At 73.4% G+C, this 57,262-nt stretch carries 53 protein-coding genes (2 of these 53 only partly in view); 25 read left to right on the top strand and 28 right to left on the bottom strand.

What is annotated here, in order from left to right:
• The 5 genes from BLU42_RS17640 to BLU42_RS17660 form a co-directional block, all read left to right on the top strand.
• Positions 1–254, top strand: partial view of a MurR/RpiR family transcriptional regulator gene (locus BLU42_RS17640; protein WP_269458048.1) — the 3' end only. Its footprint begins 637 nt before the window's first position; only the last 254 of its 891 coding nucleotides appear in the window; its start codon lies off the left edge, out of view; the stop codon is at positions 252–254.
• Between the two features lie 53 nt (positions 255–307).
• The gene (locus tag BLU42_RS17645) at positions 308–1,069 is read left to right on the top strand and encodes a sugar isomerase domain-containing protein (protein ID WP_091077479.1); all 762 of its coding nucleotides are present in this window, start codon (positions 308–310) and stop codon (positions 1,067–1,069) included.
• Between the two features lie 83 nt (positions 1,070–1,152).
• Entirely contained in the window at positions 1,153–2,577 is a 1,425-nt protein-coding gene (gene ngcE / locus BLU42_RS17650) for an N-acetylglucosamine/diacetylchitobiose ABC transporter substrate-binding protein (RefSeq protein WP_091077482.1), read from the top strand.
• Positions 2,574–3,602 (top strand): carbohydrate ABC transporter permease, encoded by a 1,029-nt coding sequence (locus tag BLU42_RS17655; RefSeq protein WP_231918248.1) that lies wholly within the window; start codon positions 2,574–2,576, stop codon positions 3,600–3,602. The genes ngcE and BLU42_RS17655 overlap by 4 nt, the downstream gene beginning before the upstream one ends.
• Complete coding sequence (locus BLU42_RS17660; RefSeq protein WP_231918250.1) at positions 3,599–4,513, top strand: carbohydrate ABC transporter permease; 915 nt, start codon at positions 3,599–3,601, stop codon at positions 4,511–4,513. Before BLU42_RS17655 ends, BLU42_RS17660 begins: the two co-directional genes overlap by 4 nt.
• A 57-nt stretch (positions 4,514–4,570) precedes the next feature.
• On the opposite strand, the gene BLU42_RS17665 is transcribed toward BLU42_RS17660, so the two are convergent.
• Positions 4,571–5,158: a LysE family translocator gene (locus BLU42_RS17665; RefSeq protein ID WP_091077485.1), complete on the bottom strand. Its 588-nt coding sequence runs from the start codon at positions 5,156–5,158 to the stop codon at positions 4,571–4,573.
• A gap of 122 nt (positions 5,159–5,280) precedes the next feature.
• On the opposite strand from BLU42_RS17665, the gene BLU42_RS17670 reads away from it, so the two are divergent.
• Positions 5,281–5,712 (top strand): Lrp/AsnC family transcriptional regulator, encoded by a 432-nt coding sequence (locus BLU42_RS17670; protein ID WP_231918252.1) that lies wholly within the window; start codon positions 5,281–5,283, stop codon positions 5,710–5,712.
• A gap of 73 nt (positions 5,713–5,785) precedes the next feature.
• Here BLU42_RS17670 and BLU42_RS17675 read toward each other — a convergent pair whose 3' ends face one another.
• Positions 5,786–7,780, bottom strand: a complete 1,995-nt coding sequence (locus tag BLU42_RS17675; RefSeq protein WP_172825821.1) for an MSCRAMM family protein — start codon at positions 7,778–7,780, stop codon at positions 5,786–5,788.
• 43 nt (positions 7,781–7,823) lie between these two features.
• Between BLU42_RS17675 and BLU42_RS17680 the strand changes: the two genes are divergently transcribed.
• A complete protein-coding gene (locus BLU42_RS17680; RefSeq protein WP_231918253.1) occupies positions 7,824–8,534 on the top strand; it encodes a class E sortase in 711 nt (236 codons plus the stop codon).
• Between the two features lie 87 nt (positions 8,535–8,621).
• Positions 8,622–9,626 (top strand): NADP-dependent oxidoreductase, encoded by a 1,005-nt coding sequence (locus tag BLU42_RS17685; protein ID WP_091077492.1) that lies wholly within the window; start codon positions 8,622–8,624, stop codon positions 9,624–9,626.
• A 4-nt stretch (positions 9,627–9,630) separates the two neighbouring features.
• Here BLU42_RS17685 and BLU42_RS17690 read toward each other — a convergent pair whose 3' ends face one another.
• Positions 9,631–11,904: a glycoside hydrolase family 3 N-terminal domain-containing protein gene (locus tag BLU42_RS17690; protein ID WP_231918254.1), complete on the bottom strand. Its 2,274-nt coding sequence runs from the start codon at positions 11,902–11,904 to the stop codon at positions 9,631–9,633.
• Positions 11,905–12,106: 202 nt separating this feature from the next.
• Here BLU42_RS17690 and BLU42_RS17695 point away from each other — a divergent pair, with 202 nt between their 5' ends.
• Positions 12,107–13,522 (top strand): sensor histidine kinase, encoded by a 1,416-nt coding sequence (locus BLU42_RS17695; protein WP_091077500.1) that lies wholly within the window; start codon positions 12,107–12,109, stop codon positions 13,520–13,522.
• Between the two features lie 200 nt (positions 13,523–13,722).
• On the opposite strand, the gene BLU42_RS21655 is transcribed toward BLU42_RS17695, so the two are convergent.
• Both BLU42_RS21655 and BLU42_RS17700 read right to left on the bottom strand, forming a co-directional pair.
• A complete protein-coding gene (locus BLU42_RS21655; RefSeq protein WP_269457996.1) occupies positions 13,723–13,851 on the bottom strand; it encodes a hypothetical protein in 129 nt (42 codons plus the stop codon).
• Positions 13,852–13,874: 23 nt separating this feature from the next.
• Positions 13,875–15,299, bottom strand: a complete 1,425-nt coding sequence (locus tag BLU42_RS17700; protein WP_157720073.1) for a hypothetical protein — start codon at positions 15,297–15,299, stop codon at positions 13,875–13,877.
• Between the two features lie 139 nt (positions 15,300–15,438).
• Here BLU42_RS17700 and BLU42_RS17705 point away from each other — a divergent pair, with 139 nt between their 5' ends.
• The 4 genes from BLU42_RS17705 to BLU42_RS17720 are packed head-to-tail and all read left to right on the top strand — an operon-like array spanning position 15,439 to position 18,537.
• Positions 15,439–16,146: a glycosyltransferase family 2 protein gene (locus BLU42_RS17705; RefSeq protein ID WP_197680497.1), complete on the top strand. Its 708-nt coding sequence runs from the start codon at positions 15,439–15,441 to the stop codon at positions 16,144–16,146.
• Positions 16,143–16,895 (top strand): TIGR04282 family arsenosugar biosynthesis glycosyltransferase, encoded by a 753-nt coding sequence (locus BLU42_RS17710; protein WP_091077508.1) that lies wholly within the window; start codon positions 16,143–16,145, stop codon positions 16,893–16,895. Before BLU42_RS17705 ends, BLU42_RS17710 begins: the two co-directional genes overlap by 4 nt.
• Complete coding sequence (locus tag BLU42_RS20755; RefSeq protein WP_157720074.1) at positions 16,892–17,560, top strand: class I SAM-dependent methyltransferase; 669 nt, start codon at positions 16,892–16,894, stop codon at positions 17,558–17,560. Before BLU42_RS17710 ends, BLU42_RS20755 begins: the two co-directional genes overlap by 4 nt.
• On the top strand, positions 17,557–18,537 hold the full coding sequence (locus BLU42_RS17720) for an NAD-dependent epimerase/dehydratase family protein (RefSeq protein WP_091077509.1): 981 nt from the start codon (positions 17,557–17,559) through the stop codon (positions 18,535–18,537). The genes BLU42_RS20755 and BLU42_RS17720 overlap by 4 nt, the downstream gene beginning before the upstream one ends.
• A 30-nt stretch (positions 18,538–18,567) precedes the next feature.
• Here BLU42_RS17720 and BLU42_RS17725 read toward each other — a convergent pair whose 3' ends face one another.
• A complete protein-coding gene (locus BLU42_RS17725; protein ID WP_091077512.1) occupies positions 18,568–19,626 on the bottom strand; it encodes a DNA topoisomerase IB in 1,059 nt (352 codons plus the stop codon).
• Positions 19,627–19,746: 120 nt separating this feature from the next.
• On the opposite strand from BLU42_RS17725, the gene BLU42_RS17730 reads away from it, so the two are divergent.
• The 3 genes from BLU42_RS17730 to BLU42_RS17740 all read left to right on the top strand — a co-directional run bounded on the left by BLU42_RS17730 (position 19,747) and on the right by BLU42_RS17740 (position 22,408).
• The gene (locus tag BLU42_RS17730; protein WP_091077515.1) at positions 19,747–20,088 is read left to right on the top strand and encodes a DUF3072 domain-containing protein; all 342 of its coding nucleotides are present in this window, start codon (positions 19,747–19,749) and stop codon (positions 20,086–20,088) included.
• Between the two features lie 84 nt (positions 20,089–20,172).
• Complete coding sequence (locus tag BLU42_RS17735) at positions 20,173–21,168, top strand: TIGR03557 family F420-dependent LLM class oxidoreductase (protein ID WP_091077519.1); 996 nt, start codon at positions 20,173–20,175, stop codon at positions 21,166–21,168.
• 265 nt (positions 21,169–21,433) lie between these two features.
• Complete coding sequence (locus BLU42_RS17740; RefSeq protein WP_091077523.1) at positions 21,434–22,408, top strand: hypothetical protein; 975 nt, start codon at positions 21,434–21,436, stop codon at positions 22,406–22,408.
• A 57-nt stretch (positions 22,409–22,465) separates the two neighbouring features.
• Here the strand turns inward: BLU42_RS17740 and BLU42_RS17745 are convergent, their stop codons facing one another.
• Positions 22,466–23,128 carry a response regulator gene (locus BLU42_RS17745; protein WP_091077527.1) on the bottom strand — a complete coding sequence of 221 codons (663 nt, stop codon included), beginning with the start codon at positions 23,126–23,128 and terminating at the stop codon, positions 22,466–22,468.
• On the bottom strand, positions 23,122–24,342 hold the full coding sequence (locus BLU42_RS17750; RefSeq protein WP_091077531.1) for a sensor histidine kinase: 1,221 nt from the start codon (positions 24,340–24,342) through the stop codon (positions 23,122–23,124). The genes BLU42_RS17745 and BLU42_RS17750 overlap by 7 nt, the downstream gene beginning before the upstream one ends.
• A 108-nt stretch (positions 24,343–24,450) precedes the next feature.
• Here BLU42_RS17750 and BLU42_RS20760 point away from each other — a divergent pair, with 108 nt between their 5' ends.
• Complete coding sequence (locus BLU42_RS20760) at positions 24,451–24,588, top strand: hypothetical protein (protein WP_157720075.1); 138 nt, start codon at positions 24,451–24,453, stop codon at positions 24,586–24,588.
• Positions 24,589–24,638: 50 nt separating this feature from the next.
• Here the strand turns inward: BLU42_RS20760 and BLU42_RS17755 are convergent, their stop codons facing one another.
• Entirely contained in the window at positions 24,639–25,436 is a 798-nt protein-coding gene (locus BLU42_RS17755; protein WP_157720076.1) for a hypothetical protein, read from the bottom strand.
• Between the two features lie 102 nt (positions 25,437–25,538).
• The gene (locus tag BLU42_RS17760; RefSeq protein ID WP_091077537.1) at positions 25,539–26,168 is read right to left on the bottom strand and encodes a DedA family protein; all 630 of its coding nucleotides are present in this window, start codon (positions 26,166–26,168) and stop codon (positions 25,539–25,541) included.
• Between the two features lie 85 nt (positions 26,169–26,253).
• On the opposite strand from BLU42_RS17760, the gene sppA reads away from it, so the two are divergent.
• Positions 26,254–27,993 (top strand): signal peptide peptidase SppA, encoded by a 1,740-nt coding sequence (sppA, locus tag BLU42_RS17765; RefSeq protein WP_231918256.1) that lies wholly within the window; start codon positions 26,254–26,256, stop codon positions 27,991–27,993.
• Positions 27,994–28,085: 92 nt separating this feature from the next.
• On the opposite strand, the gene BLU42_RS17770 is transcribed toward sppA, so the two are convergent.
• From BLU42_RS17770 to BLU42_RS21540, 4 genes are all read right to left on the bottom strand, one after another.
• Positions 28,086–28,853 (bottom strand): hypothetical protein, encoded by a 768-nt coding sequence (locus tag BLU42_RS17770; protein WP_091077541.1) that lies wholly within the window; start codon positions 28,851–28,853, stop codon positions 28,086–28,088.
• 144 nt (positions 28,854–28,997) lie between these two features.
• The gene (locus BLU42_RS17775) at positions 28,998–29,618 is read right to left on the bottom strand and encodes a GAF domain-containing protein (RefSeq protein WP_091077545.1); all 621 of its coding nucleotides are present in this window, start codon (positions 29,616–29,618) and stop codon (positions 28,998–29,000) included.
• Between the two features lie 122 nt (positions 29,619–29,740).
• Positions 29,741–31,459, bottom strand: a complete 1,719-nt coding sequence (gene ggt / locus BLU42_RS17780; protein WP_231918258.1) for a gamma-glutamyltransferase — start codon at positions 31,457–31,459, stop codon at positions 29,741–29,743.
• Positions 31,456–31,632: a hypothetical protein gene (locus BLU42_RS21540; RefSeq protein WP_231918260.1), complete on the bottom strand. Its 177-nt coding sequence runs from the start codon at positions 31,630–31,632 to the stop codon at positions 31,456–31,458. Before BLU42_RS21540 ends, ggt begins: the two co-directional genes overlap by 4 nt.
• Positions 31,633–31,882: 250 nt before the next feature.
• Between BLU42_RS21540 and BLU42_RS17785 the strand changes: the two genes are divergently transcribed.
• A complete protein-coding gene (locus BLU42_RS17785) occupies positions 31,883–32,362 on the top strand; it encodes a DUF4383 domain-containing protein (RefSeq protein ID WP_091077549.1) in 480 nt (159 codons plus the stop codon).
• 104 nt (positions 32,363–32,466) lie between these two features.
• Positions 32,467–33,543: a sensor domain-containing phosphodiesterase gene (locus BLU42_RS17790; RefSeq protein ID WP_091077551.1), complete on the top strand. Its 1,077-nt coding sequence runs from the start codon at positions 32,467–32,469 to the stop codon at positions 33,541–33,543.
• A 34-nt stretch (positions 33,544–33,577) separates the two neighbouring features.
• Here the strand turns inward: BLU42_RS17790 and BLU42_RS17795 are convergent, their stop codons facing one another.
• A complete protein-coding gene (locus tag BLU42_RS17795) occupies positions 33,578–35,842 on the bottom strand; it encodes a putative bifunctional diguanylate cyclase/phosphodiesterase (protein ID WP_091077554.1) in 2,265 nt (754 codons plus the stop codon).
• A gap of 29 nt (positions 35,843–35,871) precedes the next feature.
• On the bottom strand, positions 35,872–37,965 hold the full coding sequence (locus BLU42_RS17800) for a glycosyltransferase family 2 protein (RefSeq protein ID WP_157720078.1): 2,094 nt from the start codon (positions 37,963–37,965) through the stop codon (positions 35,872–35,874).
• Positions 37,966–38,104: 139 nt separating this feature from the next.
• Between BLU42_RS17800 and BLU42_RS17805 the strand changes: the two genes are divergently transcribed.
• Entirely contained in the window at positions 38,105–38,932 is an 828-nt protein-coding gene (locus tag BLU42_RS17805) for an SDR family oxidoreductase (protein ID WP_091077559.1), read from the top strand.
• A 122-nt stretch (positions 38,933–39,054) separates the two neighbouring features.
• A complete protein-coding gene (locus BLU42_RS17810; RefSeq protein WP_231918262.1) occupies positions 39,055–40,077 on the top strand; it encodes a glycerophosphodiester phosphodiesterase family protein in 1,023 nt (340 codons plus the stop codon).
• Between the two features lie 33 nt (positions 40,078–40,110).
• Here BLU42_RS17810 and BLU42_RS17815 read toward each other — a convergent pair whose 3' ends face one another.
• From BLU42_RS17815 to BLU42_RS17825, 3 genes are read right to left on the bottom strand one after another with little or no spacing between them, the layout of a single operon-like run.
• Positions 40,111–40,971, bottom strand: a complete 861-nt coding sequence (locus BLU42_RS17815; protein WP_091077566.1) for an ABC transporter ATP-binding protein — start codon at positions 40,969–40,971, stop codon at positions 40,111–40,113.
• Positions 40,968–42,056, bottom strand: coding sequence for a FecCD family ABC transporter permease (locus BLU42_RS17820; RefSeq protein WP_091077569.1), 1,089 nt, complete (start codon positions 42,054–42,056; stop codon positions 40,968–40,970). Before BLU42_RS17820 ends, BLU42_RS17815 begins: the two co-directional genes overlap by 4 nt.
• Positions 42,053–43,108, bottom strand: a complete 1,056-nt coding sequence (locus BLU42_RS17825) for a FecCD family ABC transporter permease (RefSeq protein ID WP_091077573.1) — start codon at positions 43,106–43,108, stop codon at positions 42,053–42,055. Before BLU42_RS17825 ends, BLU42_RS17820 begins: the two co-directional genes overlap by 4 nt.
• A 106-nt stretch (positions 43,109–43,214) precedes the next feature.
• Here BLU42_RS17825 and BLU42_RS17830 point away from each other — a divergent pair, with 106 nt between their 5' ends.
• Complete coding sequence (locus BLU42_RS17830) at positions 43,215–44,216, top strand: ABC transporter substrate-binding protein (protein WP_091077576.1); 1,002 nt, start codon at positions 43,215–43,217, stop codon at positions 44,214–44,216.
• 65 nt (positions 44,217–44,281) lie between these two features.
• Here BLU42_RS17830 and BLU42_RS17835 read toward each other — a convergent pair whose 3' ends face one another.
• The 8 genes from BLU42_RS17835 to BLU42_RS17870 form a co-directional block, all read right to left on the bottom strand.
• Complete coding sequence (locus BLU42_RS17835) at positions 44,282–45,172, bottom strand: endonuclease domain-containing protein (protein ID WP_091077580.1); 891 nt, start codon at positions 45,170–45,172, stop codon at positions 44,282–44,284.
• Between the two features lie 59 nt (positions 45,173–45,231).
• Positions 45,232–45,837 carry a maleylpyruvate isomerase N-terminal domain-containing protein gene (locus tag BLU42_RS17840; protein ID WP_231918621.1) on the bottom strand — a complete coding sequence of 202 codons (606 nt, stop codon included), beginning with the start codon at positions 45,835–45,837 and terminating at the stop codon, positions 45,232–45,234.
• A 25-nt stretch (positions 45,838–45,862) separates the two neighbouring features.
• Positions 45,863–47,917 (bottom strand): hypothetical protein, encoded by a 2,055-nt coding sequence (locus tag BLU42_RS17845; RefSeq protein WP_091077588.1) that lies wholly within the window; start codon positions 47,915–47,917, stop codon positions 45,863–45,865.
• The gene (locus BLU42_RS17850; protein WP_231918263.1) at positions 47,914–48,993 is read right to left on the bottom strand and encodes a glycoside hydrolase family 130 protein; all 1,080 of its coding nucleotides are present in this window, start codon (positions 48,991–48,993) and stop codon (positions 47,914–47,916) included. The genes BLU42_RS17845 and BLU42_RS17850 overlap by 4 nt, the downstream gene beginning before the upstream one ends.
• Positions 48,990–49,802: a carbohydrate ABC transporter permease gene (locus tag BLU42_RS17855; protein ID WP_231918264.1), complete on the bottom strand. Its 813-nt coding sequence runs from the start codon at positions 49,800–49,802 to the stop codon at positions 48,990–48,992. Before BLU42_RS17855 ends, BLU42_RS17850 begins: the two co-directional genes overlap by 4 nt.
• 104 nt (positions 49,803–49,906) lie before the next feature.
• Positions 49,907–50,851 (bottom strand): carbohydrate ABC transporter permease, encoded by a 945-nt coding sequence (locus tag BLU42_RS17860; protein WP_091077592.1) that lies wholly within the window; start codon positions 50,849–50,851, stop codon positions 49,907–49,909.
• Positions 50,852–50,855: 4 nt separating this feature from the next.
• Positions 50,856–52,157: an extracellular solute-binding protein gene (locus BLU42_RS17865; RefSeq protein WP_091077595.1), complete on the bottom strand. Its 1,302-nt coding sequence runs from the start codon at positions 52,155–52,157 to the stop codon at positions 50,856–50,858.
• A gap of 36 nt (positions 52,158–52,193) precedes the next feature.
• Complete coding sequence (locus BLU42_RS17870) at positions 52,194–53,258, bottom strand: LacI family DNA-binding transcriptional regulator (protein ID WP_091077599.1); 1,065 nt, start codon at positions 53,256–53,258, stop codon at positions 52,194–52,196.
• A gap of 541 nt (positions 53,259–53,799) precedes the next feature.
• Between BLU42_RS17870 and BLU42_RS17875 the strand changes: the two genes are divergently transcribed.
• Complete coding sequence (locus BLU42_RS17875; protein WP_091077605.1) at positions 53,800–54,003, top strand: cold-shock protein; 204 nt, start codon at positions 53,800–53,802, stop codon at positions 54,001–54,003.
• Between the two features lie 268 nt (positions 54,004–54,271).
• Here the strand turns inward: BLU42_RS17875 and BLU42_RS17880 are convergent, their stop codons facing one another.
• A complete protein-coding gene (locus tag BLU42_RS17880) occupies positions 54,272–54,736 on the bottom strand; it encodes a hypothetical protein (RefSeq protein WP_091077609.1) in 465 nt (154 codons plus the stop codon).
• Positions 54,737–54,892: 156 nt separating this feature from the next.
• Here BLU42_RS17880 and BLU42_RS17885 point away from each other — a divergent pair, with 156 nt between their 5' ends.
• Positions 54,893–57,262 carry the 5' portion of a DUF3427 domain-containing protein gene (locus BLU42_RS17885; RefSeq protein WP_197680836.1) on the top strand. Its footprint extends 720 nt past the window's final position, so 2,370 of the gene's 3,090 nt are visible here — the first part of the coding sequence; the start codon lies at positions 54,893–54,895; its stop codon lies beyond the right edge, outside the window.

A 57,262-nucleotide genomic window follows, 5' to 3' on the forward strand; every position in this document is an offset into this window, starting at 1 on the left:
GCTCCCCGCTCGACGAGCTCGCCCAGGCCAGCATCGTCACCTCGGTCTACGAGCAGGCGCTGCAGCCCGACGACCTGTCGGCCAAGCACGGCCAGCTGCTCGTGCTCGACCTGCTCTACCTCCTCGTGGCCCAGGAGGACTTCGACCGCTCCAGCGACAAGCTCGCCGCGTCGGCGCTCGCCGTGGCCTCGCACCGACGGCCCCGGCGCACCCGCTCCACCCCCGAGCCGCACCCCGGGTCGTCGACGCCGTGAGCGCCGTCCCGGCCCCAGCCCCCAGCACCGCACCGACCGACCAGAGGAGCCCGATGGACTTCGCCGCCGCGGCGAACGACTTCGCCGAGCAGGTGCGTACGCGCCTCGACGCGATCACCCGCACCGCCGCCGAGGGTGGCCTCGACGCCGCCCTCGACCTGATGACCACCACGATCGAGTCCGGCGGCGTCGTCCACGCCTTCGGCACCGGGCACTCCGAGGCCTTCGCCATGGAGATCGCCGGGCGCGCCGGGGGCTTCATCCCCACCAACAAGATCGCGCTGCGCGACCTCGTGCTGCGCGGCAGCCTCTCGGTCGACGACCTCGGCGGCTCCAGCCTGGAGCGCAACCCGGACAACGTCGAGCAGCTGTGGGACCTGGCCGGGATCCAGCCCGGCGACATACTCATGATCGCCTCGAACTCGGGCGTCAACGGCTCGATCGTCGGCCTCGCGCTGATCGCCAAGGAGCGCGGGATCCCGCTGGTCGCGGTGACCTCGATGGAGCACACGATGGCCGTGCCGCTCAAGCACCCGAGCGGCCAGCGGCTGTCGGACGTCGCCGACGTCGTGATCGACAACCTCGCCCCGTACGGCGACGCCACCCTCACGCTCAACGGCGGCGTCCCGGTCGGTGCGGTCTCCTCGATCACCGCCGCGTACATCGCACAGCTGCTGACCGTCGGCGTCAGCGAGCGGATCGCCGTCGACGGCCGGCGGCCCCCGCTCTACCTCTCCGCGAACATCCCCGGCGGCGACGAGCACAACTCCGCGCTGGAGGCGCGCTACGCCGGCCGCATCCACCGCGGCACCTAGGCCGTCCCACCCAGCCCCGAGCAGCACCACCCGCACGCACCCGCCAGAACCCTCGACGAACCACGAACCGGAGGACTCAGAAGATGAACAACCCCGTCCCGACCCTGCGCTCGTTCGACCGGCGCAACTTCCTGCGCGGCGGGCTCGCCGCCGCCGCCCTCGCCGCGACCGGCGGCCTCGCCGGCTGCGCGACGTCGGGCACCGGTTCGACGACGCCGTCGAACACCGCCACGGGCGCCGGCAGCGCCGACAACCCGTTCGGGCTGGCCGCGAACTCCTCCACGGAGGCCGTGATCTTCAAGGGCGGCTACGGCATCGAGTACGCCGAGTTCGCGGGCAAGGCGATGCAGACGAAGAACGCGGGCTCGACGGTCAAGGTCAGCCCGGCGACGAACATCGCCCAGACCCTGCAGCCGCGCTTCGTCGCGGGCAACCCGCCGGACGTCATCGACAACTCCGGCGCCGGCCTCATCGGCATCAACACGATCCGCGACCAGCTGGCCGACCTCACCGACGTGATCAACGCCAACAACTACGAGGGCACCAAGATCGCCGACACCCTCTACCCGGGGGTCACGGCGCCGGGCACCTTCGACGGCAAGTTCGTCCAGCTCAACTACGTCCTCACCGTGTACGCGCTCTGGTACTCGGCCTCGCTCTTCGAGCAGAACGGCTGGACGGTCCCCAAGACCTACGACGAGATGTACGAGCTCGGCGGCCAGGCCAACGCCAAGGGCAAGTACCTGCTCGGCTGGGGCAAGGAGGCCGCGACCTACTACCAGACGATGGCCATCGCCTCGGCGATCAAGCAGGGCGGCAACGACGTGCGCCTCGCGCTGGAGAACCTCAAGCCCGACTGCTGGTCGATGCCGGCCGTGCAGTCGGTCTTCACCGGCCTGAAGAAGATCATCGACGCCGGCTACGTGAAGCCGGGCGGCGCGGGCACCGTGTTCACCGCCGCGCAGGCGCAGTGGAGCAACGACGAGGACTTCCTGCTCTACCCCTCGGGCGGCTGGATCGAGAACGAGATGAAGGACCAGACCAAGGACGGCTTCAAGATGACCGGGGCGCCCGAGCCGACGGTCGACTCCAGCTCGGCGATGCCGTGGGAGGCGCTGCACTCCACCGCGGGCGAGGGCTACATCGTCCCGGCGCAGGGCAAGAACGTCGCCGGCGGCAAGGAGTTCCTGCGCGCGATGCTGAGCAAGGACGCGGCGACCAACTTCGCCAAGACCACCTTCAGCTCGAGCATCGTCAAGGGCCTCATCCCCGAGGACGGCTTCGGCTCGACCGCCCTGCAGTCGCAGGTCAAGATGCTCGACGCGGCCGGCACGAACGTCTTCACCTGGAACTTCGTCGACCTCTACGGCACCAACACCGACCAGCTCGTGCTGTGGAACACCTTCCTCCAGGGCGGCTCCGACGTCGCGACCCTGACCAAGGGCCTCCAGTCGATCACCGACAAGATCGCCTCGGACGACTCGGTCAAGAAGGTCCCGGTGTCGTGACGGCCGTCGGCCCGGTCGCCCCCGTCGAGGGGGCGGCCGCCGGCGTCGGTCTGCGCCACGGGCTGCGGCAGCTGGGCTCGCCCCGCTGGCGCAAGCGCAACCTGACCTTCGACCGGATCAGCTTCTTCGCGGTCTTCCTCGTGGTGCCGCTCGCGGCGTACATCGCCTTCGTGGTGTCGCCGTTCGTGCAGGCCGCGTACTTCTCGCTGACCAGCTGGACGGGCTTCTCCGCCGACATCCCGTTCGTCGGCCTGGCGAACTACACGAAGCTGCTGGACGACGACATCTTCTTGCGTGCCGTCGGCAACAGCGTGGTCCTCGCGCTGGTGCTGCCGACGGTGACCCTGGTGCTGGCGATGTTCTTCGCCACGCTGGTCACCGTGGGCGGCTCCAGCCGGGGCAACGTGCGCGGCCTGGCCGGGTCGAGCTTCTACCGGATCGTGTCGTTCTTCCCCTACGTGGTGCCCGCGATCGTCATCGGGCTGATCTGGTCGCAGATCTACGACCCGAACAGCGGCCTGCTCAACGGCATCCTGACCAAGGTGGGGCTCGACCAGTTCCAGTCGTTCGCCTGGCTGGGCGAGGTCGGCACGGCCAAGCTCGCGGTCATGTTCGTCATCGTGTGGGGCCTCGTCGGCTTCTACATGGTGCTGTTCATCGCCGCGATCAAGGGCATCCCGGCCGAGATCTTCGAGGCCGCCCGCGTCGACGGCGCCGGACGGTTCCGGAGCACGATCTCGATCACCATCCCGCTGGTGCGCGACAACATCCAGACCGCGTACATCTACATGGGCATCCTGGCGCTCGACGCGTTCGTCTACATGGCCGCGCTCGAGCCGGGCGGCGGGCCGGAGAACTCCACGCTGGTGATCTCGCAGCGGCTGTTCACCACCGCCTTCACCCAGGGGCAGTTCGGCTACGCCTGCGCCATGGGCGTCGTCCTCGCGGTGATCACCCTCGCGTACGCCGGGCTGGTGTTCCTCGTGATCCGGCTGACGGGTGGACGCGACGAGGTGGCGGAGTGACGTCGACGCAGGCCCGGCCGGACGCACCGGTCGCGGGTGGGAGCCGGGCGCAGGCGGTCCCGCAGCGGGCGTCGGGGCGCACGGCCGGCGACACCGCGGTGACCGCGGGCTCGCACGCCGTCCTGATCATCTGGTCGCTGCTGGTGATCGTCCCGCTGCTCTGGGTGATCATGAGCTCGTTCAAGACCAGCTCGGAGATCTTCGCCTCGCCGTTCGGGCTGCCCGAGCGGCTGCGGTTCGACAACTACGTGAACGCGTGGACGACGGCCGGGATCGGCAGCTTCTTCCTCAACTCGGTGATCGTCGTCTTCGGTGCGCTGGTCGTGACGATGCTGTTCGGGTCGATGTCGGCGTACGTGCTGGCGCGGTTCCAGTTCCCGGGCAACCGCTTCATCTACTACCTGATGCTCGCCGGGCTGACCTTTCCGATCTTCCTGGCGATCGTGCCGCTGTTCTTCGTGCTGCGCGGGGTCGGGCTGCTCAACACCCTGCCCGGGCTGATCCTCGTGTACGCGGCCTTCGCCTTCCCGTTCACGGTGTTCTTCCTCTACTCCTTCTTCCGCTCGCTCTCCAAGTCGATCGCCGAGGCGGCCGCGCTGGACGGGGCGGGGGAGTGGCGGACCTTCTTCTCGGTGATGCTGCCGATGGCCAGGCCGGGGCTCGCCACCGTCGCGATCCTCAACTTCGTCGGGCTGTGGAACCAGTTCCTGCTGCCGGTGGCGCTCAACACCAACACCGACAACTACGTGCTGACCCAGGGCATGGCGGCGTTCGCGTCGCAGGCCGGCTACTCGGTCGACTTCGGCGCGCTCTTCGCGGCCGTCGTGATCACCGTGGTCCCGGTGCTGGTCGTCTACCTCGTCTTCCAGCGCCAGCTGCAGGGCTCGGTGTCGCAGGGGACCAACAAGTAGGAGCACGCCCGTGCGGGAGCGCCCCTCGAGCCGACCGGCCCGGGGGGCGCAGCCGTCTCAGGAACCCTCGACCCAGAGCGGCACCACGGAGGCGACGAGGAGCACGGCGAGGGCGACGTTGAGCGTGCGCCACTGCCAGGGCCGCGTCAGCACCCGCCCGAGCGCGCCGCCGAGGGTGCACCAGAGGAGCTGCGACACGGTGGCGCCGGCGAGGAACGTCGCGCCCAGCAGGGCGGCCAGGCGGACCGGCCCGTCCGCCGCCCCGGCGAACGCGCCCGCCGCGCTGAGCGTCATCGCCCAGCCCTTGGGGTTGAGCCAGAGCAGCAGCACGCCGGCCCGGAAGCGCCGCGGACCGGCGAGCTCGGCCTCGCGCGGAGCGTCGCCGTGCGCTGTCTGCCACGCCAGCCGGAGCAGGTACGCCGTGCCGAGCACCCGGACGACGAGCTCGACGTGGGGGACGCGGAACAGCACCCCGGCGAGGCCGAGCGACGCGGCGACGGCCAGGCTCGCCAGCCCGACCGCGATGCCCAGCACCAGGGGCAGCGACCGGCGTACGCCGAAGCGGGCGCCCGAGGCCGTGGCGAGGGCGGTGGCCCCGCCGGGGGACACGGTCGCGACGATGACGAAGAGCAGGACGGCGAGCACTCCTCGACCCTGGTCGACCCGTCGTGTCCCGCACAGGCACTTCTCACGGTAGAACTGGACGCGTGCCGACGAATCGACGGACCGAGCGCCCTCCTGCCCCGCGAGCCGAGGTCCTCGACCTCGTGAACCGGCAGATCCTCGGCCTGCTGCAGGAGGACCCCCGGCTCTCGATGGCCGCGCTGGCCCGGCAGGTCGGGATGAGCACGTCGGCCGTGACCGAGCGGGTCGACCGGCTGAGGAGCGACGGGGTGGTCGTCGGCTGGCGGCTCGAGGTCGACCCGGCGGCGATCGGGCTGCCGGTGACCGCGTACGCCCGCATGCGCCCCGGTCCCGGTCAGCTGGCCAAGGTGACCGCGCTCGTCCCCGACGTCGCCGAGGTCACGGAGTGCCACCGGATCACGGGCGACGACTGCTTCCTGCTAAAGCTGCAGGTCGCCTCGATGGCGCACCTCGCCGAGGTCCTCGACCGGCTGTCGGTGCACGGGCAGCTCACGACCTCGATCGTCGTGTCGACGCCCGTCCCGCTCCGCTCGGTCGCGCTGCCCCCGGGCTGAGGTCCGCTCTCCGCGCTCGGTCAGCGAGTGGGACGACACCCCGGGGACCTCGGCCGAGGTCCCCGGCGCGCCGTCACTCTCGGCGGGTGGACGGGCGGCGGAGGAGGACGACGGCGCCGGCCGTGGCGCCGAGGCCGAGGAGGAGCAGGGCCAGGTCGGGGCCGCCGGTCTGGGCCAGGGCCGGGCTGGAGCTGCCGCCCGAGCCGCCGCCCGAGCCGCCGCTGACCGGCTCGGTGCCACCCCCGCCGCCGGTGCTGGTCTCGCGGACGAGGACGAAGTCGAGGCCCGTGGTGTCGGCGTCGGTCACGTCGAAGGCGAGGCTGTCGCCGTCCTGGGCCTCGTAGCCCTCCGGCGGCTCGACGGTCGCCGTCCACCCCTCACCGGCCAGCAGGTCGTCCACCTGCCAGGTGCCGTCCTCGCCGGTGGTGACGGTCGCGTACGGCTCGCCGTCCGGGTCGACCACGGTGACGTCGACCCCGCGGAAGGCCATGCCCGCCTCGTCGACGACCGTGCCGGACGCGCTGAAGGTCGCGGGCGGGGCGGGGGCGTCCAGGACGAAGTCGAGGCCGCGGACCGTGCCGCCGTCCGCCGGCACCGTGGCCCTGAGCGTCGCGTCGCCGACGACGGTGGCGCCGTCCGGCGGTTCGACCGTGGCGGTGTAGTCCCCGGGCGGCAGGTCGTCCACCGACCAGCGCCCGTCGCCGTCGGTGACGGCGACCCGCTTCACGCCGTCGGGCCCGGTCACCACGACCCGGACCCCCGAGGCGGTGCCGCCGTCCTCGACGCGCACCGTCCCGCCCAGGGTCCCGGTGGGCTGCGGGGTGATCGTGAAGTCCTGCCCCTCGACGGGCTCCTCGCTGTCCGGCGGCACGGCGAAGGTGCGCGGGCCCGAGGTGGTGGTGCCGGGCGGTGGCGTCGCCGTCAGGGTGTAGCCCTCGCCCACCGCCAGCTCGTCGATCACGTACGCCCCGTCCGCGCCGGTCACGACCGTGCGCTCGCCGCCCGGTCCGGTCAGGGTGACGGTCACGCCGGGCACGGGATCGCCGTCGGACAAGAGCACGGTGCCGGAGACGGCGGTCGGCACGATCGCCCGCAGGGAGAAGTCGGCGACGCGGTCGGAGGTGCTGAGGTCGACGGTGCGGCTCAGCGGGTCGTCGGAGGTGTAGCCCGTCGGGCGGACGAGCGCGACGCGGTAGCCGTCGTACGTGGCCAGCCGGTCGAAGCGGTAGGCCCCCTCGGCGTCGGTCGTCGTCTCCTCGACGACCCGACCGTCGGGGGCGAAGAGCCGCACGGTCAGCCCCTCCCGGACCTCGGCCGGGGCGTCGACCGTGCCCGTCAGGTCGAATGCCTGCGCGGCGAACCAGGTCTGGTAGACGGGGAAGCCGGCTCGGCGGGTGAAGACGAGGGTCAAGGTCTCCAGCGGCACCTGCGGCTCGAACCAGGCCGAGGCGCCGTTGGTGTCGGTGGCGCTCGCGTTCCCGGTGAGCGTCGCCTCCGCCTCGTCCCAGCTCGGGACGTCGTCGTTCGCCGTGCACGTCCCGGAGCCGCAGTAGTTGAAGACCGAGCGGAAGCCGAGGTCGGCCGGGTCGACCGGCACGCCGCCGGGCCCGGTCGCCGAGACCGTGACGGCGTCCGCGTCGACGTCGCCGAGGACGAAGGTCCACCCGCCGGCCGGCGTCGGCGCGTCGAAGGCGTACGTCGTCGTCGAGGTGCCCGGCACCCCGGAGCCGTTGGCGGTGTAGGGGCGCAGGTTCAGGTACGGCCGGCCCTTGCTGGAGCCGTAGACGTCGCCGACGGGGGTCGAGGTGGACAGGTAGGTCGAGCTGCCGCTCTGGCGGCCCACGGCCGACCCGCCGGCCGAGTCGCTGGTGATCGTCGCCGCCGGGAAGCCGGTCGCCCGCTGCCGCAGGGTGCCCGACCAGTCGTTGGCGCTGCCGTCGAAGGTGACGTCCGCCCAGCCGGCCGAGGCGGCGGACGCGCCCGGGGCGGGCGCCACGACCAGCCCGAGCAGCGTCAGCAGCCCGACGAGGGCAGGCAGCAGGGCCGCGCGGTGCCGGGGGATTCGCACGCAGGGAAGCACATCACGGCGCGCGCGACCGCACAATGGTCCGGTGAGCATCGAATCCCCCGAGCGATCTCCGGAGCCGCCCACCCGCGCCCCGCGGGCGCGCGCCTCGACCGCCGTCGGCGTCGGGCTGCTCGTCCTCGGGCTGGCCTGCCTCGGGTGGCTGGCGTACGCCTACTTCGGCACGAACGTCGTCTCCGAGCGCTCCTTCGACAAGGAGGCGAGCGGGCTGCGGTCCCAGTGGTCCTCGCCGGCCCCGCCCCGCTCGAAGCCCACGACCGAGGTCGCCGGGCAGGAGCAGGAGACCGTCGTCCCGGGCAGCGCGATCGCCCTGCTGCGGGTGCCCCGCTTCGGGGCGTCGTACGAGGTGCCCGTCGTCGCCGGCACCGCGCTGCCCGACCTCGCCCGCGGGGTCGGGCACTACGACGGCACGGCTGGACCGGGGGAGATCGGCAACTTCGCGCTCGCCGGGCACCGCATCACCCACGGGCAGCCCTTCGCGCGGCTGCTCGAGCTGCGCAAGGGCGACCAGGTCGTGGTCGAGACCCGGGACGCGGTGCTGACCTACGTGATGGACACCTCGCCCGCCGACCTCACGGTGAAGGAGACCGCGGGCTGGGTCCTCGACCCCGTGCCCGACCAGCCCGGAGCGACCCCGACCCGGGCGCTGCTCACCCTGACGACGTGCCAGGACCTCTTCCACTCCCCCGACCGCTCCGTCGGCTTCGGGCACCTGGAGAGCACGCGCAACAAGTAGACGCGTACCCGTCCCACCGGGGCGGGGCTCTCGACGAGCCGGAGTAGAACGGACGTCCGCGCACCGTCGTCGAAGGAGTCTTCTCCCGTGCCGTCCAGCACCCAGGTCCAGCTCGTCCGCCGCCCCCGGGGATGGCCGACCGAGGAGGACTTCCGCACCGTCAGCGTCGAGCTCGGCGACCTCGCGCCCGGTCAGGTCCGGGTCCGCAACGAGTTCCTGTCGGTCGACCCCTACATGCGCGGGCGGATGAACGACGGCCCCAGCTACGCACCGCCGTACGCGCTGGGCGAGACGATGACGGGCGCGGCCGTCGGCCGGGTCGAGGAGTCGACGAGCGATGAGCTGCCCGTGGGGGCGCTGGTGCTGCACGGGCTGGGCTGGCGCGACGTCACCCAGGCCGACGCCAGCGCCTTCCGCCGGGTGGAGGAGATCCCCGGCGGCCCGAGCTCGCTGCACCTCGGCCTGTTCGGCATGCCCGGGCTGACGGCGTACGCCGGGCTGACCGCGGTCGCCGGTCTGCGCGAGGGCGAGCGGGTCTTCGTCTCCGGTGCGGCGGGAGCCGTCGGTACCGCGGCCGGTCAGATCGCCCGGCTGCTGGGCGCGCGGACCGTCATCGGCTCGGCGGGCTCGGCGGAGAAGGTCGCGCTGCTGACGTCGCGGTACGGCTACGACGTCGCCCTGAACTACAAGGAGGCGCCGATCCGCGAGCAGCTGCGCGCCGCGGCGCCCGAGGGCATCGACGTCTTCTTCGACAACGTCGGGGGCGACCACCTCGAGGCCGCGCTCGACGTCCTGAACCCGAACGGTCGCGCCGCGGTCTGCGGGTCCATCTCCGCGTACAACGACAGCGCGCCCAAGCCCGGCCCCGACAACCTCAGCCGCATCGTCACCCGCACGCTGACCCTGCGCGGCTTCCTGGTCGGCCAGCACCCCGACCTCGCCGACGAGTACCGCGAGGCGGTGACACGCTGGTTCGCCGCGGGGGAGCTCGCCTACGACGAGACGGTCGTCGACGGCGTCGAGAACGCGGTGACGGCCTTCCTCTCCATGCTGCGCGGCGGCAACACCGGCAAGATGGTCGTCCGCGTCTGACGCCTCAGGCGGTGACCTCGAAGGACGCGGTCAGGTCGGCCGCCGAGCTGCCGCCGACCCACACGTCGAACGTCGAGGCGTCGACCACCCAGCCATGCTCCACCGCATTCCAGTAGCGCCGGTGCTCCGGGCCCACCCCGAAGGTGACGGTCCGGGTCTGCCCGGCGCCGACCGCGACCCGCTCGAAGCCCTTCAGCAGGCGCACCGGGCGCGACGACCGGCCGCTGCGCTGGTGCAGGTACAGCTGCACGACCTCCTCGGCGTCGCGGTCGCCGTCGTTGGTCACGGCGACCGAGACCGACACCGTGTCCTCCAGCCCGACCGACGTGGCGCCGAGCGTCAGGTCGGCGTAGGAGAAGGGCGCGTACGAGAGCCCGTGGCCGAAGACGAAGAGCGGGGTGCTCTCCTCGTCCCAGTAGCGCCGGGACTGGTTGGCGGGCTCGTGGGAGATCGTGTGGGCGTAGTACATCGGCACCTGGCCGACCGTGCGCGGCCACGTGAACGGCAGCCGGCCGCCGGGCACGGCGTCGCCGACGAGCAGGTTCGCGACGGCCGCGCCGCCCTGGCTGCCGGGGTACCAGACGTCGAGGATCGCGGGCACGTGCTCGGCGGCCCAGCGCAGGTCGAGCGGGCGGCCGTTCATGACCACCGCGACCGTCGGGGTGCCGGTGGCGACGACGCGCTGCAGCAGCTCGAGCTGCCGGCCGGGCAGCTCGAGCGAGGAGCGTGACGCCGCCTCGCCGATCATGTTCTGCCACTCGCCGACGACCACCACGGCGACCTCGGCCGCGGCGGCCAGGTCGACCGCACGCTGGAGCTCCGCCTCGTCGTCGAAGCCCTCGGGATCGACGGGCGCGTTGTCGCCCCACATGTCGAACATCGAGGGGAAGGTCCGCTGCCCGGGCCGGACGCCCGGCGCGAAGTCGACCTGCGTGCCGTCGCCCAGCCGGGCGCGCAGCCCGGCCAGGACGGTCACGGTCTCGTCGTTGTCGTGGTCGAAGACCCAGGGCCCGATGGTGTCGCGCCGGGAGTCGGCCAGCGGGCCGAGCACGGCGACGCGGCCGAGTGCGTCGGGGGAGAGCGGCAGCAGCGAACCCTCGTTGCGCAGCAGCACCGCGCTGCGCTCCGCGGCCAGGCGCGCGACGTCGCGGTGGGCCGGGTCCGCGAGCACCTCGGCGGCGCGGCCCTCGTGCACGTACGGGTCGTCGAAGAGCCCGAGCCGGAGCTTGACCGCGAGCACCCGCCGTACGCAGGCGTCGAGGTCGGCCTCGTCGAGCAGCCCGGCGCGGACCGCCTCCGGCAGGTGGGCGTACGCGGGGTCGGAGACGGCCATCTCGAGGTCGACCCCGGCCCGCAGGCCGCGGACGCCGGCGTCGGTCAGGTCGGTGGCGAAGCCGTGGGTCATCAGGTTGCGCACGGCGTTGGCGTCGCTGACGAGGAAGCCGTCGAAGCCGAGCTCGCCCCGCAGGACGTCGTCGAGCAGCCAGGTGTTGCCCGTCGCGGGCACGCCGTTGACGTCCATGTACGCCGTCATCACGTTCCCCGCGCCCGCCTCGATCGCCGCGGCGAAGGGCGGCAGGACGACGTTGTGGAGCTCGTGGTCGGAGAGGCTGACCTCGTCGTAGTCGCGGCCGCCGACGCCGTAGCCGTAGCCGGCGAAGTGCTTGGGCCCGGCGACGAGGCGCTCCGGGGTGCCGATGCCCCCGCCCTGGAAGCCGCGGACCTGTGCGGCGGCGACGGCCGCGCCCAGGAAGGGGTCCTCGCCGGCGCCCTCGACGATGCGGCCCCAGCGGGGGTCGCGGGCGATGTCGACCATGGGGGCGAAGGTCCAGTGGATGCCGACGGCGCGGGCCTCCCGGGCGGCGACGGCTTGGCCGCGCTCGATGGTCACCGGGTCCCACGACGCGGCGAGGGCGATCGGGACCGGCAGGATCGTGCGCAGGCCGTGGATCACGTCGAAGCCGAACAGCAGCGGGATGCCGTGCCGGCCGCCCTCCAGCGCGAGGCGCTGCAGGCGGTTGGTCTCGGCCGGGTCGGTGACGAAGAGGAGCGACCCCACGCCCGCCCGGGCCAGGGCTTCTTCGACCGATGCGTTCGGGTCCTCGGCGACCCCGATCGTCGCACTGGCGTCGGACCCCGGGTCGACCGCGCTGCCGAACGAGAACAGCTGGGTGAGCTGCCCGGCCTTCTCCTCGAGGGTGAGCCGCGCGAGCAGCTCCTCGACCCGGGCCTCGACCGCTCCGCGGTCGTCCTGCGCTGCGTCCGTGCTCGGCTCCACTGCCGTCCCCCTCCGCCGGTCCCTCGGTGCACCCATGGTCGCAAGGACGGAGCCGGCCGGCCCCCCGGGGGGCAGCTCGGGTTGTCCGGGGTGTACCTGAAGGAAATCTGAGAAATACCGGAGATATGCACTACGATGTAGTGCGCGGCCAGCTCTTCCCAGGAGCGGGCGCGAGGGCGGAGACGCCAGTGGGAGGACCCCGGTGGAAGGTCTCTGGAGCTACTTGCGGCGCAAGCCGCTGCAGCGTCGGGTGACGGCGCTCACCGTCCTGTTCGTGCTGCTCGCGATCATCGTCTCCAACCTGGCGGGCTACGTCGCCCTGCGCCAGACGCTCTACCGCGCCTCGCAGTCCATCGCCCTCACCGTCGCCGACGACCTCCTCCCCGAGGTCACCGCCTCGATGCAGGGTCCAGGTGTGCTGAGCCCGGACGTGCGTCAGGCCGGCGGCGTGATCGTCGAGGTGGTCGACGCCCAGGGCCGGGTGGTCCGGGTGCCGGGGGAGACCGCTGAGCTCGTCCTCGACCCGCAGGACCTGGCCTCCGCGGCGCCCGACGGGCCGCGCACCCGCCGGACCGGTGTGGACACGCAGGGCACGCCGTACGTGGTCGCGGCCGTCCCCGTCGGCACGACCGGCTACGCGCTCGTCGTCGCCCGTCCGCTCGGGCCGGTGCTGGGCATCCTGGCCACGGAGCGGCTGATCGTCCTGCTCGTGGTCCTGGGCGGCACGCTCGGCGCCGCCGTCGCCGGCATCTTCGTGGCGCGCGCGGCCCTGCGCCCGGTGCGCGAGCTGACCGCGGCCGTGCAGACCGTGACCGACACCAAGAACTTCCAGCCGATCACCATCAAGTACGCCTTCGGCGACCTCTCCGTGCTGGCCGCCTCCTTCAACCAGCTGCTGCGGACCGTCACGAGGATGCGCGAGCGGCAGGGGCGGCTCGTCGCCGACGCCGGTCACGAGCTGCGCACACCCCTCACGAGCCTCACCACCAACGTCGACCTGCTCTCCTCCGACCTGCAGAAGGGCCACCTCAGCGAGGCCCAGCGCAGCCAGATCCTCGGCGACGTCCGGGCGCAGCTGGGCGAGCTCACCGACCTGGTCGGCGACCTCGTGCAGCTCTCCCGCGACGACGCGGCGGGCGCGTTCGTCCCGCTCGACCTGCGCGACGTGGTCCAGGCCGCGGTGGAGCGCGTCCGGCGGCGGGCGGCGGACCGGACCTTCGACGTCGTCCTCGACGAGTTCCACGTCGTGGGGGACGCGGCCGGGCTCGAGCGCACGGTGACCAACCTGCTCGACAACGCGGTGAAGTGGAGCCCGGCGGGCAGCACGATCCGGGTCCGTCTCGAGGGCAACCGGCTGCGCGTCGCCGACTCGGGCCCGGGGATCGCCGAGGCGGACCTGCCCTACGTCTTCGACCGCTTCTTCCGCGGCTCCTCGGCGCGCCGGACGCCGGGGACCGGCCTGGGGCTCTCGATCGTGGCCAAGACGGTCGAGGACCACGGGGGCACCGTGACCGCGGGCCGCTCGGACGACGGCGGCGCGGAGTTCACCGTCCAGCTGCCGGGTGTCACCCACGTCGACGCGATACCCGCCGTCCTGGTGCCCGCCGCCGTCGGCTGAGCACCAGCCTCCGCCGAGCGGTAGGTTGCGGCGCGAATTTCGGCAGACGAGTCGCGGCAACCTACCTCTCGGCGAGAGAGGGGGGCTCAGACCGAGCCGACAGGCCAGCCCCTCCGCCGAGCGGTAGGTTGCGGCGCGGATTCCGGCGGACAGGGCGCGGCAACCTACCTCTCGGCGAAGGGTGGGCCGAGCTCGAGCGCTCATCTCCTGGGAGCGGCGTCCTGGAGGGCGGCGAGGACGGGCTCGGCGGCGGTGTCGAGGAACTCGCGCTGGCCCTCGTCGCCGACCTGGACGAGGGCGGTGTCGGTGAACCCCGCCTCCCAGTACACGCTGACGCCCTGGACGATCCGGCCTACCAGCCGGTGTCGAGCAGCGAGTTGACCATCACGGCCCACCCCGCGACGAGCACGAGCGCGAGCGCGGCGCCCCACCGGCTGCGCAGCAGGGCCAGCGCCGCGTAGGCGGGCACCCCGAAGGCCAGCCAGATCCGCTCCGTCTCGGCCTTGGACATCGCCGACAGGTCGGCCACCAGGGCGGCGGCGGTGCCCGTGGCGGCGACGAGCGCCACGACGACGTCCTGCGTCCAGCCCGTGCGCCGCGACCGCAGCAGCACGGCGACCGCGCGGACGACCCCGTACGCGAGCAGCGGCGACCAGGCGACGAGCCAGGCCGCGAGGTTGGCCCAGACGAAGTAGGAGTACGGCCGGTCCGACGCGGTCTGCTGGTAGTAGCGGACCCGGAGCCGGGCCAGCCCGACGAACCAGTTGAAGCCGAGCGCGAAGTGGACCGCGGCCACGAGGGCCACGCCTCCGGTGCTGACGAGCCAGGGGCGCAGCACCGCGCGCAGCCCGCCGCCGCGGGCGGTCACCACGACGGCGGCCAGGACCACGAGGCCGAAGAGCACGAGGCCGTAGTTGAGGTAGAGCGCCGCGCCGAGCAGCAGGCCCCCGGCGAGGCTCGAGCCCCAGCGGTGCCGGTTCGCGCCGCGGCAGGCCAGCGCCAGCCCCGCGGCGGCCACGCCCGCGAAGAGGCCGTCGGCGGACACCGCCATCCAGACCGCGCCGGGCATCAGGGCCGCGAAGGGGACGACGCGCCGCGCGGCGTCGGGGGCGCCCAGCTCGCGCAGCGCCACGGGCAGGCCGACCGCCGCCGCCGAGGAGACGAGGATGCAGAGCAGCCCGGCCCAGAAGCCGCCGGGCAGCCCGACCGCGGCGAGCGCCCAGAACAGCAGGGTCGCCAGTGGCGGGTGGGCGGCGACGTGCGTGGTCCAGGCGGTGTCGCCGTCGACCGTGGGGCTGAAGGCGATGTAGTCGGTGAAGGTGCGCAGGAACTCGAACGGGCTGCCGATCCGGGGCAGGTCGTGCAGGTACTCGTTCGGGTTGGTCAGCACCGTCGTCCAGCCCTTGGTCAGGCCGTCGATCATCACGAGCGAGACCATCCAGGCCAGCGCGAGCAGCCAGCCGGCCAGCAGCAGGTGGCTCCAGCGCAGCCGTGGCGCGCGGCGCTGCAGCAGCAGGCCGAGGAGCAGGCAGAGCACGGTCAGTGGCGTGCCGACCCCGGTGTGCGGGTGCCAGAAGGCCAGCAGCGGCGGGTAGGGCAGCACGATCGGCAGCCCGCGCGCGTTGAGGTCCTGCCCGACGAGCATCGACAGCCGGATCAGCACGAGCGCGCCGACCACGGCCACGAGGGCCGGCCAGCGCCAGCCCGGGGTCGCCAGGTCGGGCAGCGCGTGCTGCACGGGCTCGCGCCGTACGGCTGGTCTCACCTGGTCCCTCACGTCGACGGCGGTGCACGGGGTGCTCGGGGCGCACGTGCGACCGGTCGCCGCGCGCTGGTGCGGACAGCCTAGGGTTCGTGTGGTCGGACGGCTCCCTCGCCGGACGGCTCGGACCGTCCCCCCCGAAAGGCCCGACCCCGTGAGCGTGACCGTCGTCCTGCCGTGCCTCGACGAGGCGGCCGCCCTGCCCGGCGTCCTCGCCGCCGTGCCCGAGGGCTGGCCCGTGCTCGTGGTGGACAACGGCTCCGTGGACGGCAGCCCCGAGCTGGCCGCGCGCCTGGGTGCGCGGGTCGTGCACGAGGCGCGCCGGGGCTACGGCGCTCCCGTGCACACGGGCATCGAGGCGGCCGGGACCGAGCTGGTGGCCGTGCTGGACTGCGACGGTTCGCTGGACCCGGCCGAGCTGGTCGGACCCGTGGAGACCGTGCTGCGCGGGGAGGCCGACCTCGTGGTCGGACGGCGCCAGGTCGTCCAGAGCCGCTCCTGGCCGTGGCACGCCCGCGCCGGCAACGCCGTCCTCGCCGCGCTGATCCGGGCCTCGACCGGCGTCGCCGTCCACGACATCGCCCCCGTCCGAGTGGCGCGGCGCCAGGCGCTGCTCGACCTCGGGATCGAGGACCGCCGGTTCGGCTACCCGCTCGAGACGGTGCTGGCCGCCGCGCAGGCCGGCTGGCGGGTCGTCGAGGTCGACGTGACCTACCGCCGCCGCGCCGCCGGCGGGAAGTCGAAGGTCAGCGGCTCGGTCCGCGGCACGCTGCGCGTCCTGCAGGACTTCACCGCCGTGCTGCGTCGCCGGGCCTTCCGACGTCATCCGTCCGGCGCCACCGCTCCGAACCCCCTCACGTGACCCCCGAACCCGCACGCGCCCCGTCGCCCGCCACGTCGCCCGCCACGTACGTCGTGCTGGCCAAGGCGCCGGTGCCCGGAGAGGTGAAGACCCGGCTCACGAGCGCGTACTCCCCGCACGAGGCCGCGGCGCTCGCGGCCGCCGCCCTGCTCGACAGCCTGGACGCCGTCCGCGCGGCGGCGGGGCTGGCCGGCCCCGGGGGCGCCCACCTGGTCTGCGCGCTGACCGGCGACCTCGACCGGGCGGCCGCACCGGCCGCGCTGCGCACCGGGCTGGAGGGCTTCCGGGTCGTGGACCAGCGCGGCGAGGGGCTCGCCGAGCGGATCGCCGCGGCCCACGCGGACGCTGCTGCGGGCACCGCCGGAGAGCACGACGGACCCACGGTGCAGATCGGCATGGACACCCCGCACGCCGACCCGGCCGTGCTCGCGCGGGCGGCTGCGCGCGTCGGCGAGCCCGACGGCGCGGACGCGGTCCTCGGGCTCGCCGAGGACGGGGGCTGGTGGCTCCTCGCGCTGAGGCGTCCGGCCGACGCGTCGCTGCTGCGGGACGTGCCGATGTCCACGGTGCGGACCGGCGAGCTCACCCGGGCCGCGCTCGAGGCGGGCGGGCTGCGCGTGGAGGAGGCGCCCCCGCTCTCCGACGTGGACGAGCCCGACGACGTCCTCGCCGTGGCGCGGCTGTGCCCGCAGACGCGCTTCGCCGCGCTGGCCGGCGTCCTCGGCGGGCGGACGGCGGTGCCCGCGTGACGCAGCCCGAGGCGTTCTTCGAACCCGGCTTCGCCGAGGGCGGCGGCCAGCTCCACACCCGTGAGGGCGAGGTCTGGGACCTGCCCGTGCAGACCTGGGACGCCGACGCCGGCCCCGGGGACGAGCGCCTGCTGGCCCGCTGCGCCGGCTCGACCCTCGACGTCGGCTGCGGGCCCGGCCGGATGGCCGCCGCGCTGGGCGCCCGCGGCGTGCGGGCGCTCGGGGTCGACGTGTCCCCGTCGGCGATCGCCATGGCGCGCTCGCGGGGCGCGATCGCGCTCAACCGCGACGTCTTCTCGCTGGGCCGCAGCGCCCAGCGCTGGCGCCACGTCCTGCTGGTCGACGGCAACGTCGGCATCGGCGGGGACCCCGTCCGGCTGCTGTGGCTCTGCCGCGAGCTCCTCAGCCCCGGGGGCACCGTCCTCGTCGACGTGGCCCCGCCCGGCCACGGGTTGCAGGTGACCACCGCACAGCTCGTCGGCTCCCGTGGTCCGGGAGCCTGGTTCGCCTGGGCCGTGCTGGGGCTGGACGCGCTCGAGGTCGTCGCCGCGGCGGCCGGCCTGGACGTCGCCGAGGCCTGGCTCGTCGAGGACGAGCAGCGCTGGCAGGCCGAGCTCGTGCCGGCGACGCGGTGGCCCGCCCCGGGCGGAGAGGTGCGGTCATGAGGGTCCTGGTCACCGGCGGGGCCGGGTTCATCGGGCGTCGCGTCGTCCTGCGGCTGGCCGAGGTCGGCCACGCACCCGTGGTCTTCGACCGCGCGCTCGACCCCGCCGACGACGTCACCGACCTCGCGCGCGTGCGCCAGGCCCTGGCCGGCTGCGACACCGTCGTGCACCTCGCGGCCAAGGTCGGGCTCGGGCTCGACATCGACGACATCGACGACTACGTGACGCAGAACGACGTCGGCACCGCGGTCGTGCTGCGGGCCGCCGCGAACGCGGGGACGGCGCGGGTCGCGTACGCGTCGTCGATGGTGGTCTACGGCGAGGGCGCCTACACCTGCCCGGTGCACGGGCCGACCAGCCCGCCGCCGCGCCGGGTCGCCGACCTCGAGGCCGGCCGCTTCGACCCGCTCTGCCCGCGCTGCGGCTCCGACCTCGTGCCCGGGCTCGTGCCCGAGGGCGCGCCGCTCGACCCGCGCAACGTCTACGCCGCGACCAAGGCGCAGGGCGAGTACCTGGCCGCGGCCTGGTGCCGGGAGACGGAGGGTTCGGTGGCGGCGCTGCGCTTCCACAACGTCTACGGCCCCGGCATGCCGCGCAACACCCCGTACGCGGGCGTGGCGTCGCTGTTCGCGAGCGCGATCGCCCGGGGCGAGGCCCCGCGCGTCTTCGAGGACGGCGGCCAGCGGCGCAACTTCGTCCACGTCGACGACGTCGCGGCCGCGGTGGTCGCCTCGCTCGAGGCCGACCTGGCGCCCGGCGTCACCCCGCTGAACATCGGCTCGCCCGACGTCACGACGGTGGGCCGGATGGCCGAGGTGCTGAGCGAGGAGCTCGACGGGCCCGCGCCGGTCGTGACCGGTCAGTTCCGTCTCGGGGACGTCCGCCACATCACCGCCGACTGCACGGCGGCCGAGCGGGTGCTCGGCTGGCGGGCCGAGCGGCCGCTGTCGAGCATCGCCGAGCTCGCCGGGTCCTGAGGCGGCCGGGGGTCCGGCCGCCGACGGGCCTCAGTGCAGGTGCGGCAGCTCCTTGCGGAGGGTTCGCTTGCTGGTCGTCAGCAGCTCGTGCACGGCCCTCTCGATCTTGCCGTGGGTGGTCCCGCCGGCGAGGTCGCGCTTGCCGACGGCCAGCGCGGGGTCGATCGTGATGCCGTCGTTGAACAGGTCGATCAGGCGCGGGTCGACGTAGGACTTGCGCGCCACCGTGGGCGTGTTGCCGAGGTAGGTCGACACGTCCTTCATGGCCGCGCTGACCGCCCGCTTGCGCTTGGAGTCCGTGGTCGCCCCCTCGAGCCGTTCGGCGAGCTCCACGGCGGCGATGACGGTCCCGTGCCAGGTGCGGAAGTCCTTGGCCGACACCTCGCCGCCGACGATCTCCTTCACGTAGCCGTTGATCTCGGTCGAGGTGACGTCGTGCCAGCCGTCCTCGGTCTCGTACGCGAGCAGCTCGGGGTTGTCGTCGTCGCGCTCGACCAGCGCGCGCACGGCGGCCATCACGTCCTTGTCGACCAGGCCGATGTAGCGCTCCTTCCCGGACTTGGCGATGTAGTCGAAGACGACCTGGCCGTCCTCGAAGGACACGTGCTCACGCCGGATGGTCGCGAGGCCGTAGCTGTGGTTCTCCTCGGCGTAGGCCTCCCCGCCGATGCGGAAGAACCCGAGGTCGAGCAGCCGGAACGCCGCCCCCATCGCCCGCTCGTAGGGCATGCCCTGCCGGCGCAGGTCCTTGCCGGCCCGGCGCCGCGCCCGGGGCAGGTTCTCGGCGACCTCGAGCACGCGCTCGTGCTTGGCCGCGTCCCGCTTGACCCGCCAGGCCTCGTGGTAGCGGTACTGGCGCCGGCCGGCCTCGTCGGTGCCGACCGCCTGGATGTGGCCGTTGGGCAGGGAGCAGATCCAGACCTCCTCCCACGCCGGCGGGATGACGAGCGCGATGCAGCGCTCCAGCTCCTCGCCCTCCAGCTCGAGACCCTCGAGGTCGAGGTAGACGAAGTCCTTGGTCGGATCGGGCTCGACCCGGCGCCGGCCGTAGCCGGGCTGGGACGGGGAGACGGTGCGCAGACGGACCACGAGCCCATCGTTACCCCGGAGCCGGTCCTCGTACGCCGTGGCGCACGTGGCGGACCGCGTCGGGGCGCACCCCGCCGCCCTCGCACCGGAACTGTCGGAGGGGCCACCTAGGTTGTGCCCATGACCGAGCAGACGCACAGCAGCCAGCAGGACTCCACCGCACCCGAGGGCGAGTTCACCTCCGAGACCAGCCAGGCCGCCGCCGAGGAGACCAACGACGTCCAGGCCTCCCCGGAGCACAACGGGGAGGTGCTCGGCGCCTCCGGCAGCGGCAGCAGCGACCCCTCCCTGGAGAAGGACCCGAGCGAGTGGGTCACCGGCGGCGACCCGATCACCTCCGCGCAGAAGAGCTACCTCGACACCCTGGCCCGCCAGGCCGGCGAGGAGATCCCCGCCGACATCACCAAGGGCGAGGCCTCGGAGGAGATCGAGCGCCTGCGCAAGGAGACCGGCAAGGACTGAGGTCCGCACCGGTCTGCCCGGCCGGGGTCCCGTGCGGGGGACCCCGGCGTGAGCGGGCGGCGCCTGCCGGGGTAAAGAAGTGCCATGGTGCGATTCGGCTACACCCTCATGACCGAGCAGAGCGGGCCCAAGCAGATCGTCGAGTACGGCGCTCGGGCCGAGCAGGTCGGCTTCGACTTCGAGGTCTCGAGCGACCACTACTCCCCGTGGCTGACCTCCCAGGGCCACGCCGGCTACGCGTGGACCATGCTCGGCGCCGTCGCGGCGCTGACCTCCAGCGTCGAGCTGATGACGTACGTGACCTGCCCGACGATCCGCTACCACCCGGCCGTGGTGGCGCAGAAGGCCGCGACGCTGCAGATCATCAGCGACGGCCGCTTCATCCTCGGCCTCGGGTCGGGGGAGAACCTCAACGAGCACATCACCGGCGAGGGGTGGCCTCCGGTCGCCCAGCGCCAGGACATGCTCGAGGAGGCGGCGATCATCATCCGCCAGCTGCACACCGGCGAGCTGACGACCTGGGAGGGCAGCTACTTCCGCGTCGACTCCGCGCGCGTCTGGGACGTGCCGGACGGCGGCGTGCCGATCGGCATGGCGGTGTCCGGGGAGAAGTCGATCGAGCGCTTCGCCCCGCTCGGTGACCACCTCATCGCCGTCGAGCCGGACGCCGACGCGGTCAAGAAGTGGGACAAGGAGAAGGGCGGCCTCCTCTCCAGCGGCAAGGGCTCCCGCAAGATCGGGCAGATCCCGATCTGCTGGGGCACCGACAAGGACGCGGCGATCGCCAAGGCGCACGACCAGTTCCGCTGGTTCGGCGGCGGCTGGGCCGTGAACGCCGATCTCCCCACGCCGCACGGCTTCGCCGGCGCGACGCAGTTCGTGCGCCCCGAGGACGTCGCCGAGGCGATCCCCTGCGGTCCCGACGTCGACGCGATCGTCCAGGCCGTCAGCGCGTACTGGGAGGCGGGGTTCACCGACATCGCCCTCGTCCAGGTCGGCGACGAGGGCCAGCGCGAGTTCCTCGACACCGCCGCGGAGCCCATCCTCGCCGCCCTCCGGGACGCCGCTCCCAAGAGCTGACCCGCCCAGGCTCGGCCCAAACCCCGCCGAGAGGTAGGTTGCCGCGCCCTGTACGCCGGGATCCGCGCCGCAACCTACCGCTCGGTCTGGGCTGAGCGCCTGGCACGATCTGCGCCCGCCCCTCTCTCGCCGAGAGGTAGGTTGCCGCGACTTTTCTGCCGGGATTCGTGCCGCAACCTACCGCTCGGCGGAGGCTGCTGGGTCCTCGTGAAGTAGGGCTGTGGATAGCGGGACCGGAGCGTTCCGGGAGCCGCACCATCGAGCGGTGACGCGCTTCGAGACCGACCTCGCCGACGCCGTACGCCCCCGTGAGGCGGCCGTCCTCGACGAGGACGGGATCGCGCCGCACGTGCTGCGCACCCGTCGCTGGGAACGGACCAGCCGCGGGCTGTACGTGCTGGCCGGTGCCCGACGGTCCGCCGCGCAGCGGATCGTGGCCGCTGCCGCTCTGCTGCCGTCCGACGGGGTCGTCGGCGGCTGGGCCGCTGCGCACGTGCACGGCGTGGACCTCCTCGACGGGCTGGACCGCCGGGGCGAGGAGCTGCCCGTCGACGTGCTCCTCCCGCCCGGCCTGCACCGCCAGCACCTGCCGGGCGTCCGCTACCGCCGCGCCACCTTCGCCCCCGGCGACCGGGAGGAGGTCGCGGGTCTGCCCGTCACCTTCCGGGCGCGGACGGCCGCCGACCTCGCCTGCGGTGCGAGCTCGACGACGGAGGCGACCGTCCTCCTCGACCTGCTGGTCGCGGCGGGGCTGCAGCCCGAGGAGCTCGAAGCCGTACCGCTGCGCGGGCGACGAGGGGCGGTGCAGGCACGCGAGGCGATCGCGCTGACGAGGAGCGGTTCGCTGAGCCCCGGTGAGACGCGCCTGCGGCTGCTCTACCTCGAGCAGGCGCCGGACGCGAGGATCCACCTGAACCCGACCCTGACCGCCCGCGACGGCCGCTTCGTCGCGATGCCGGACCTGTTCGACGAGGACGCCGGCCTCGCGCTCGAGTACGACGGCGCGACCTGGGACGGTGAACGCTCCGCCGGCCACCGCGACCCCGAGCAGCACCGGGAGGACAACGTCCGCGAGGAGGCCATGGAGCGCCTCGGCGTGGTCGTCGTTCGGGCCGGCGCCGGCGACCTCGGCGCCCACCGCGTCCAGACCGCGTACCGGATGCGTCGCGCTCGGCTCGACGGGCTCGGGCGGGACCGGACGCGGGACCGCTGGCTCCTCCGGCCCCGCATCGAGCGGTAGCTTGCCGCGGCTGAACCGGCGTGTCGGGCGCGGCAACCTACCGCTCGGCGGAAGGGGTCAGCGGTCGGGGCGGAGGCCGACCTCGAAGGCGAGCAGGACCAGGCCCACGCGGTCGCGGACGCCGAGCTTGGAGAGCAGCCGGCCGACGTGGGTCTTGACCGTGCCCTCGGCCATGTAGAGGCGGGCGCCGATCTCGGTGTTCGTCGCCCCGGCCGCGATCTCGCGGAGCACCTCGAGCTCGCGGGCGGTGAGGTCGTCGAGGCGGGTGTCGTCGCGGCTCGGCGGCTCGCCGGGCAGCGTGGGGACGACGTGGTCGAGGAGCCGTCGGGTCGCGCTCGGCGCCATCACCGCGTCGCCCGCCGCGATGTCGCGGATGGCCGAGAGCAGCTCGTCGGGCCGCGCGTCCTTGAGCAGGAAGCCGCTCGCACCGGCCTTCAGCGCGGCGAAGACGTACTCGTCGAGGTCGAAGGTCGTCAGCACGAGCACGCGGGCCGGGTTGCCGTCCGCGAGCAGCCGCCGGGTCGTCTCGACGCCGTCGAGCACCGGCATGCGGACGTCCATCAGGACGACGTCGGCGGTGACTGTGCGGAGGCGGTTCAGCGCCTCCTGCCCGTCGCTGGCCTCGCCCACGACCTCGAGGTCGTCCTCGGCCTCGATGAGCATCCGGAACCCGCCCCGCACCAGCGCCTGGTCGTCGACCAGGAAGACGCGGGTCACCATGCGGCCACCCGCGGCAGGTCGGGCTGGGTCTCGGCCGCCCGCTCGTACGGGATCCACGCCCTCACGACGAACCCTCCGTTCGGTCCTGGTCCGGCCGAGAGCTCGCCCTCGTGCAGGTTGACGCGCTCGGCCATGCCCCGCAGCCCGTGGCCCTGGCCGTCCGACACCGGGGCGGTCTCGCCGCCGCCGTCGTCGGCGACCTCGATCTCGACCGCGTCCGGCGTGCACGCCACCACGACGCGCGCCCGGGCCTCGGGACCGGCGTGCTTGAGCACGTTGGTCAGCGACTCCTGGACCACGCGGTACGCGGTCAGCCCGACCGCGGGCGACAGCGGCGGCGGCGTCCCGAACGTCGCCAGCTCGGCCCGGTCGCTGGTGCGCCGCACGAGGTCGGCGATGTCGGCCAGCCCGGGCTGGGGACCGTACGCGGTGCTCGCCTCGCCCCGCCCGTCGCGCAGCACCCCGAGGATGCGGCGGGTCTCGGTGAGGGCCTCGCGCCCGGTCTCGGCGATGGTCCCGAGGACCTCTCCAGCGCGCTCGGGGTGCCGGGCGGCCAGCGCGCGGCCGCCCTCGGCCTGCACCACGATGACCGACAGGGAGTGGGCGACGATGTCGTGCAGCTCGCGGGCGATGCGGTTGCGCTCGTCGACGGTCGCCGCGCGGTCGCGCTGCTCCTGCTCCGACTCCAGCAGCCGACGGCGCTCGGCCTCCGAGCGCTGCTGGCGCCCGGCGCTGTCCTCGGACTCGCGCAGCTTGCGCCCGACGACGTAGGTGCCGGAGACGACGGCGAGGCAGGCGACGACGCTGACCATGAAGACGGTGACGTCGGTCAGGCCCCGCCCCGCGAACGCCCAGCGCGCCGGCCCGAGGAACGACCCGACGACGCCGACGGCCCAGCCGAGGCGGGCGAGGGTGCGTGGGCTCCAGCGGGCGAGCGTGTAGATCATGATCGGCACCGAGACGATGCCGGCGGCCGAGGGCATCTCGCTGACCGCGAGCGCGAAGAGGCACCCGGCCGTCATCATCACGAAGGCCGCGGCGGGGAAGGCCCGCCGCACGAGCAGCGGCAGCGTGATCACCAGGGACGCGAGCCCGAGGGCCCGCTCGCCGACGGCGAGGGAGTAGCCGGTCGTCACGAGGGTGACGAGGGCGCACAGGCAGAGGTCGAAGACCAGCTGGCGGTCGCGCACGAGGCGTTCGGCGGCGGAGGGCATGGCGGGACGACCCTACGAGGCGTACGCCGCCCGCGCATCCGACCACGGTCGTGCGCAGTGCCCCGCCGCCTCGGACCGGGGGACCGGGCGGCGTCCTAGGCTGGGCCCATGAAGTGGACGGTGGCAGCCCTCGTCGGCGCCTGCGCGGGCACGGTGGTCTGGGCCGTGAGCCGGCGGACGCGCCGTCCGGCCGAGCCGAGCGGCTGGGCCGCGGCGACCGACCACGTGGCGCCCGCGTCCGTCTGATACCGGCTCCTCCGGCCCGCGCCCGAGCGGGCCGACCGGCGCCGGCTCGCTCAGCGCAGGTCGTCGAGCCCGAGGCCGCGCAGGTGCGCGAGGCGGACGGCGGTGCTGCTGAGCACGCCGTAGAGCACGAGCGCCAGCGCCAGGACCTCCGCGCCCCGCAGCCCGGGACCGGGCGGCAGGTGCAGCGCCTCGCTCAGCAGGCGGGGCAGCCGCGACATCGGGTCGACGGCAACGCACAGCACGTACGGCAGCCCGAGGCAGGTGAGCCAGCGCAGCGTGCTGCGCCAGACGCGGCGCTGGCTCCACCGGGTCCGCAGGGACAGCGGGCGGTAGGGCAGCAGCACCGACACGAGGTTGCCGACGCCGAGCCACAGCAGGGTGGGGTAGAGCACCCCGGGCAGCGTGAGCGTCAGGCGGTAGTCCGGCTCGTCGACGATCGTGATCCAGGCCGTCGCCACGAGGGTGGGCAGCCCGACGATGACGAGCAGGGCGAGGTTCTTGACGAGCAGGATCTTGGCCAGGGGAACCCCGCGCAGCAGGCGCAGGCGGGTGCGGTCGGCGTCGACGCCCAGCACGTTGGTGCTCGTGACGTCGGCCAGGATGAAGACCGCGAAGTAGGTCCCCACGAGGATCGCCCAGTCCCGGTGCGACCCGTCACGCAGCGGCACGACGACGAGGTAGGCCAGCGACAGCACCAGGTTGACCGCGATCCCGATCAGCCAGCCGAACGGCCGGCGGAACGCCCAGCGCAGGTCCTCGCCGACCATCCGGAGCAGGCCCGAGCGCGCGTACGGCACGCCCGCCGCGCTCGTCGGGGACCCCACCACCGCGGGGTCGGCTGTCGTCACGGACCAAGCGTGCCAGGCCCGCCCGTGCGTTGGTCGCCGATCTCCTGGCCGGCTCCTGTGGAATCGCCGGACGCCCAGCCGGACGCCCGGGAGGAGGAGCGCTCAGCCCTCGCCCGCCGGCGCCGCGCGGCGGCGGTGGTCGCGGACCCGCCTGACCACGACGACCGCGACCGCGACGACGGCCAGGACCACGACGACCTCCTGGAACCGGCCCACCCAGGTCTCGACGACCGACCACTGCGAGCCGAGGAGGTAGCCGGCGCTGATCAGCAGGGTGTTCCACACCAGGCTGCCGAGGCTGCTGAGGAGGGCGAAGCGGGCCACCGGCATGCGCGCGACGCCGGCGGGGATGGAGATGAGGCTGCGGACCCCGGGCACCATGCGGCCGAAGAAGACGGCCTTGCCGCCGTGGCGCTCGAACCACCCGTCCACGGTGTCGATGTCCGACTCGCGCACGAGCGGCATCCGCCGGGCGACCGCGCGCAGCCGCTCCTCGCCGACCTTGGCGCCCAGCGCGTAGAGCACCAGGGCCCCGACCAGCGAACCCACGGTGGTCCAGACGACCGCGGCGACGACGTTCAGGGTGCCCTGGCTCGCGGTGAAGCCCGCGAGCGGCAGGATCAGCTCGCTGGGGATCGGCGGGAAGATGCTCTCGAGCGCGACCAGGAGACCGGCGCCCGGGCTCCCGAGCGCGTTCATCAGGGAGACGATCCAGTCGGTCACCCCGTCCATTCTCCGTGACCCGTCCGTGGACCCCGACGCGTACGCCGCCTTGTCGCGACCGGTGCCGTCCGCACGCCGACCTACCGTGGGTGGGGTGGCTTCTTCGACAGGCTCAGGACGGGCTCTGCCCGGCACCGCCCCGCTGCTGCTCGAGATCGACCTGACGTCGGCCCCGGCCGACCCCGCCCCGGGCGACCCGCTGGCCCGGCTCGCCGCGCGCGGCCGGCCCCAGCGCGGGCCGCTGCTGCGGGCCCTGCACGAGGCGGGTTCCGACCGCCGCGTCGTCGGGCTGGTCGCCAAGGTCGGCGGCACCCTGCCCTGGGCGCTGGCCCAGGAGCTGCGCGCCGGGGTCGCGGCGTTCGCGGCCAGCGGCAAGCCGACCGTGGCGTGGGCCGAGAGCTTCGCCGCCGGCGGGAGCGACCTGCCCGCGTACGCGCTGGCCAGCGCCTTCGACGAGGTGTGGCTGCAGCCGACGGGCGAGGTGGCCCTCCTCGGCGTCGCGGTCGAGACCACCTTCCTGCGCGGGGCGCTGGACAAGCTCGGCGTCGAGCCCGAGCTCCAGGGCCGCTACGAGTACAAGAACGCCGTGGACCGCATCAGCCGCTCCGAGCTGACCCCCGCCCACCGCGAGTCGCTCGAGCGGCTGAGCGGGTCCCTCCTCGAGGGGGCGGTCGCGGACGTGGGCGCCGGGCGCGGGCTGCCCGTCGAGGAGGTGCGCCGCCTGGTCGACACGGGTCCGCGCACCGCCGACGAGGCGCGACGGGCCGGGCTGGTCGACCGGCTCGGCTACCGCGACGAGGTCTACGCCTCCGTCCGCGCGCGGGTGGGGGAGGACGCCACGCTGCTCTTCGCCGACCGCTGGCGCCCGCGGCGGCGCCCGGCGCTGCCGTCGCTGCCCGGCCGCTCCCGCGGCCACGTGGCGGTGGTCGAGGTGCGCGGCGGGATCGTCAGCGGGCCCAGCCGCCGGGGCGCGTCCGGCCCGTCGGTCGGCAGCGACACCGTGACCGCCGACCTGCGGGCCGTGCTCGACGACGACTCCGCGCGCGCCGTGGTGCTGCACGTCGACTCGCCCGGTGGCTCGGCCGTGGCGTCGGACACGATCTGGCGCGACGTCTGCCGCGTGCGCGACTCCGGCCGGCCGGTCGTGGTGTCGATGGGGTCCGTCGCGGCGTCGGGCGGCTACTACGTGGCCTGCCCGGCCGACGTCGTCGTCGCCCTGCCCGCCACGCTCACCGGCTCGATCGGGGTCTTCGGGGGCAAGTTCGTCGTGACCGACCTGCTCGAGCGGGTGGGGCTGACGACCGGGGTGGTGGAGCAGGGCGCCCGGGCGCGGATGTTCTCCGCGCGCCGGTCCTTCACCGACGAGGAGCGCGAGCGCCTCGACGCCTCCCTCGACGCGGTCTACCAGGACTTCACCTCCCGCGTGGCCGAGGGTCGCGGCCTGAGCCGCGAGGCCGTCGAGGGCGTCGCCCGCGGACGGGTCTGGACGGGGGCCGACGCCCGGACGGTGGGCCTGGTCGACGAGCTCGGCGGCCTCCACGACGCGGTGCGCATCGCCCGGGAGCGCGCCGACCTGCCCGACCGCGCTCCCGTACGTCCCGCCCGTCACGTCGGGCCGCTGGCCCGGGTCGGCCGACCGCGCAACAGCGAGGACCCGCGCGCCACCGCCTCGCCCGGCGCGAGTGCGCTGGGCGCCCTGGCCGGGCTCGCGGGGCTCACCGGCTCCGCCGGGATCGCCGGTCCCGACGCGGCGGCCGGCCTGGACGGGCTGGCGAGGTTCCTCGGGCTGCCGGCCGGGTCCGAGCTGCGGATGCCGCCGGTCGCGCTGCGCTAGGCCTGGCCTGATCCTTCCGACCGCCGAGCGGTAGATTGCCGCGCTGGCAAGGGCTTGTACGGCGCGGCAACCTACCGCTCGGGAGGAACGGGTCAGCGCGCGCTCCTCCCGAGGAGCGCGGCCGTCTCCTTCGAGGCGCGCTTGATCCCGCCCCGCTCGTCGAGGAACCCGGCCGGCAGACCCACGACGGGGAGCTTGCCCAGGGCGCGGAACACCCGGCTGCCGCGCGGTCGCTCGTCGAGGACCGACTGCAGCTCCCAGAACTGGCGCGCCAGCCGCCACACCGTGCCGGCCGCCCGCCGCGCGCCGGGGCCGAGCCCGCCGCTCTCCTCGGGAGCCGGGATGCTGCCCGCGAGGTCGGCCTCGGCGGCGCCGACGTCCTGCGTCTCCGCGACGGGCACGTCGTCCGGGGCGAGGTCGCGGTCCAGCAGGACCTTGGCGAGCAGGGGCACCCAGCGCTCCGCCTCGACGACCCCGTGCTCACGCGCTGTCGCGCACACCGCGAGCCCGGCCGCGGACGCGCCGAGGGCCGCCTGCAGCGGGACCCGGTCGGCCAGCGCGCCGGCGACCCGGGGCGCGGCGGCTGCGAGCCCGGCGCTGACACCGATGCGGCGCACCCACCACTCGACGCGGTCGTGCAGCGGCCGCTCGTCCCACCGGGGCGACGCGGGGGTGACCTCGCCGAAGGCGCGGTCACGGAGGGCGTCGAGCGCCCTGGCCGGGAAGCGGGCGCTGGGCGGCGGGTCGTCGTCGAGGCCGAGCCAGCGGACCGGGTCGGCGATCACCAGGTGGGCCAGCCGGGCGTAGAGCCCGAGCACCTGCGCCACGCGCTGGTCGGGGATGGCTGGGTCGTCGGCCACGCTGGGCTCCTCGTGCTCGTCGGTCGGAAGGCGATCGTGCCAGAGCCCGCCCGCCTAGGAGGTGCCGAGGACCTCGCCGGTGCCCAGCGCACCGTCGACCAGGCGCGCGGCGACGGTGTCCAGCAGGGTCCCGGTGCGGAACGCCTACGCCCGCAGCACGGCGAGCGCGTCGAGCTCCTCGAGGTCGCCCGCCTGCATGACCATGCCCAGCGCCACGTAGACCGCGTGCCGCTCCTGCAGCACGCGTCCGTCCCCGGAGCCGAGGGCGTCGCCGGGCTCGGGGAGGCCGGCGAGCAGGAGGCCCCCGACGAGCTCCATCACCTCGGACTCGATCACCTCGAGCGGCCACTCGAGCGGCGGCTCGGGATCGGTGCTGTAGCCGCCGAGCGCCCCGAACACCACGCCGCTGCGGGCGAGCGGGAAGGACAGCGTGCTGCGGAACGGCGTGTGGGCGATCAGCGCGCGCCCGTAGACCGGCCAGCCCAGGACCAGCGCGTCCCGGGAGGAGGCCATCGCGCGACCGTGGGCGGCCGAGCTGAGGCAGGGCCCCTCGCCGAGGGTGACCTGGAGCTGCTCGGCCAGGGGCACGTGCTCCCCCGACGAGCCGACCGGCAGCCGCACGAGGCGGTGGAGCATCACGATCCCGGCGCCGGGCAGGCCCAGGACCCGGCGGACGGCGTCGGACACGCGGTCCGGCGAGAGGTCGTGGTAGCGGCCGCCGCTGAGGGTGCGGAGCTCGGCGACGAACCGCGAGCGGAGCTCCACGAGGCATTCCCGTCCGGTGCGTGCGGGTCGGGCCGTCCTGCACGGCCCGACGGCGTCCGCGGACCCCGTGGTGCGAGATGTTACGGGGGTCGTCCGATCAGAGGCACCGGGGGCTCGTGGGCTCAGCGGGGGCGCACCACCTCGGCGTCACCCCCGCCCCGGCGGACCGGCTCGGCCACGGCGAGCACGCGTCCGCCGCGGCGGAACTCCAGCGCCGCGACGGCGCCGATCTGGGCGTTCAGCGTGAAGGAGTCGCCGGTCGGGACCAGCGTGTAGCCGAGGGCCTCCAGATCGTCCCCGTACGCGGCGACGAACTCCGGCTCGGCGCTCACCGAGGCGAGGTTGCGCGCACTGGCGCGGGGCGCCGCGACCGCCTCGGGCAGCGTCATGCCGAGGTCGACGCGGTTGACCAGCGTCTGCAGCACCGTGGTGATGATCGTGGCGCCGCCGGGGGAGCCGATGGCGTAGCGGGGCTTGCCGTCCTGCAGCACGATCGTGGGGGCCATCGAGCTGCGCGGGCGCTTGCCGCCCTCGAGCCGGTTGGGGTCGGAGGCGTAGCCGGCTGCGCTCGGGTCGTAGCTGAAGTCGGTCAGCTCGTTGTTGAGCAGGAAGCCGCGACCGGGCACGACGATGCCGGAGCCGCCGGTCTGCTCGATCGTGAGCGTGTAGGACACGACGTTGCCCCACCGGTCGGAGGTGACGAGGTGGGAGGTCGAGGTGCCGACCTCGTTGCGACCGACCGGTGCGGCGGACGAGCAGCCGTCGGCGTCGAGGGCCCCGGGCGCGGTCGGCGTCGGGAGGGCCCGGTCGCCGATCAGGCAGGCCCGCGAGCGGGCGAAGCGCTTCGAGAGCAGCGTGTCCAGCGGCACGTCGACGAAGGCGGGGTCGCCCACGTAGGCGTTGCGGTCGGCGAAGGCCAGGGACGAGGCGTCGAGGTAGTCGTGCAGGGCCGTGGTGCGCGGCAGCCGCGACAGCTTCGTGGTCTGCAGGATGTTCAGGGCCTCGCCGACGGTCGAGCCGCCGCTCGAGGACGGCGCGATGCTGTAGACGTCGAGCCCGCGGTAGCGCACCTTGGTCGGCGCGGGTCGCTTGACCCGGTACGCCTTCAGGTCGGACTTCTCGAGGTAGCCCTTCGGGAAGGGGAGCGTGGCGTCCGCGGTCGTGGGCGGGTCCTGCACCGTCCGGACGATGTCCTCGCCGACCCGACCGCCGTAGATCACCTTCGTGCCCTCGCGCCCGAGCGCCCGGTAGGTGGCGGCGAGGTCGCGGTTGCGGAAGACGGAACCGACCTTCGGCGCGTCGCCGCCCGGCAGGTAGAGGTCGGCGGTGGTGCTGACCTGGGCGAAGCGGTCCTTGTTCTGCAGGGTCTGCTCGCGGAAGGTGTCGTCCACGACGAACCCGCGGTCGGCGATCTTCTCGGCCGGCCGCAACGCCTGGCCGAGGCTGAGCGTCCCCCAGCGGTCGAGCGCCTTCTCCCAGGTGAGCGGCGTACCCGGCACCCCCACGCTGGCTCCGCTCGTCACCAGGTCGGGGGTGAACGGGTACGGCTTGCCGGTCGCCTTGTCGACGAAGGCGTCGCCCGGGATCGACGCCGGCGCGGTCTCGCGCCCGTCGATCGTCGAGACCTTGCCGCTGCGCGCGTCGTAGTAGACGAGGTAGCCGCCGCCCCCGATGCCGGTGGAGTACGGCTCGGTGACCCCGAGCGCGGCCGCGGTGGCGATCGCCGCGTCCACGGCGTTGCCGCCCTTGCGCAGCACCTCGATCCCGGCGCGGGTGGCCTCGGGGTCGACGCTGGAGACCGCGCCGCCCGTGCCGAGCGCGGTCGCGTTCTTCTGGGTCACCCGGCCCCCTTGGCCGCCGGGTCGGCCGCCCGGCCCGCGGGTGCGGCGGTGTCGGCGGCGGGCTGCGTACGGGGCGCCGGGCTGGCGGCGGGCGCCAGCGAGGTCACGAGCGCGAGGCCGCAGGCGCTCGCGAGCAGGGTGCGACGCAGCCGGGGCGTCTTCGGAGCGGGCATGAGCGGCCTCTCGTTCGGGTGAGGCCACTCAAGCGCACGGCACCGACGAAAGTCGAGGGCCCGGGGCCACGGGTCGACGCCGACCGCGCGCCGCTCGGCGGACACGCCGCGGCGAGGTGGACGGTTGCCCCGCGCGTCCGCCGGCCGTGCGACAGACTGGGGCCGAGAGAAGGCCGGGGACCGCCGGACCGGCACCGGGCGCCGTGGCCCGGGTCGGTCCGCCACCACGGCCGCAGACCGAAGGAGAACCATGGCCGCCCTCGCCCCGGACCCCCGCCGGGCCAAGCGCTCGCAGATCCAGCTCGGCGCGGCCGGCTTCGGGGTCGTCTTCCTGCTCGTCGGCGTGGCCGGCTTCATCCCGGGCATCACGAGCCACTCGATGCACCTCGGCATGGCTGGTCGGGAGTCGACCGCCCGGCTCCTCGGCATCTTCCAGGTCTCGGTGCTCCACAACGCCGTGCACCTGGCCTTCGGCGTCGCCGGCCTGCTCTTCTCGACGACCGCGATGCGCGCCCGCAACTACCTGCTCTACGGCGCCCTCGTCTACGCCGTCGTCTTCTTCTACGGGATCTTGATCCCCTACCAGGGCGGCGCGAACTTCCTGCCGCTGAACGCCGCCGACGACGCGCTGCACTTCGCGCTGGCCGGGGCGATGTTCGCCGCCTCGCTCGTCCTGGACCGGGGTCCCGCCTGGACCGAGGTCCTCCAGAAGGGCAAGGCCGACCTCTGATCCCGGTCTCGCACCCGGGCGGTCCCGCCGGGAACACCTCCACGGCAGCCGACCTCCCCGAGGTCGTCGCCGTCGCCGAGCGGCTGGGCCGGATCGCCGCCTCGGTGGTCGGCTTCGACCACGCCACCGTGCTGCTGCCCTCGGGGCGCACCCTCCCCGCGGTCGCCGACCGGCCGTCCGCGGCTGCCCGCCTCGACGCGCGGGTGCTCGGGTCCGGGGAGGCCCTGGTCGTCGAGCAGGCCGAGCCCGACGACGCACCGCTGGGGGCCTACGTCGGCATCCCCGTGAGCGTCGCGGAGCACGTCGTGGCGGTGCTCAGCATCTGCGACGGGCTCCCCCGCAGGGTCTCGCGACGCGACCTGTCGGTGCTGCTCGAGCTGGGTGAGCTGTTCTCGATGGAGCTCCGGCGCCACGGTGACGCCCCGGCCGACGACCCGCTGGCCGTCGACCTTGCGCGGGGGCTCAAGCGCGGCGAGGTCGTGCCGTGGTACCAGCCGGTCGTGGACCTGCTCACCGACCGCGTGGTCGGTGTGGAGGCCCTGGCGCGCTGGCGGCGCGCGCCGGGCGTGGTCGAGCCCCCCAGCGTCTTCATCCCCGTCGCGGAGCAGACCGACCTGATCCTCGACGTGGACCTGGCGGTGCTGCGCGGGGCCCTGCGCGACCTGCGCGGCTGGCAGGCGCAGCGTCCCGACTTCTGGACGACCGTGAACCTCTCCACGCGTCACCTCGAGCGCCCGGGCTGGCTGGACGAGCTCCGAGGAGAGGCCGAGGCGGCCGGCGTCGACCCGGCGTCGGTCATCATCGAGGTCACCGAGACCTCGGCCCCGGTCGACGAGGTCACCAGCCGCGCCGCCGTCGACGGGATGCGCGCGCTCGGCTTCCACGTGTGGTTCGACGACTTCGGCTCCGGCTGGTCGGCCATGTCCGACCTCAGCCGCTTCCCCGTGGACGGCATCAAGATCGACCGCTCGTACGCCGAGCAGCTCGGCACCCGGACCGGCGAGGTCGTGATCGCGGCACTCGTCTCCGCCGCCACCGAGCTCGGGCTCAGCGTGACGATCGAGGGCATCGAGAACGCCGCGCAGCACGACCGTGCGCGCAACCTCGGCTGCCACTTCGGGCAGGGCTTCCTCTGGTCGCGACCGGTCCCGCCTGCCGCCGTGGTCCGCTGGCTCTCCTGAGCCCAGGTCTGCCCGACGGCGGGGTCCGAGGTCCTCAGCCCACGGCTGAGAGTGCCGCGATCGTGCGGCGCGGCATGGGCCCCTGGGCGTAGCGGCACCCGACCCCGGTGAGTGCCTCGAGCTGGTGGCGGTCGGTCACCCCGTCCGCGACGACATCCCACCCGAAGGTGTGGGCGGTCTCGATCGTCAGCCGCAGCAGGGTCGAGCCGGACCACGGTCCGGCGCTGAGCCTCGCCGGGTCGATGCGCACGAGGTCGACGGGCAGCTGCGACCAGCGGTCCGTCGGGCCCTCCCGGGTGCCGAACCCGTCGATGCAGACCCTCACGCCGAGGGCGCGCAGCTCGTCGAGGTGGGCGAGCAGGCGGGGGTCGTCGTCGAGCTCGGACTCGTCCAGCACGACCACGAGGTGCGAGGCCGGGAGGTCGGCGTCGGCGAGCGCCCCGGCCACGTCCTGCAGCACCCGGGCGCGCTGCAGGTGACGGCCTGACATCGGCACCGACAGCACGGTCGGTCGCGACGACAGGGGCACGTTGGTCACCTGCCGGGCCGCCTCGCGCAGGACCCAGGTGTCGAGGTCGCACACCAGCTCGGAGCGCTCGGCGACCGGGAGCAGGTCGGCTCGGGACAGCTCGTCCTCACCCGGGCGCGGCCACACCACGTCCACCTCGTAGCCGGCCACCGTCTGCGAGGCGAGGTCGACCACGGGCTCGTGGCGCAGCTGCAGGTCGCCGTGGGCGATGGCGCGGGCCAGGCCCTGCTGCAGCTGGTCGCGGCGCTCGAGCTCCTCGCGGAGCCGGCGGTCGAAGACCTCGACGCGGTCCCGCCCGCCGACCTTGGCGCTGTAGACGGCGACGTCGGCCTCGTGCAGCAGCCGGTCGGGGTCGACCACTCCGTCCTGCGCGATCGCGACGCCGACGCTCGCACCGATCACCACTTCGCGCCCGGTGTCGAGCGTGATCGGCTGCCGGAGCGCGGTGACCACCCGGTCGGCGACCGCGACGGCCGAGGTCTCCTCGTCGACCGGCTCGAGCAGCACGACGAACTCGTCACCGCCGAGCCGGGCCACCACGTCGCCCGTGCGCACGCACGCCTGCATGCGGCGCCCGCTCGTCACGAGGACCTCGTCCCCCGCGGCGTGGCCGAGGGTGTCGTTGACCTGCTTGAAGCCGTCGAGGTCCACGAAGAGCAGCCCGATCACCGCTCCGCTGCGCTGGGCGCGGCTGAGCGCGCCACGCATCATCGTCATGGCCTGGGCGCGGTTCGGCAGACCGGTCAGGCTGTCGTGGGCCGCCTGGTGGGCCAGGGCCATGCGGGCCGCCTCCCGGTCGGCGTTGGCCGCCTGGATCTGGTCGAAGGAAACCTTGATGCGGAGCACGGCGAGCGTGACGACGAGGACGGAGCCGACGACGATCGCCCACACGTCGACGGTCAGCCCGAGCGCGGTCCAGACCGCCAGGACGGCGGGAGGGACGAGCACGGCCGCCCCGATGGCGGCCATCCGCCAGCGGGAGAACGTCACCGGCTCGACCCGTGGCGGTTCCGTCAGCGAGACCATCGAGGGGTGGAGCGCGGACGCACCCCAGACGGCGTACGAGGACAGCCAGAGGGCCTCGAGGAGGGCCGTCGACGCCGGGCCCTCCGTGCTCAGGGCGGCGTCGGCGACGTCGGCCGTGACCATCATGAGGACGGCCACCACGAGCAGCCGGAACGACCGGCTCCGTCCGCCGGGGGTGGTCAGGAGGCGGGCCAGCCCGCCGACGAGCACCAGGTCGACCGCGGGGTAGAGCGCGGCGACGAGGTCGGCCGACCCCCAGACCTTGTTGCCGAGGGTGCCTGGCGCGACCAGCAGGACCCAGGCGAGGAGCGCGAGCGCGGCGGTGACGATGGCGCTGTCCAGGTTGCCGGCCGGGTCGCGGCGGGGGCGGCGGCCCCGGACGAGGACCAGCAGCGAGGCCGTCATCGGCAGGTAGCCGAGGAGGTAGAAGGGGTCGGCCGGTGACGGTGCCGGGTCGAGCCCGACGACGTCGGTGATCACGGAGTCGATCGAGTCGCCCACCGTCCACAGGCCGAGGCCCGTCGCCATCAGGTACCAGGGCAGGGCCTGCGCCGGACGGTGCACCCGGACCCCGACGAGCACGGCGACGACCGTGGCCGAGCCGAGGAGGAGGTACAGGGCGTCGTGGACCAGGCCCGTGGTGAGGGTGATCGGTACCAGGGCGACCGCGGCCGCGACGAGCAGCCCGAGCCAGGCGCGGGCAGGTCGGGCGGGGAAGCGGGTGGTGAGGCCGGGCGAGGTCATGTCACGGGCTCCTGGGGGACGGCCGGGCGTCAGTCGAACTGGCGCGCGAGGACGGGGGCGTGGGGGTGGCGCTCGGCGCGCCTCGTCGCGACCGCGGGCACCCCGTCGGGCAGGCCGTCGACGACGCCGGCGGGGGTGTGGAAGAGCCACAGCGCCACCGTGCGGTAGGCGGCCCAGTCGGAGGTCGGCACGCGCAGGGAGACGACCTCGCTGCTCCCGCCCGGCTCGTCCGCCACGCGGACCGTCTCCATCCGCACCGGCTCCGTCCCGGGGAGGGCGAGGTCGACGTGGGTCCCGCCGCGCAGGGTGCCGCGGGGGAAGCGGACGGCCGCGCCGCCCAGCGAGAGGTCGACGAGCTCGCCCTCCGTCCCGTCGAGGGTCACCGGCGCCCGCAGCGCGACGCGGTGCGCGTTGCGCCGCGAGGTCGCGTACTCCGCCGCCTGGATGCGTCGGATGCTCATGACCAGCACGGTGCCCGCCAGGGCCAGCCAGAGCCCCGAGGCCGCCGTGCTCGAGGGGTCCGAGTGCCACGGCACGTAGCCCGACAGCCCGAGCAGGGCGTAGACGGCCACGGCCACGAGCGTCCACAGCAGGCCCCAGACCACGGCGGGCACCCGGCCGCGGAGCCGCTGGTCGGCCCCGGACTTCGGGGTCACCTGGAAGGTCAGCTCGCGCCGGGTGACCAGCCACCACAGGCACGCCAGGCCGACGGGGATGCGCAGGACGCGCAGCGCGAACGCCGTCGGCCAGTGCTGGTGCCCGCGGAAGAGCAGCCGGACCCCCCACAGCCGGACGGCGAACATGACGGCGAAGACGATCGTGAAGACCAGGGGGTCCGCGGTCGAGACCCGGGCGCCGCTGACGAGGACCACGGCAGGAACCAGGAAGGCGAGGACCGTCCCGACGCCTTCGAGCCACCAGGTCGGCCCGCTCAGGTACTCGTAGAAGTTCCGCCAGGACAGCCAGCGCCGGGCCGCCCAGAGTCGCTCGGTGACGAGGACCTGCATGCAGCCCATCCCCCACCGCCGCCGCTGCAGCAGGTACTGCTCGGGCGTGTCCGGGGCGAGGCCGAGGGCCAGCACCTGGTGGTGGTAGACGGTCTTCCAGCCCTTGCGGATGAGCAGGAGGGTGGTGTGCATGTCCTCGACGATGGTGTCGGTCGAGATCCCGCCGACCTCGCGCAGGGCGGAGAGCCGGATGAGCGAGGTCGAGCCGCACCAGAACGGTCCGGCGCCGTCGTGGTTGCGCCCGGGGAGCAGGACGTGGAAGAAGACGCCCTGCTCGCCGGAGCTGCCGTCGTCGTCGAAGGCCCCGGAGTTGTAGTAGGTCTGCGGCGCCTGCACCAGGGCGACGTCCGGGTCGTCGAAGTGACCGAGCGTCGCGGTGAGGAAGGTCGGCAGCGGGACGTGGTCGCAGTCGAGCACGGCGACGACGTCGACCGGCTCGGCTCCTTCGGCCACCTCGGCGGCCAGCAGGTCGAGGGCGTGGTTCATGTTCCCCGCCTTGGCGTGCGTGTGCTCCAGGCGGGTCACGTGCCGTGCGCCGAGGGCGGCGCACAGCTCGGCCACCCAGGGGCGGCTGCCGTCGTCGAGGACCCAGGTCTGGTGCGCCGGCTCGAGCTCGAGCGCCGCGGCGATGGTGGGGGCGATGACCTCGACCGGCTCGTTGTAGGTCGGGATCATCACCACGCAGCGCTGGCCGGGTCGCGCGTCGGAGACGGGGACCGGCGCCCGGGTGTCGATGTCCCACAGCGTCACCGCCCGGATCACCAGGCCTGCGACGGGGAGGATCTCGAAGGCGACCAGCACCCAGGCGGCGACCAGGTCCCACCCGCCCAGGGGCAGGGTGAAGAGGATCCGCCAGGTGACGTAGACGACCAGCGCGGTGATGGCGGTCAGGATGCCGAGCCGTGCGCCGAGGCGGGAGCGACGCGACTCGGTGACCATCGGCGACAGACCGTAGGCCCAGCCGGCGAGCCGGTTCCCCGAGGCGACGGTCGCCCGTCGCATGTCGACCCGGGAGAGCACGGGGGGTGCGACGCCGGTGCGGGGACTGCTCCCCGGGGCGACGGCCGCCCGGACGGCGGGACCGGCCTCGGGGTCGGCGAGATCATGAGGGCGCACGGGAGCTCCTGGCCTTGCGGGTCCCCGAGCACGACGATGGTAGCCGTGGTGAGCCGGGTCGGCGAGTGCGTGACACTGTCCTGGCCCGGTCCGGCCGGCTTGGCCGGTTCAGCCGGTGCAGCGGGCGAGGAGGAGCGGGATGGTGCTGGCGGTCACGGGGTCCACGGGTCGGGTCGGAGGGCTGGTCGCGGAACGGCTCGCGCCGGCCGTCGACCGGCTCGTCGTCCGGGACGCCTCGCGCGCCCCACGGCTGCCGGGCGACCCGGAGGTCGTCGAGGCGACGTACGGCGACGCCGAGGCGTCCGAGCGCGCGCTGCGCGGGGTCGACGTGCTGTTCATGGTGTCGGGGGCGGAGTCGGAGGTGCGCCGCCAGCAGCACCGGACGTTCATCGAGGCGGCGGCGCGGGCCGGGGTGGGCCACATCGTCTACACGAGCTTCGCCGGGGCTGCCGCGGACGCGATCTTCACCCTCGGGCGCGACCACCACGACGCGGAGGAGACCATCCGGCGCAGCGGGATGGCCTGGACGCTGCTGCGTGACAACTTCTACTCCGACTTCTTCCCGCTCTTCGCCGGCGATGACGGTGTGGTCCGGGGGCCCGCCGGCGAGGGCCGCGTGTCGGCGGTGGCGCGGGCGGACGTGGGCGAGGCCGCGGTCGCCGTCCTCCAGGCCCCCGCGAGCCACGCCGGGCGGACCTACACGCTGACCGGTCCCGAGGCCTTCTCGGTGCGCGAGGCCTGCGCGCGGATGACCGCGGCGCTCGGACGGCCCTTCACCTACGTCGAGGAGTCGGTCGAGGAGGCGTACGAGTCCCGACGCGTCTGGACCCAGGAGCAGTGGCAGCTCGACGCCTGGGTGAGCACCTACCTCGCCATCGGCTCCGGTCTGCTGGCCGACGTCAGCGGCGACGTCGAGCGGCTGACCGGGCACCGCGCGCGCACGCTGGAGGAGTCGCTCGGCGGCTGAGACCAGCCTGAGCACAGACACATAACGTTCACCCGCACGTCGGCGGGACGTGCGTGTCGGAACACCGCCCCGTCGCCGGGCGGGAGTGCCATGGACGCATGCTCTCTCCCGCCCCAGCGGCCGTGACGAGTGACCCTCAGCAGCTGGTCGTGGCCCACCGCGGCGCCAGCGGCTACCTCCCCGAGCACACCCGTGCGTCGTACGAGCTCGCGATCCTCCAGGGCGCCGACGTCGTCGAGCCCGACCTCGTGCTCACCGCCGACGGCGTGCTCGTCGTGCGGCACGAGAACGAGATCGGCGAGACGACCGACGTCGCCGACCGGCCCCGCTTCGCCGACCGGCGCACCTCCAAGGTCGTCGACGGCGTCGTGCGGACGGGCTGGTTCGCCGAGGACTTCACCCTCGACGAGCTCCGGACGCTGCGCGCGGTCGAACGGCTCCCGCACCTGCGGCCCGGCAGCCGCACCTTCGACGGCGCCTTCGCGCTGATGACCTTCGACGAGGTGCTCGACCTCGCCGCGCGCTCCACCACGCCCGACGGGCGCCGGGTCGGGGTGCTCGCCGAGATCAAGCACGCGACGTACTTCTCCGGCCTCGGGCTCGACCCCGTGCCGCGGCTGCTCGCCGCGCTCGACACCCGCGGCTGGACCACCGACGACGCACCGGTCATGGTGCAGAGCTTCGAGACGGCGTGCCTGCGGCAGGTCGCCGACGGCTCGGGTGTGCGGATCGGCCAGCTCGTCGAGGCGGGCGAGGTTCCGTACGACCTCGTGGTCGCCCGCGACCCGCGCAGCCCCGCCGACCTGGTGAGCGCCGCCGGCCTCGCGGCGGCCAGCCGCTACGCCGACGCGGTCGGGCTCGAGAAGGGCCTGATCATCCCGCGCGACCCGACCGGGCGGCTGCTCGACGTGACGCCGGTGCCGCGCCAGGCGCACGACGTGGGCCTGGAGGTCTTCGGCTGGACGTTCCGGCGCGAGAACCGCTTCCTCCCGCTCGACTTCCGCGTCGGCACCGACCCGGCCGCGCCCGGGGACCTCGCCGGCGAGATCGCGGTGCACCTCGCGGCCGGGATGGACTCGGTCATCACCGACCACCCGGACCTGGCGCGGGTGCCGCACCCGGCGGCGGTGCCCGCCCTGGCCTGAGCCCTCGTCCGGAGGCGCGGGCCTCGCGGGCGCTCAGCGCGCGGCCGCGCCCTCCGGCTCGGCGCAATGGTGCCGGCCGACGGGGACGACGGTCGGGGTGTGCGACACCGGGTCGTCCACCACGACCGACGTGATGCCGAAGACCCGCTCCACCAGCTCGGGCGTCACGACCGACCGGGGCGGGCCCTGGGCCGTCACGGCACCGTCGGCCATCGCGATCAGGTGGTCGGCGTAGCGGCAGGCGAGGTTCAGGTCGTGCATGACGACGACGATCGTGGTGCCGCGCTGCCGGTTCAGGTCCGTCAGCAGGTCGAGGACGTCGATCTGGTGGGCGAGGTCGAGGTAGGTCGTCGGCTCGTCGAGCAGGAGCAGGTCGGTCTCCTGCGCCAGGGCCATGGCGATCCAGACCCGCTGGCGCTGCCCGCCGCTCATGTCCTCGATCCGCCGGTCGGCGAGCTCGGTCGTCCCGGTCGCCGCGAGCGCGTGGGCCACCGCCTCGTCGTCGGCGGCGGTCCAGTGCCGGAACCAGCCCTGGTGCGGGTAGCGGCCGCGCCCGACCAGGTCGGTCACCGTGATGCCCTCCGGTGCGACGGGCGCCTGCGGCAGCAGGCCGAGCACGCGCGCGACCTCCTTGCTCGGCGTGTGGTGCACGCTCTTGCCGTCCAGCAGCACCGCACCGCGGACGGGGGTCACCAGCCGGGCCATGCCGCGCAGCAGGGTCGACTTGCCGCAGCCGTTGGCGCCGACGACGACGGTGATGCGGCCGTCGGGGACCCTTACCGACAGGTCGTCGACGACGGTGCGGTCCCCGTACGCGAGGACGAGCCCCTGCGTCTCGAGGCGGTGGCTGCTCGCGTCGTCGGTGGTGGAGGCGACGGGTGCGGGTTCGGTCATCCGCCGACTCCTGCGCGGTTGGAGCGGACGAGGAGGTAGAGCAGGTACGGCGCGCCGACGGCCGCGGTGACGACGCCGACCGGCAGCACGAAGGGCAGCAGGTGCTGCCCGGCCACGTCGGAGACGACCACGACGAGCGCACCGACGAGCGCGGCGGGGACGAGCGAGGGTCCGCTGCCCTGCGTGAGCCGCTTGGCGATCGGTCCGGCGACGAAGGCCACGAAGCCGACGGGGCCGGCCGCCGCGGTGGCCACGGCGGCCAGCATGACGGCGAGCACGATGGCGACCAGCCGCGCGGCCTCGACCCGCAGCCCGACCGAGGCGGCGACGTCGTCGCCGAGCTGGAGCACGAGCAGCGCCCGTCCGGTCAGCAGGACCAGCGGGACGAGCACCGCGCAGGCCAGGGCGAGGGGGCGCAGCTGGTCGGCCGACGCGCCGTTCAGGCTGCCGGTCAGCCAGACCAGCGCGGTCTGGGCCTCGAAGACGTCGGCCCGGGTCATCAGGAAGTCGACGACGGCCAGCATCAGCGCCGAGACCCCGACGCCGACCAGCACGAAGCGGTAGCCGGACAGCCCGCCGCGGTAGGCGACGGCGTAGATCACGGCCGCCGACACCAGCGCCCCGGTGAGAGCGGCGCCCGAGACGAGCATGCCCGTCCAGCCGAGCAGCAGGATGGCGAGCACGCCGCCCGCGCTCGCGCCGTAGCTGATCCCGATGATGTCCGGGCTCGCGAGCGGGTTGCGCAGCAGGTTCTGGAACGTCGTGCCCGAGAGGCCGAAGCAGGCGCCCACGAGCAGGCCGGTCAGCACCCGGGGCAGGCGCAGGTCGAGCACGATGAAGTTCGAGGCGGTCGTGCCCTGCCCGACGAGGGTCGCGACGAGCTGATCGAGCGGCAGCGGGTAGTCACCGAGGCTGAGGGCCGTCCCGACGGCGACCAGCAGGGCGACGACCAGGCCGAGGCAGACGGCCATGGTCCGGGTCAGGGCGTGCCGGCGGACCCGGCGCACCGAACCGGTGCCGGCCCGGACGGCGGCCCCGTGCGCGGCGGCCGACGCCGTCGGCACCGCCGAGGACAGGGCGGTCACAGCCCGGACAGCCGGTGGCGGCGGACGATGGCGACGAACACGGGCGCTCCCAGCACGGCGGTGACGATGGCGACCTGGACCTCTCCGGGGCGGGCGACGACGCGGCCCACGACGTCGGCGGTGAGCAGCAGGATCGGCGCGAGCAGCATCGAGGTGGGCAGGATGCGGCGGTAGTCGCTCCCGACCAGGGCGCGGGCGGCGTGGGGGATGGTGAGTCCCACGAAACCCACCGGTCCGGCCGCCGCGGTGGCCGCCCCGCACAGCAGCACGACGGCGGCCGCGCTCAGCACGCGGATCAGGCCCACCCGCGCACCCAGGCCGCGGGCGACGTCGTCGCCCATGGCGAGGCTGTTCAGCCCCCGGCCGAGGGCGAGGGCCAGGACCCCGCCGACCAGCAGGAAGGGCAGGACGCGGACGGTGACGCCGAGGTCGCGGCCGTTGAGGCTGCCGACCTGCCAGAAACGGAACTGGTCGAAGGTCTGCTGGTCGGCCAGCAGCAGGGCGGTGGTGAAGGCGCCGAAGAAGGCCGTCACCGCGGCGCCGGCCAGGGCCAGCTTGACCGGGGTCGCGCCCTCGCGGCCGAGCGCGGCGACGGAGTAGACGAGGACCGAGGCGCCCGCCGCGCCGGCGAAGGCGAACCACACGTAGCCCGACACGCTCCCGACGCCGAAGACGCCGATGCCGACCACGATGGCCAGGGCCGCCCCGCCGTTGACGCCCAGGATCCCGGGGTCGGCGAGGGGGTTGCGCGTGACGCCCTGCATCACCGCACCGGCGAGACCGAGTGCCGCCCCGACCAGCAGGCCGAGGACCGTGCGCGGGAGCCGCGAGGTGACGACCACGAGCTGGTCGGTGTCGTCGGGGTCGTAGCGGGTGAGCGCGTCGAGGACCGTGCCGGCCGGGATGCTGCGCGCACCGATGGCCAGGCTGGCCAGGACGAGCAGGACCAGGACGCCGCCGGCCAGCAGCAGGACCGGGGCGCTCCGCCGCCGGGCGGGTCCGCGGTCGGGCACGCGGCGCGTTGCGCCAGGGCGTGCTGCCGTCAGGGCCATGGAGGCGAGGCTAACCTAACTTTCTGTCCCAGTGTCCGGGCTGTGGCGAGCATCTCGACAGGAACGACCCCTAAGGTGAGGCTTGCCTAACCTCGAGGAGACGATCATGACGAGCACCACCCGGCTGAGTCGCCGTTCGCTGCTGGCCGCCCTGGCCGCCACCCCTGTCCTCGCCGCCTGCGGCACCTTCTCGAGCAGCGGCGGCGCCGCTGCCGGCGGAGCGAGCACGAGCGCTGCGGCCTCGTCCTTCACCTACACCGACGCCCGCGGCAAGGCCATCGACATCAGCCCGGTCCCGACGAACGTGGTCGCGCAGAGCTCGGCCGCCGCGGCCCTCTGGGACGCCGGGATCAAGGTGAAGGGCGCGTACGGCGAGCTCAGGACGACCGACGGCAAGCTCGACTACCAGGCGGGCAACCTCGACCTCAGCCAGGTGGAGGTGATCGGCTCGTCCTACGGCGAGTTCAGCGTGGAGAAGCTGGCGACGGTCGCGCCGCAGCTGCTCGTCGACATGTCCTTCGACGACAAGACGCTCTGGTACGTCGACGCGAAGGTCGAGGCGCAGGTCACCGCGCTCTGCCCGACGCTCGGCGTGCACATGCTCGACCTCGACCTCGTCGGGGTGATCGAGGAGTTCACCGACCTCGCGGTCAAGCTCGGGGCGGACCCGTCGATCTCGGCGTCGGCCAAGTCGGGGTTCGACGCGGCCTCGGCGACGCTGAAGGACGCCATCGCCAAGGCCGGGGACGTGAAGATCGCCGCGTACAGCTTCGACGCCGACAACGCTTACATCGGCCTGCCGTCGCAGAGCCCGGACCTCAAGTACTTCCAGTCCCTCGGGGCGAAGTTCGTGCCGGCGGAGGCCGCGCCCACCGACTACTTCGCGACGATCAGCCTCGAGAAGCTGCCCGACTACTCCGGCGACTTCATCATCGTCGACGCCCGGAACACCTACACCGGCTACAAGGACACCGCGATCTGGAAGTCCCTGCCCGCCGTCAAGGCCGGCCGCGTCTTCGAGTGGAAGCCCGCCGCGCCCTACTCCTACCTCTCCAGCACGCCGGTGCTCACGGGTCTCACGGAGGCATACGCCTCGCTGGGCTCGTGACGCTCGCCGTTTGACGGTTTTCTGCGGTTCGTCGGTGCTAGAGCCCTCGAAGGGAGCTGTCGCGCTCAACGAACCTCAGAGAACCGTCTTCCGTGGTCGGCGAGAGCACGGCGGATCGTCTCCACCACCACCGCAGGGTGCTCCTGGAGCATGGCCCAGGTGAAGCGCACGACCAGCCACCCGTCGAGTGCGAGCGCGTTCTGACGCCAGCGGTCGTTCTCGAACACGTCGGGGTCGTCCTCGTGCAGGCGCCCGTCGACCTCCACCGCGACGCGCAGCGCGGGGAACGCGACGTCGATGAAGTACGTGCGGCCCCCGAGCTCGACCGGGTGGTTGGCCCGCCAGCCGATCAGGCGCGCGCTCCGGAGCAGCCGGTGGCAGAGCCGCTCGGCCGCGGACCAGGGCTCGTCGCGCGAGTCCAGGAGCAGCGCCCGGCGGTCGCGGTTGCCGCGTCGGTGCCCGGAGAGCTCGAGCGCCGTCCGCAGCCCGGTCAGGGTCGCTACACGCACCCGCAGCGCCCGGTCGATCCCGTCCCCGCCGACCTCCTCACAGAGGTCGAGGGCCGTGAGGGCGGGCACGGTCATCCGCAGGGGACCTCGGCACTGGACCAGCTCGGGTGCTACCACGCGCTCCACGAAGCGGAACCCGGGTCGGGCCGGTCGACCCCGGCGCACGGCGCAGACGACGACGTCGCCTCCGAGCCCGGGCCAGTAGGACAGCTGGGCGGCCGTACGGCCCACGAAGACGGCATCGGGCTCGCGCATCGCGGCCGCGAGCACCCTGGTCACGCGCGTCTGAGCCGCGGCACGGGCGGCGTACGTGCCGGGGAGCACGGTCTGGAGCTCGCCCGTCTTGAGCATCGCGTCGAGGGCGCCGCGGAGCTCGAGGTGGTCGCGACGGAGGATGACTCCCTCCCGGGCCACGATCTCGCGGACCTCGTCCTGCAGCCGACGCACTCAACCATCAGGCCAGAGGGGTGTTGGCCGAGGTGTGGTCCGAGATCGCGGGGGTGGTGTCAGTCCGCGAAGAACGCCGCCCGACGGAACCTCTCCACGTCGCCACGCAGGACCTCGCGCTCCAGCGAACCCCGACCCCGCCGCGAGAACAGCCCCCGCCACAGCCCGTACGCGGTCGCGACGTGCCAGGTCGTGCTGCCCGGGTCCGGGCCGTCCTCCTGAACCGACACCGTGACGCCCGCACGCCGCTCGAGGAAGCCGAGGGCGGCGCCCAGCACCTCGCCCCAGCCCTCCTCTCGAGGACCGGGCGGGAGGCCGAGCGCCTCGCGCAGGTCGTCGAGGTGGACGGTCACGTCCCACGCCGGGTTGGGCGTGGGGCGCTCGCAGGTTGCGGCGACCGTCTCGATGTTCGCCGACCACTCGGCGAGCAGCGCGTCGGTCGGGGTGCGCCGGCGCTCGGCGACCTGCCGGGCGGTCCACGGCGGCGTCGCGGCGCCTTCGGTCTCGCCGCGGACCACGTCGGTGCTCGACCCAGCGAGGTGGGCGAGCAGGTCGTGGACCGACCACCCCGGGCAGGCGGGCACCGGCGTCACGACCGCCGCGTCGTCGAGGCCGCGCACGACGTCGGCGAACCTCGACGCCCCGGCCCGGTAGACCTCGCCCATGCCCACCGGGCCACCCTCGCACCGCCTACCGGTCGGTCACCACCGCGGCCCCGTACGCCGGCAGGCGCACCTCGCGCGTCGCGGTGATCGTGCGGCTCTCGACCAGCCGACCGCGGGCGTCGTACACGCGCAGCGTCGCCCGGCCACCGTCACCCGAGGGTGCGACCTGCGCCGTCTCGCGGGAGCCGGAGGCGGAGTGCACGAGCGTCGTGCCGCTCTCGCCGCCAAGTACGAGCCGGGACACCAGCGGGCGGACCAGCACCGCGTCGAGGCGGACCGTCCCACGCTGGGCCTCGACCGTCACCGGTCCGTCGGCCGGGCTCACGGTCTTCTGGAGCCGCTGCGGGAGGAGCGCGCCGGGGACGGCGGTGATGCCCTGGTCGCCCACGCGGTGGCGCAGGGTCCCGAGCGTGCGGCCGTCCTGCCCCCAGCGGCTGCGGGCGCGCCCGTCCTCCTCCTGGAACGCGACCGGCTCGAGGCTGACCCTGGCGTTGTCGTCGCCGAGGTTCAGCCGGGCGGTCTGACCCTTCTTCAGCGACAGGTAGCTCCCGCTCCACGCCGACTCACCGGTCCACGACGCCTCCGGCGTCACGACCGCACCCGTCGTGCTCAGCGCCGACTCCGCCTCGACCACCCGGAGCCCGTCGCGGCTCACCAGGTCGGTCGTCGCCGTCGCCCGCGCCCGCACCAGCGGGTGCGCGTCGAGCGCGAGCATCGTCAGGAGGCCGTGGATCGTGCTCTCCGCGCCGCTGTTGCGGTTGATCCGGCCGTCGACCTCCAGCCCGTCGAAGGTCACGCCCGTCGCGGGGTCGTACATCGGCTCGCCCGCCCGGTTGGCGCCGAAGAACCACGACGCCTCCATCCCGGCGAGGTCGAGCCCGAGGTCGCTGCCGCCCTCGTCGGCGACCGCGAGCAGCGACTGCACGCGGGAGTCGACGCCGTACGCGATCTGCACGCGGTCGGTGGGGGAAGGCTGCCAGCCGTTGTCCGCACCGTCGCTGGTGAGCAGCGTCGTGTCGAAGCGCACCGTCTCCGTCGTCGCGGCCCGCAGCAGCGAACCGTCACCCAGCACCGCGGAGCTGCGCGCCAGCGCCGCCGACTGCTGCGAGCTCCACGCGTGCCACTGCGAGCTCGACTGCGTCCAGGGCAGCACGGCGCCGTACGGCCAGGCGTCCGGCTTCGACGCCAGCTCCTCGATGCCGCGCGCGAGCTTGCGCAGTGCGTCGCGGGCGAGCGAGCCGCCCCGGGCGTCGACGTACGCGCTCAGCCCGAGGACCGCTTCGGCGCTCGCGTCCGCGCCGTCGACGATCAACCAGGCCGGCACCTTCACGCCGTCGGCGGTGTCGTGCTTCCCGTAGCGCTCGAGCACGTCGCGGTTCAGGGCTCCGACCGACAGCCGGATCCGGTCGCGCAGGAAGGCGGCGAACTCCGGGTCCTCCCGCTCGAAGGCCGCGTAGCCCTCGCCGAACGCCCACAACGTCCGCGCCTGCCAGTAGCTGTCGCCGGAGTCCGACGGGTCGGGCAGCTCGACGGGCTCGGCGCTCGGGTTGAGCTCGCCGTCCGACTGCATCCACAGCACCGAGCGGCCGCGGTTGGCGCCCGTGGTCGTCTGCAGGTACGCGGTCGCCCGTAGCAGCTCGTACGCCTTCTCGCGGCTGTCCGCGCTGCCGGTCTGGCGCCAGTCGCGCACGTAGACCACGGCCGCGCGGGCGATGTCGTCGGTGTTGTAGGCGCCCTGGGTGTAGTCGCCGGTCGCGGGGTCGAGCGTCCCGCCGCCGACCCGGCGGTAGGTGCCGTCGTCGTTGCGGTCGGCGTAGGTCCACGGGACCTGCAGCTCGGGCTCCTCGGCCAGCCGGTAGGTCGTGTGCCCCTCGACCGCCTTCGGGCTGACGTCGTCGAGCAGGAAGTCGAGGTGCGCCAGGTTGGTGACCGGACCGGTCGTGCTGGAAGCACCGGGCGCCGCGGCCGCGGGCAGCGGTCGGGCCGTGGGGCCGGCCACGAGGGATGCGGCGCCGAGCACGAGGGCGAGGCCGGCGGCCAGGAGCGGTCGAGCGACGTTGCTCGACGAGGGACGGTTCACGGGTTCCTCCGGGTGAGTCGGGCGACCCCGATGGCGGAGTCGGCCATGCCGTAGAAGACGAAGCGTTCGCCGTCGATCTCCTCGACGGCGGTGGGGAAGACCACGTTCGGGACGATGCCCGTCGTCTCGGCCTCCGTGGACGGTTCGAGCAGCGGCTCGACCGAGCGGTCCACGACCCGCCAGGGCTCGTCGGCGTCGAGGATGATCCCGCCGGCGACGTAGCGCACCTGCTGCTGCTGGGCGCGGGACTCGTCGATCACGCCGGTGACGCCGTGGTGCAGCAGCAGCCAGCCCTCATCGACGCGCAGCGGCGGCGGGCCGCCGCCGATCTTGAGCTCCTCCCAGGGCTGCTCCGGACCGACGAGCCAGTGGTGGCCCTGCCAGACGGTGAGCGCGGCCGGGTCGGCCAGTGCCGCGTCGAGCGGCACGAAGCTGATCCAGATGCTCTGGCGCTCCTCCGCCGGCCCGGGTGGCGTCGCCCGGACGTGGTCGTCGCCGCGGAACGGCCGCAGCATGCCCATCGGGCGGTGCAGCACAGCGAGGCTCTGGGTGCCGTCCGGCGCGGTGACCGGCTCGGGGAAGAAGACCGTGTCCTTGTTGTGGAACAGGTTGAGGTCGGCCTCCGCCGCCTCGTCCCAGCGGTAGACCACCGGGCCGTGGCGGGTCCACGACCGCAGGTCGGTCGACGTGGCGATCGCCGTACGCGGTCCCAGCGGCCCGAACGCGACGTACGTCATGATGTGCAGCCCTAGCGCCTCGACCCACGTCACGCGCGGGTCCTCGACGCCGGCGTTGGTGTCGGCGGTCTCCCAGCTGGTCTCCGGCTCGAGGACGACGCCCTCGCGCTCGACGCCGGTCGGGACGCCGTCGGTCACGACGACCCTGGCCAGCCCGACGCGCGACACGTTGCCCGTCGCCACGATGCGCGGCAGCAGGTAGAGGGTGCCGTCGGGGCCTCGGCCCGACGCGGGGTTGAGGACCCCCTCCGCCTCGTTCGGGTCACCCTCGGCCGGTGTCATGACCGTCCCGATGCGCTCGAGCGCGTACGGGAACTCCTTCGTGCTGATGGCACTCACTCCTTCACCCCGCTGCTGAGGTCGGCATTGACGAACTGGCGCTGGAAGATCACGAAGAGCACGACGACCGGGACGACGAGCACGACCGCCCCGGCGAGCAGCGCGCCGAAGGGGTTGGCCGTCGAGTTGGCGACGTTCGTGAGGTAGTTGGCGAGCGAGACCGCGAGCGGCTGCAGCTCCGCGCGCTTGGTGATCAGGAACGGCCACAGGAACTCGTTCCACGGGCCGATGAAGGTCAGCAGGACGACGGTCACCAGCGCCGGGCGGATCAGCGGCAGCGCGATCTTGGTGAGCAGCTGCAGCTCGCTCGCGCCGTCGATGCGGGCCGCCTCGAACATCGCCTGCGGCAGCTGCAGGAAGTACTGCCGGAAGATGATCACCGCGGTCGAGTTGATCGCGAACGGCAGGATCATGCCGAGGTAGTTGTCGGCCAGGCCGTAGCTGCGGGCGATCAGCACGTACAGCGGGATGATCAGCAGCTGGAAGGGCACCACCTGCACGAGCAGCGCCAGCGCGAACACCCCGCCGCGACCGCGCCACTGCAGCAGCGCGAGGGCGTAGCCGACGAGCGCGCCGAAGACCACCGTGCAGATGATCACGCCGGCCGCGAAGATCCCTGAGTTGAGCACCGAGCGCACCAGGTCGAGCCGGGCATCGATGGTCACGTAGTTGCTGAACGTCAGGTTGCTGGGGTGCGGGAACGCCCCGGCGATGCTCTGGTCGGGCTCGCGCTGCAGCGAGCCGATCACCATGTAGTAGAAGGGGAAGAGGAAGGCGAGCGCCCCGATCCCCAGGACCAGCCCGCCCACCAGCGCGGGGACGAGCGCCCGCCGGGATGCACGGCGTCGCGGACCGTTGACGCTCCCTGAGCCAGTCGAAGGGCTCGGTTGGGTGGTCCTCGCTTCGGTCTGGCTCACGACTCACGACCTCCGGCGAAGCGGTTGGACAGGTAGGACAGGACGAGCGTCCCGATCACGAGCAGCACGCCGATCGCGGCCGCGTAGCCGGGCTGGCCCTGCTCGATGCCCTCCTGGTACATGACCAGGACGGGGGAGCGGGACGCGCCGTTCGGGCCGCCGCCGCCGGTGAGCAGGTAGGGCTCGGTGAAGAGGTTCGCGCCGGTGATGATCGCCAGGATCAGCACCAGCACGGTCGCCGGCCGGAGCGAGGGGACCGTCACGTTGACGAAGCTCTGCCAGCGGCTGGCCCCGTCGGTCGCGGCGGCCTCGTACAGGTCCTTGGCGACGTTCTGCAGGGCCGCGAGGTAGAGCAGGATGTAGAAGCCGAGGCCCTTCCAGGTGACGAAGAGCGCGATCGAGGGCATCGCCCAGCGCTCGTTGACCAGCCAGGACGGGTCGGGCGCCAGCGGGCCCAGGACCCGGTTGACGATGCCGCCGCCGTTGAACAGGAAGAGCCACACCCCGACCACGGCCACGCTCGAGGTCAGGTAGGGCAGGTAGAAGGACACGCGCAGGAACGCCTTCGCGTGCACGACCCGGTCGAGCAGGCTCGCGAGCACGAGCGACAGCACGACGGTGAGCGGGACGTTGATCACCAGGAAGACGGCGACGTTCACGAACGACTGCCGGACCGCGGGGTCGCTCAGCGCGGCGGTGTAGTTCTCGAGCCCGACGAAGGGCCGCGGGACCGTGACGCCGGGCGCGGTGAAGAAGTAGTCGTGGAACGACATGTACACCGCGAAGCCCAGCGGGTAGGCGAAGACGAGCGCGATGAAGACGAGGTACGGCGCGCTGAAGATCCACCCCAGCGGGTTGCTGCGGACCCCCCGCCGGGCCCGCGAGCGGGGCTCGCGGACCGACGGGGCGACCGCGGCGGGTGCCGTGGTCGAGGTGGCCACCTGCTCAGCCGCGTCCGGCCAGCGAGGTGACCTTGTCGGCCGCCTCGTTGAACGTCTGCGTCAGGTCGCCCTGGCCGCTGATCACGGACTTCGTGTAGGCGTCGCGCAGCGTCTGCAGCATCTCGACGGTGTTCGGGCCGCCCGGCACCTCGACCGTCCGCGAGGCGAGCTCGCCGAACTCCTTGTAGGAGGGGTTCTTGGCGAAGTAGTCGGCGTACGTCGTCGACAGGTCCTTGCGGATCGGCATCTGGCCGGTCTCGGTCAGCAGCGCCGAGTCCTGCTCCGAGCTCGTGGCGAACTTGAGGACGTCCCACGCGGTGCCCTGGTTCGCACACGCGCTGAAGAGGCCGATGTTCTTGGCGTCGCTGAAGGTGTGGATGTCACCGATCGGCATACCGGTCGACGTCGGCACGGGCACCGCGCCCCAGTTGACCTTGCCCTTGTAGACCGCGACGGCCCATGGGCCGACGATTGACATCGCCGCGACCTTGGAGGCGAAGGCGTCGCCCTGCACGGTCTCCTTGCCGGCCAGGCCCTCGGCGTAGATCGTCTTCCAGAAGTTCGCGACGGCCAGGCCCTGCGGGTCGTTGAAGGTCGCCTTGCCGTCGGCCACGATCTGCTTGCCGCCGGACTCGGCGGAGTAGAGCGGGATGAAGTCGAACTGGCTCTGGTAGAACTCGCTCGTCGGCGCCGGGTTGATCGCGTACTTCGCGGCCCCCGAGGACTTGATCTTGCGCGCCGCGTCGAGGAACTGGTCGTACGTCGCCAGCTGCGGGTTGTCGGGGTCGAGGCCGGCCTTCTTGAACAGGTCCTTGTTGTAGAAGATCATCACGGGGTTCGACTTCCACGGCAGCTGGTAGTAGCCGCCGTCGCTGCTCTGGTACTGCTTGGCGACGTCGCCGCTGCGCTCGGTGATGTAGGACTCGCCGTCGGGGAAGCTCGCCAGGTTGACCAGGCCGCCCTGGCGCTGGAACTGGCCCACCGCCGACGGTGCGGTGTTGAAGACGAGGCAGGGGGCCGTGCCGGCGGTGATCGCGGCGCCGATGACCTCCTCGCTGCTCTTGCCGGCGGGGATCTCCTGGCCGGTCACCTGCTGGTCGGGGTGGGCGCTGTTCCAGGACTGGACCATCGCCTTGCCCCACGCCACCTCCTGCTCGTTGTTGGAGTACCAGACGGTGATGGGGCCGCGGGCGGACTTGGCGGCGTCCTGCGCCTCGCTGCCGCCGCTGCCACCTCCCCCGCACGCGGTGAGCGACAGGCCGAGCACGCTGGCGACGGCGAGGATCCGGGTGATGCGACGTTGCACGACTTCTCCTTGTGGGGACGGGATGGGGCGGTTCTGCTACGTGCCCTGAGCCTGACGAAGGGCGGGGGCGGGTCCGGTGGAACGGGCGGTGACGAGCTCGGCGGGAGCCAGCTCGACGTCGGGGGCCGAGCCGGTGCTCGTGAGGGCGAGCAGCGTGCGGGCCGCGGCGGCGCCCCACTGCTCGGGGTCGGAGCGGACCGTGGTCAGCGCGGGCCAGGTGTGGTGCGCCAGCTCGGTGCCGTCGAACCCGACCACGGAGACCTCGTCGGGCACGCGGACGCCGGCGCGCTGCAGCGCCCCGAGACCCGCGACCGCCATGGGGTCGTTGGCGTAGAGCACGGCGGTCGGGCGCAATCGGCCCTCGAGCAGGGCGGCCGTCGCCGTGGCGCCGCCGGCCATGGTGAAGTCGGTGTCGACCACCGCGGTCGGCGTGAGCCCGCGCGCGGCGACCGCCTCCTCGAACGCGCGGCGCCGTGTCCGGGCGTGCTGCAGGGCCGGGTCGCCGGCGACGTACGCGAGCTCGCGGTGCCCGAGGTCGGCGAGGTGGTGCACCGCGGCGACGACGCCGGGACGGTCGTCGAGCACGACGGCCGGCAGCCCGCCGGGGTGGTCGAGCCGGCCGATCAGCACGCCGGGCATGCCGAGCTCCGCAAGCAGGGCGACGCGGTCGTCGCCGTGGCGAAGGTCGTTGAGGAACACCCCGTCGACCCGTCGGTCCGCCGCGAGCGAGCGGTACGCGCGCTCCTCCGCCTCGGCGTCGCCCACCACGCTCAGCACGAGGACGCGGCCCTGGGTCGACAGCACGGACTCGATCCCGGCCATGAACGCCGGGTAGAACGGGTCCGCCGCGACGATCCGTGCGTCCCGGCGCAGGACCAGCCCCAGCGCGTACGTGGTCTGCGTCGAGAGGGTGCGCGCCTGCAGGTTCGGTCGCCAGCCCAGCTGCTCGGCCGCCTCGCGCACCCGGGCCCGGGTCGCGTCGGAGACGCCAGGCCGGTCGTTCACCGCGAGCGAGACCAGCCCCTTGGACACCCCGGCGGCGCGCGCGACGTCCACGATCGTCGGCGCCCCAGGCGTCGAGCTCTTGGTCCGCGGGCTCATGAGCGGTGACCTTCGCTGGTCAGACGGTCCGGGCACTGCGCCTGAACCGGTTTAGGCGGACCGTACGCCGGTGCGTCGGGGCGGTCAAGGGTGAGGGGGCGACGACAGGTCTCGACCGCCCCCTGAGCCTGCCGAGCGGCAGGGCGGACGACGGCTGAGTGCGTCGAAGGGCCCGAGGGGACGCTCCCTGAGCCTGTCGAGGGGCCCGAGGGGACGCTCCCTGAGCCTGTCGAAGGGCCCGGAACGGGTTGGCGCACCCCTGCGCCGCGGCCCGAACCCCACCTGCGGGCTTCCCCGGGGCCGAGGACGAGCGCCTCAACGATCCAAAATCCACCCGGGTTCGGCCGAGGGGCGAGAGCCGCGTCACGGTCCCGCCTTGTCCTCTGGGTGCGGGGATGCAATCATGGTGATCGCTGTAAGCAGTTCTTGAGCCGTGGTACGTGCTACGCCCTTTTGATCTCGCGAGGGCGGTGGCCGAGGCCGGCGCCCAACAGCATCACGAGGCCGCGAGGTGCGGCCCGAGAGCTTCAGGGAGATTTACATGGCACAGGGAACCGTCAAGTGGTTCAACGCTGAGAAGGGCTTCGGCTTCATCGCCGTCGACGGCGGCGGGCCGGACGTGTTCGTGCACTACAGCGCGATCCAGTCGTCGGGCTTCCGCAGCCTCGACGAGGGCCAGCGGGTCGAGTTCCAGACCACGCAGGGTCCGAAGGGCCCGCAGGCCGACGCCGTCCAGGCCATCTGAGCCTGCACAGCCAGCAAGACCTCTGAAGGAGCGTCGACCTCACGGTCGGCGCTCCTTCGTCTTTCTCCGGGCCTGGTGACGACGGCCAGGTGCAGCCACGTCCCCTTAGCCTGTCGAAGGGTCGACCTCGTCGCCGATCCCGGCCACGATCCCTGAGCCTGTCGAAGGGCCCGTTGGTCAGAGAGCGGCTCCGTCGCCGATCCCGACCACGATCCCTGAGCTTGTCGAAGGGCTACACGCACAACACCGGCCGAGCTGGTCGGCTAACTCAGAACCAGCGCCCGCTCGGCCCGAACTCGATCATCTCCACCGCGGGCTGCGTGTTCGGCGCCACGAACGTGAACCGCGGGGCACTCACCGGTGACGGCGCAGCCGGCACCTCGAGCGCCGCCGCCGGCACCTGGCGCTCGGCCTCCCGCACGTCGACGACCAGCCGCTCGTACGCGAGCCGGTTCCCGACCTGACGAGTGCCCGACATCCACTCGTCGTCGAGCAGCAGCCGCCGTACGCGCTCGAGGTCGGCGCGCCGCCGGGCGAGCCGCTGCTGTGCCCACCGCAAGAGGGTGGCCGGGTCCGGGGTGTCGTCGACGACCAGCTGCTGCCACACCCGTGCGCCGAGCGGACGCAGGAGCGCCTCGATGCGCACCCTGACCGGACGGCGGCTGACGACCCACACGAGCAGGGGCACGACCATCACGACCGCGAAGCAGATCGCGTCCAGCGCGTGGTCCATCGCTCTCCTCGCCGTCGAGGGTGGCGGTCGTACGCCTCGTCCGCCGCTTCGTCCAGCCTGAACCTGTAGCCCGCCTACGGCAAGGGTCGACCGAAGGTCCGAATGGCTGCTCAGACGGCGGCGAACGTGACAAGCTCGCACCTCCTGAGCGAGGGGATGCGCATGGAGCAGGGCCTGTACGAGCAGCTGCTGACACAGCAGCTTGAGCGCGACTTGGCGTCGGGGGAGGTCGAACTTGAGCGCGACGTCGCCGCCGTCGATCCCGGAGACCAGCCGCACGTGCTCTCGCGGCACGTCGAGTCCGTGCTGCAACGGGTCCTGGCCTCGACGTCAGATCCCCTTCACCGCCTTGACGTGGTGAATCGCGTCTTGAGTGTCTTGTCGCCGGAGGCCGACGCCGTTGTCGATCCAGCTCGTCAGCTGACCGCCCTTCGTGCGACCACGGCGCCGGGCGTGGTCACCTACGAAAGGGTTCGCCCGGCGACGCCGTTGTCTGAAGCGGCGCTCCTGACGAATACGAGAGGTGAACCGAGTCTCGGCTCCGAGCTCAAAGCAGAGCTGGACACGGCCGACGAGATCGACCTGCTGTGTGCCTTCGTCAAGTGGTACGGACTGCGACTGCTCGAGCCTGAACTTCGACGAGGTCGAGAACGCGGCGCGCCTTTCCGCGTCATCACCACTACGTACATGGGGGCAACAGACCCCGACGCACTCGACCGACTCGTGCGCGAGTTCGGTGCTCACGTCAAGATCCAGTACGACGCGCATCGAACTCGACTCCACGCGAAGGCCTGGATGTTCCGTCGGCGTACGGGCTTTGACACCGCGTATGTCGGGTCGTCGAACCTCTCGCGAGCCGCACTGCTCGACGGGGTCGAGTGGAATGTTCGCCTCTCCCGAGTGGGGACTCCTGCTCTGCTCGAGAAGTTCCGAGCCACCTTCGACACCTACTGGAACGACCCGAGCTTCGAGTCGTACGACCCCGACCGCGACCGGGACCGCCTGGACGACGCGCTGGCTGAAGGCGCCGGCCGCACCACCCATGACCGCGTCACGTTGTCGCTCTCGGGTCTCCAGGTCAGGGCCTACCCGCACCAAGAAGCGATTCTCGAAGCACTTGAGGTGGAACGTCGGGTTCACGATCGGCATCGGAATCTGGTGGTCGCGGCGACGGGGACCGGGAAGACGGTGATCGCGGCCTTGGACTACCGCTCTTTGGCGAACGCGGCGGATGAGCGGCCTTCGCTGCTCTTTGTCGCACACCGAAGGGAGATCCTGGAGCAATCGCTCCGGACGTATCGGGAAGTGTTGAACGACAGCAGCTTTGGTGAGCTCTATGTCGGGGGCGCCCGCCCTGAGCGTTGGCGCCACGTTTTCGCCAGCGTCCAGTCGTTGACCGCGTACGGCGTGAGCCGCATCGACCGAGACGCCTACGAGGTCGTGGTGATCGACGAGTTCCACCATGCGGAAGCGAGGACCTACCGCCGCCTGCTCGAGCAACTCGAGCCGCTGGAGCTGCTCGGTCTCACCGCGACCCCAGAGCGGTCGGACGGCCTCGATGTGCGGTCGTTCTTCGAGGGGCGTACGGCGGCGGAGCTGCGGTTGTGGGATGCGCTGGGCGCGGACCTGCTGTGCCCCTTCCACTACTTCGCCGTTGCCGACGGCACTGACCTGCGCCGTGTCGCGTGGTCGCGTGGGCGATACGACGAGACGGAGCTCGCCGGGCTCTACACCGGTAATCGCGCGCGTGCCGCCATCGTGCTTCGGCAGCTTCAAGACAAGGTCTTGGACCTCGGCGGCATGCGCGCGCTTGGTTTCTGCGTGAGCGTCTCTCACGCGCGCTTCATGGCTGACGTGTTCCGCGAGGCGGGCGTGCGCGCCATCGCCATCGACGGCTCGACCCCGGCGATAGAGCGAGCCCAGGCGCTCGCCGACCTTCGCGACAGGCGAATCAACGCGATCTTCGTGGCGGACCTCTTCAACGAGGGCGTTGACCTGCCCGATGTGGACACCGTCCTCTTCCTGCGCCCAACCGAGAGCGCCACGCTGTTCCTGCAGCAGCTCGGGCGTGGGCTTCGTCGCACCCGCGACAAAGCTGTCCTGACGGTCTTGGACTTTGTCGGCCACCACCGCAAAGAGTTCCGCTTTGACCAACGCTTGCGCGCGTTGACCGGAGAGACCCGACGTGGTCTGGCCCGAGCCGTCGAGCGCGGCTTTCCGTTCTTGCCGTCGGGCTGCCAGATCGCGATGGATCGACAGTCTCAGGCGATCGTCTTGGAGAACATCCGACAGCAAGTCGGCAACCGGTGGCCGAATCTTGTTGCCGAGCTGCGCGAGCACGGCGACCAGGACCTCCCGACGTTCTTGCGGGAGACCGGACTGGAGCTCTCCGACGTCCTGCGCCAAGGTCAGCGGTCCTGGACCGAGCTTCGGCGTTCCGCCGGTCTATCGACACGAGGTGGTGGCGATTACCAGCGGGAGTTGCTGAAGCGCGGGCGAGCCCTAGCCCACGTGGACGACGCGGCC

It is taken from the genome of Microlunatus sagamiharensis (genome assembly GCF_900105785.1).
Classification (GTDB): Bacteria; Actinomycetota; Actinomycetes; order Propionibacteriales; family Propionibacteriaceae; genus Microlunatus; species Microlunatus sagamiharensis.

Bases quoted from the DNA above. Each gene is read 5' to 3' on its own strand.
- BLU42_RS17830 (WP_091077576.1), top strand. From the start codon at position 43,215: ATGACGAGCACCACCCGGCTGAGTCGCCGTTCGCTGCTGGCCGCCCTG.
- BLU42_RS17760 (WP_091077537.1), bottom strand. From the start codon at position 26,168: ATGGACGGGGTGACCGACTGGATCGTCTCCCTGATGAACGCGCTCGGG.
- BLU42_RS17795 (WP_091077554.1), bottom strand. From the start codon at position 35,842: ATGACCTCGCCCGGCCTCACCACCCGCTTCCCCGCCCGACCTGCCCGC.
- BLU42_RS17750 (WP_091077531.1), bottom strand. From the start codon at position 24,342: ATGCCCTCCGCCGCCGAACGCCTCGTGCGCGACCGCCAGCTGGTCTTC.
- BLU42_RS17805 (WP_091077559.1), top strand. From the start codon at position 38,105: ATGGTGCTGGCGGTCACGGGGTCCACGGGTCGGGTCGGAGGGCTGGTC.
- BLU42_RS17745 (WP_091077527.1), bottom strand. From the start codon at position 23,128: ATGGTGACCCGCGTCTTCCTGGTCGACGACCAGGCGCTGGTGCGGGGC.
- BLU42_RS17730 (WP_091077515.1), top strand. From the start codon at position 19,747: ATGACCGAGCAGACGCACAGCAGCCAGCAGGACTCCACCGCACCCGAG.
- BLU42_RS17645 (WP_091077479.1), top strand. From the start codon at position 308: ATGGACTTCGCCGCCGCGGCGAACGACTTCGCCGAGCAGGTGCGTACG.
- BLU42_RS17785 (WP_091077549.1), top strand. From the start codon at position 31,883: ATGGCCGCCCTCGCCCCGGACCCCCGCCGGGCCAAGCGCTCGCAGATC.
- BLU42_RS17880 (WP_091077609.1), bottom strand. From the start codon at position 54,736: ATGGACCACGCGCTGGACGCGATCTGCTTCGCGGTCGTGATGGTCGTG.
- BLU42_RS17815 (WP_091077566.1), bottom strand. From the start codon at position 40,971: ATGACCGAACCCGCACCCGTCGCCTCCACCACCGACGACGCGAGCAGC.
- BLU42_RS17875 (WP_091077605.1), top strand. From the start codon at position 53,800: ATGGCACAGGGAACCGTCAAGTGGTTCAACGCTGAGAAGGGCTTCGGC.
- BLU42_RS21540 (WP_231918260.1), bottom strand. From the start codon at position 31,632: ATGCCCGCTCCGAAGACGCCCCGGCTGCGTCGCACCCTGCTCGCGAGC.
- BLU42_RS17735 (WP_091077519.1), top strand. From the start codon at position 20,173: ATGGTGCGATTCGGCTACACCCTCATGACCGAGCAGAGCGGGCCCAAG.
- BLU42_RS17840 (WP_231918621.1), bottom strand. From the start codon at position 45,837: ATGGGCGAGGTCTACCGGGCCGGGGCGTCGAGGTTCGCCGACGTCGTG.
- BLU42_RS17720 (WP_091077509.1), top strand. From the start codon at position 17,557: ATGAGGGTCCTGGTCACCGGCGGGGCCGGGTTCATCGGGCGTCGCGTC.
- BLU42_RS17870 (WP_091077599.1), bottom strand. From the start codon at position 53,258: ATGAGCCCGCGGACCAAGAGCTCGACGCCTGGGGCGCCGACGATCGTG.
- BLU42_RS20760 (WP_157720075.1), top strand. From the start codon at position 24,451: ATGAAGTGGACGGTGGCAGCCCTCGTCGGCGCCTGCGCGGGCACGGTG.
- ngcE (WP_091077482.1), top strand. From the start codon at position 1,153: ATGAACAACCCCGTCCCGACCCTGCGCTCGTTCGACCGGCGCAACTTC.
- BLU42_RS17825 (WP_091077573.1), bottom strand. From the start codon at position 43,108: ATGGCCCTGACGGCAGCACGCCCTGGCGCAACGCGCCGCGTGCCCGAC.